We start from the raw sequence: 55,871 nt of genomic DNA on the forward strand, positions 1-55,871 counted from the left end.
GGTCAGTTGATCGACGCCGACTGGGGCGCGACGGACACATTGGTGGTCGACCTGCCGCCGGGCACCGGCGACGTGCAGCTGACGATGGTGCAGAAGCATCGCCCGGCCGGCGCGGTGATCGTCTCGACCCCGCAAGACCTCGCGCTGATCGATGCACGCCGCGCGATCGACCTGTTCGAGAAGGCGGGCGTGCCGATCATCGGGCTGGTCGAGAATATGGCGGGCTATGCCTGCCCGCATTGCGGCGAGGTGTCTGACCCGTTCGGGCACGGCGGCGCGGAGGCGGCGGCGCGCGAGGCCGGAATTGCGTTTCTGGGGAGGGTGCCGCTGGATATTACGATCCGCACCGCGTCGGATGCCGGGCAGCCGCCGGCAGCGGAGGCCGAAGACCGGGTGTTCGCGCCGATCGCGGCGCAGGTCGCAGCGTGGTTGGCGGCGGGGTGATGACGCTGTCGCCGCGGGCCTGATCGGCAGCCCCGCCTCTTTTCACGCAGGCAGGCAGAAGGCACAACGCCGAGAGGTGGGGGCGATCCCCCTCCTCATACGACGCCTCGGGCTCGACCCGGGGCACCGCTTGTTCTGCACCGCGCGAAGAAAGAAGCGGGCCCCCGGATCAAGTCCGGGGTGACGAACTCAAACACGTCATTGCGAGCGTAGCGCGGCAATCCAGAGCCGGATCAGGACGCTCTGGATTGCCGCGCTACGCTCGCAATGACGTAAAGACTTACTGCTTCGCCGGCGGAGTCGCGCCGAGCGCCTTGTCCTTCTGTGCGGCCGGATCGACCGACGGCGCGCCCGAGGCAGGGGTGCCGGTGTTGGCGAGGTCGGCGGTGTCGCCCTTGGTCGCCTCGGTGACGTTCGCCACCGCTGGGTCGGTCGGTGCCGCAGCGGCGCCCGCGGCCGGGGCGGCTGGCAGCGGCAGGTTCGAGCCCTGCTGGTTCAGATAGGCGATCACGTTCGCGCGGTCCTGCGGATTGCCGAGCCCGGCGAAGGTCATCTTCGTGCCGTTGGCGAACTTGCGCGGGCTGGTCAGCCACGCGTTCATCTTGTCGAAGTCCCAGTTGCCGCCGACGCTCTTCAATGCATCGGAGAAGGCGAACCCGCCCTTGCCCTGCCCGATCGGCTCGCCCAGCGTGCCGTACAGGTTCGGGCCGATGCCGTTCGCGCCACCCTGGTTGATCGTGTGGCAGGCCGCGCACTTCTTGAAGACCTCGGCGCCCTTGGCCGGATCAGCGCTGCCCAGCAGCGAGGCGATCGGCACCTCGGCCGCACCACCGCCGCCGCCGGCCTCCTCGACACCCTCGATCGCATAGCCCGGCTTCTCGGGGCGCTCACCGTGGAACAGCATGCCGCCCGCGATCGACAGCCCCAGGGCCGTCCCCGCCGCCGCCAGCGCCCAGCCGAAAATCGTGTTGGTCCGATCGTCCATGTCGCCGTTTCGCCCCTCTTCCTTCAGCGTTCCATAGAAAGGGCTCCCGCGCATCGCAAGCGCTTGAGCGGCGCGGCATGCTCTTCTAGGCCACGCGGCCATGCAAAGTTACGCCGCGCCTGCCCGCCCGATCGTCGCCGCCATGACCGCCGCCGCCGCTGCCGAGCCGGGGCGCGCGGTCGCGTTTCAGGGCGCGCCGGGCGCGAACAGCCATGTCGCGATGCAGGAGGCGTTCCCCGACGCGCTGCCGCTGCCGTGCTTCAGCTTCGAGGATGCGCTGGACGCGGTGAAGACCGGCGCGGCCGATTGCGCGATCATCCCGATCGAAAATTCACTGCACGGCCGCGTCGCCGACATGCATTTCCTGCTGCCCGAATCCGGGCTGGTCATCACCGGCGAGCATTTCCTCGCGATCCGCCACGCGCTGATCGGCTGCGGCCCGCGCGACGGCGTGCAACAGGCGATGAGCCATCCGCAGGCGCTCGGGCAATGCCGCCACTGGCTGAAGGCGCACGGGATCGCGCCGGTCAATTATCCCGATACCGCCGGCGCGGCGGCGGTCGTCGCCGAATTGCGTGATCCGCGCGTCGCGGCGCTGGCGCCGCCGGGCGCGGCGGCGATCTATGGGCTGGAGTTGCTGGCGACCGACATCGCCGATGCCGACCACAATACCACACGTTTCGTCACGCTGGCGCGCGGGGCGCGGCCGCTGTCGGGTGAGGGGCCGTGGATGACGACCTTCATCTTCGAGGTAAAGAACGTCCCCGCCGCGCTCTACAAGGCGATGGGCGGGTTTGCGACCAACGGCGTCAACATGACCAAGCTGGAAAGCTACCAGCGCGGCGGCAGCTTCGCGGCGACCGAATTCTATTGCGATGTCGAGGGGCGCCCCGGCGATCCCGCGTTCGACCGCGCGATGGAGGAGCTGGGCTTCCATTCGAAATGGGTGCGCGTGCTGGGCACCTATGCGCAGGCGCGAAAGCGGGGGTAAGCGGCCACCGCGACAACCGTCGTCCTCTATCCCGTCATCCCGGACTTGATCCGGGATCTCGCTTCTTCCTTCTGCCGGCAAAAAAAGCGGGGCCCCGGATCAGGTCCGGGGCGACGATCGCGATCGCGTCAGATCGCCATCGCCGAGTCGGTGATGACGCCCCAGGCCGCATAGCTGGCGGCCATCAGCGCGACCGAGCAGGTGATCCCGAACAGCACGTAACCGATGTAGTTGAGCATCGGCGGGTTCGCGCGCTCCAGCTTGCGGTTGCGCGACGCACCCGTCAGCACGAAACTCAGCAGCATCCCATACGTTAGTGCAACGGCTTCGATCATTACCCGCCCCTCGGCTCCAGCTAAAGTTCCCGCACGCCCCCCGGCGTCCGTGCGCGGTTAACCATAGCTTCGGTCCGTCACGAAGTCGTTAACGCGCACCTCGCCGCTTGCCTCCCACGGTTCGCCGACTAACAGGCGATACATGCCCATCAAACTCGCGGTTTTCGATTGCGACGGCACGCTCGTCGACAGTCAGGCCAATATCTGCCGCGTCATGGAACACGCCTTTGCCGCGCTCGGGCTGGCCCCGCCGCCGCGCGCGGCGACTCGCGCGATCGTCGGCTTGAGCCTCGTCGAAGCGATGGCGGTGCTGGTGCCCGACCTCCCCGCGGCGGTGCATCTGGCGCTGGCCGATGCGTACAAGGCGATCTTCCGCCGGATGCGCGAGGACGGCGAGCTGGATGCCGAGCCGCTCTACGACGGGCTGGTCGAGGCGCTCGACGCGCTGGCGCGGGAAGGCTGGTCGTTCGGCGTGGCTACGGGCAAGTCGGATCGCGGCCTCGCGCACGTACTGGCGGTCCACGGGCTCGCCGACCGCTTCGTCACGCTCCAGACCGCCGACCGGCATCCCTCCAAGCCAGATCCCGCCATGCTGCACGCCGCGATGGCGGAGGCGGGTGCGCTGCCCCATATGACCGCGATGATCGGCGACACGACTTTCGACATGGCGATGGCGCGCGCGGCGGGTGCCCGCGCGATCGGCGTCAGCTGGGGCTATCATCGCGAGGACGCGCTGTGGCAGGCGGGCGCCGAGCGCATCGCGCATCGCTGCGCCGATCTGCCCGCGTGTCTCGCGGCATGAGCGATCCGGCGCGCGGCCGCTGGGCGGCGATCGTCGCGACGCGGCTGGCGGGGACCGCCGGCGCGTTGCTCGGCGTGGTGTTGCTGGGGCGGGCGCAGACGCTGGGGCCGAAGCTGTTGGGTGTGGCGATCGTCGTCAGTGCCTTGTGGATGATCGCCACCGTACCGCGCGCACTGGCCCGGCGCTGGAGGAGCCCGAAGTGAAGCGTTTCTGGACCGGGGTGACGGTGGATGCCGACCGTGCGATCCGGCTCGACGCGCGCCCGGTGCGGACGCCGGGACGCGCGCCGCTCGCGCTGCCGACCGCTGCGCTCGCCGGGGCGGTGGCGGACGAGTGGCGCGCGGTGGGCGAAACGCTCGACCCGCGCGCGATGCCGCTGACCGGGCTCGCCAACGCCGCGATCGACCGCATCGCGCCGGCGCCGGAGGGATTCGCCGCCGGGCTGGCCGCCTATGCCGAAAGCGACCTGCTCTGTTATCGCGCCGACGCGCCCGCCGAGCTGGTTACGCGGCAGGCGGCCGCATGGGACCCGCTGCTCGACTGGGCGCGCGAGCGCTACGACGTGCATTTCGAGATCGTCACCGGCGTGATGCACCGCGCACAGCCGCCCGCGACCGTCGCACGGCTGGCCGAGGCGGTGGCGAGCCGCGATGCCTTCGCGCTGGCCGCGCTGTCACCGCTGGTGACGCTGACCGGTACGCTGGTGGGAGCGCTGGCACTGGCCGAGGGCGCGATTTCCGCCGACGCTTTGTGGCGGGCGGCCATGGTCGACGAGGACTGGCAGGCCGAACGCTGGGGCGAGGATTCACTTGCGACGCAGGCCCGCGAGGACAAGCGCCGTGATTACGACGCGGCGACGCGGTTCCTGTCGTTGCTGGACGATCCCCGGCCGGGTTGCGGGCACGATCACGAGTAGGGCATACCTCCGTAACGATCGACGACGGGGATAGATGAACGACGCGCACGGGCTGGATGGTGGCATTGATCGCAGCGGTATCGGTCGCCGGGGCGCCCGCGCTGGCGCAGGATAGCGACGGGGCCGATCATCCGCTGGTCCCGCGCTACACCGGTGCGGAGATCGACGGCTATCGCGGGGCTTCGGAGGACGAAGTGACGATGCCGACCGGCGCGATCGCCGCCGAGGACGATACCGCCAACCGTCGCCTGCTCACCGGGCAGGTCACGCACATCGATTACCGCATCAAGCCGGCGACCGCCCCGCTTCAGATCGAGCGCTATTACATCGATCTGCTGAAAGCCGCCGGGTTCGAGACGGTGTTCGCCTGCACAGGCCCCGCTTGCGGGCGCGACATGGGCGCGCTGATCCTCAATTCGGGCAAGGTCGCGCCGACCGGGCTGGCGGACGGGCTGTTCAACGACCGTATCCGCGTCCGCATCGCGCGGCGCGGCGACACCTGGGTGCTGCTCCACATCGCCGAGGGGCCGGACCGGTCGCAGGTGTTCGAAACGGTGGTCGAGGGCGCAACGTCGGGGCAATAACGGCGGCAACCCACGTCACATCGGCGAAGAAGCGCGGAAATTCACCATCAAATCCGTCATTCCCGCGCAGGCGGGAATCCAGACGCGCAGGTCTTCGCAACAGCCATTGACGTCAGAGGTTCTGGATTCCCGCCTGCGCGGGAATGACGGAGCCCCCCTACCCCGCCGGCGTGCGCAGCTTGCGGATGAACCCGATCAGCCCGGTCTGGCGCGAGCGTTTCAACCGCTCGGCGGCGAGGATCGTCTTCACTTTGGCGTAGCAGCTCTCGACATCGTCGTTGACCAGCACATAGTCATAACCGTCCCAATGGCTGATCTCGGCATCGGCGCGGCTCATGCGGCGGTCGATGATCTCCTGCGCGTCGGTGGCGCGGCCCTCGAGCCGGCGGCGGAGTTCCTCCATCGACGGCGGCAGGATGAAGACGCGCACCACGTCGCCGCCCGCGATCTGGTGGAGCTGCTGCGCGCCCTGCCAGTCGATATCGAACAGCACATCCTTGCCGTCCGACAGCATCGCATCGACCGGCGCGCGCGGCGTGCCGTAGCGTTGGTCGAAGACGTGCGCCCATTCGAGGAATTCGTGATTCGCCGCCATCTCGCGGAACTGGTCGAGCGAGACGAAGTGGTAATCGCGGCCATCCTCCTCGCCCTTGCGGATCGCGCGGGTGGTGGCGGATACCGAGAGCGACAGCTCGGGCTCGCTGGCGAGCAGCATCCGTGCGATCGTCGACTTCCCCGCGCCGGACGGCGAGGAGAGGACGAACAGCAATCCGCGACGCTTCATGTGGTGCGGGTCGGCGGTCAGGCGATCGTGCATGGGGGCTGATGCCCCGCCCCGCCCGCTTGCGTCAAGCGCGCAGCCGCGCCGCGTGCCACGCGAGATGATCGGCCATGAAGGTCGAAATGAAGTGATAGCTGTGGTCGTAGCCCGGCTGCATCCGCAGCGTCAGGTCAATTCCGGCATCGGCGCAGGCGGTTGCGAGCAGGTCGGGGCGGAGTTGCTCGGTGAGGAACGAATCGGCATCGCCCTGATCGACCAGTATTTCCGGAACGCGCGCGCCATCCTCGATCAGCGCGACCGCATCGTGTCGGCGCTGCGCGGCGGGGTCGTCGCTCAGATAGCGGTCGAGCGCCTTGCCCCATGGCACTTGGGTCGGCGCGACGATCGGCGCGAAGGCGGAGACGGCGCGGAACCGTTCGGGATGGCGCAGCGCGACGGTCAGCGCGCCGTGCCCGCCCATCGAATGCCCCATGATCGACTGTCGCGCCATGGCGGCGGGAAAGTGTTCGCCGACCAGCGCAGGCAGCTCCGCGGTGACATAGGACCACATCCGGTAATGCGTCGCCCACGGCGCCTCGGTCGCGTCGACGTAGAAGCCGGCGCCCTTCGCGAAGTCCCATGCGTCCTCGTCGGGCACATCGTCGCCGCGCGGGCTGGTGTCGGGCGCGACGAAGATCAAGCCGTGCTCGGCGCAGGCGCGGCGGAACTCGCCCTTGTCGGTGACATTGGCGTGCGTGCAGGTCAGGCCCGACAGATACCAAACCACCGGCAGCGTCGTGCCCGGTGCGTGATCGGGGACATAGACCGAGAAGGTCATGTCGGTGCCGGTCGCGGTCGAGCGATGCCGGTACACGCCCTGCGTCCCGCCATGCGCGCGGGCGGTGGAGACAGTTTCCATAGGTGATCCTTTCGGAATAGTCTGCGTGACGGAGCGACCATCTGAACGGACGAGCCCTCCCGTCCGTCGCCCCTGACTTGATCCGGGGCGCCGCTTCTACTGCGGTCGCGAGAAGCGGGATCCCGGATCAAGTCCGGGATGACGATGGGCTAGATCACGCCGGCACGCGATACGCGCCGCACAGCTTGTTGCCGTCCGGATCGCGCAGATAGGCGAGGTAGAGCTGCCCGAACGGGCTGGTGCGCACGCCCGGCGCGTCCTCGATCGCGGTACCGCCATTGGCCACGCCGGCTTCGTGCCATGCCTGCGCCTGTTCCGGCCCGGTCATGCGAAAGCCGATCGTCCCGCCGTTGGCGTGGCACGCCGGCTCGCCGTCGATCGGGCGCGAGATCATGAACAGCGCGCCGTCATGCGCGTAGACGACGCGGCCCTTGTCGTCCTGCCGCCCCTCGCGCCCACCCAACGCGGCGAACAGCGCGTCGTAGAATGTTTTCGACCGCGCCACGTCGTTCGACCCGACCATCACATGACTGAACATCGTCGCCCCCTCCCTCAATAGACCACGACGCTGCGGATGCTCTCGCCGGCATGCATCAGGTCGAAACCCTTGTTGATCTCGTCCAGCGTCAGCCGGTGCGTAATCATCGGATCGATCTGGATCATCCCGTTCATATACCAGTCGACGATCTTCGGCACATCGGTGCGCCCGCGCGCGCCGCCGAACGCGGTACCCTTCCAGACGCGCCCGGTGACCAGCTGGAACGGCCGCGTGCTGATCTCCTTGCCCGCCTCGGCGACGCCGATCACGATCGACTCGCCCCAGCCGCGATGCGCGCTCTCCAGCGCCTGCCGCATCACGACGGTGTTGCCGGTGCAGTCGAACGTATAGTCGCCGCCGCCATCGGTGAGCGCGACCAGATGCTGGACGACATCGCCAACGTCCTTCGGGTTGACGAAGTCGGTCATCCCGAACTGCCGCCCCCATTCCTCGCGATCGGGGTTGATGTCGACCCCGACGATCCGCGCCGCGCCGGCCAGCTTCGCGCCCTGGATGACGTTGAGCCCGATCCCGCCGAGCCCGAACACGATCACCGTCGCGCCGACCTCGACCTTGGCGGTGTTGACCACCGCGCCGACCCCGGTCGTGACGCCGCAACCGATATAGCAGCTGGTGTCGAACGGCGCGTCGGGGCGGATCTTGGCGACCGCAATCTCGGGCAGCACGGTGAAGTTCGAGAAGGTCGAGCAGCCCATATAATGGTAGATCGGCTGCCCCTTGTAGCTGAAGCGCGTCGTGCCGTCGGGCATCAAGCCCTTCCCCTGCGTGGCCCGGATCGCGGTGCACAGGTTGGTCTTGCCGCTGAGGCACGACTTACACTGGCGGCATTCGGGGGTGTAGAGCGGGATGACGTGATCGCCCGGCACGACGCTGGTCACGCCCGCGCCGACCTCTCGGACGACGCCGCAGCCCTCGTGGCCGAGCACGCTGGGGAACAGCCCCTCACTGTCGAGCCCGTCGAGCGTGTAGGCATCGGTGTGGCAGATGCCGGTCGCCATGATCTCGACCAGCACCTCGCCGGCCTTCGGGCCTTCGAGATCCAGCTCGACGATCTCCAGCGGCTTCTTCGCCTCGAACGCGACGGCGGCGCGGGTCTTCATGGGGGCAACCTCTTCGTGACTGTTGCGCGGGGTCTTAGGCGGCGCGGGCGGGAGTGTTCAACCCGCCGGGCGTGCGACGATGCGACGCAGCGCAATGATGTTCACGCGGAGGCGCGGAGACGCGGAGAGAAAAAGAAGAGGGTCTCCCGATCGTGGGGTCGGGTAAGCCTGCCGCCGGAGCGACAGTTCGGCCGGCAGACACTCTCTTCCTTTCTCCGCGTCTCCGCGCCCCCGCGTGAACCAGAAAATCTTGCCGGCTTCGCGCGAACCCTCCCGCGCGCTAGACCGAAGCGCATGACCCACCGCCCCCTCGCCGGCCTACGCGTCCTCGAACTCGCGCGCATCCTCGCCGGCCCGTGGGCCGGGCAGTTGCTCGCCGACCTCGGCGCGGACGTCATCAAGGTCGAGCGCCCCGGCGAGGGCGACGATACCCGCCACTGGGGCCCGCCGTTCGTCGCCGACACGCCCGGCGAGCGCGGCTCGGCGGCCTATTACCACGCCTGCAACCGCGGCAAGCGTTCGGTCGCGATTGACATCGCCACCCTTGAGGGACAGGCGCAGGTCCGCGCGCTCGCCGCCGGCGCGGATGTGGTGATCGAGAATTACAAGGTCGGCGGGCTGACCAAATACGGGCTCGACCCGGCTGCGTTGCGCGCCGCCGATCCACGGCTGATCGTCTGTTCGATCACCGGCTTTGGACAGGACGGCCCCTATGCGCAGCGCGCCGGTTACGACTTCATCATTCAGGGCATGGGCGGGATGATGTCGATCACCGGCGAGCCCGACGGACCCCCGCAGAAGGGCGGCGTCGCGCACGCCGATCTGTTCACCGGCGTCTATGCCACGGTCGCGATCCTCGCCGCGGTGGTCGCGCGGGCATCGAGCGGGGTCGGCACGCATATCGACATGGCGCTGCTCGACACGCAGGTCGCAGTGCTCGCCAATCAGGCGCTCAACTGGATGGCGAGCGGGGAGGTGCCGCAGCGGCTCGGCAACGGCCATCCCAACCTCGCCCCGTACCAGAGCTTCCCGACCAGCGACGGCGACCTGATCGTCGCGGTCGGCAACGATCGCCAGTTCGCCAAGCTGTGCGCGGTTCTGGATGTACCGGCGCTGGCGGAGGACGCGCGGTTCGCAACCAACCCCGCGCGCGTCGCCAATCGCGCCGCGTTGCTCCCGCTGCTCGTGGCGCGCACCGTCCTGTGGCGTGCCGCCGATTTGCTCGCCGCACTGGAGGCGGCGGGCGTGCCGGTCGGCCCGGTCAACCGCATCGATCAGGTCTTCGCCGACCCGCAAGTGATCGCGCGCGGGATGCAGCTGGCGATGGCCGGCATCCCCGGCCTCGCCTCGCCGATCCGCTACGACGGCGAGCGCGCGGTGGCAGCACGGCCGAGCCCGCGGCTGGGGGAACATGCGGGGGCGGCGTGGTTGTGAGCGGAGCAAAAGAAACAACCCATTTTTGCACGCAGTTTGCCAATCCTTTCGCTCGCAAAAGCCGATTAGTCTAAGAAGTTTTTCAAGTCGAGTTCCGGACGTCGGTTATCACAGCTAGATCAAGCGGATGGATGACACATGACCTATGATCCATCGCGGCTTGGTCTAAAGGGCTGTTGCGGAGTCGCTGTCCTTAGTTTCGTCTTCTGCGTCTGCCTGCTTCTAGGCACCTGCGTTTTAAGGGTAGTGGTTGCTCGCGTGAAGTCGCCCGACAACGGCTTGGTCGCGAGCATTACCGAGACGAACGGCGGAGCCACGACGAGCTATGGCTATGAAGTTGATGTTGCCCGCAACTGGCCTTTGCGGTGGAACCACGCTGTAGCCGGGTTTACGGTGCCACTCGTAGCGACTGCGCTTACGGTGTGAACGTGAGTTGGCTAGCCAACGACAAGTTTATGATTTCCTACAAGACCGCGAGATCGAAGGACGTGAAACAGACGATCCATCTTTTAGGCCGAACCGTACAGGTCGTCGTCAGAGCTGGAGTGGATGATCCGACGGCGCGCTGTGGCGGCATGGAGGACGACTAGCACGGCAGTGATGGAAACATTCGCTTTCCATCAAATATATGCGTTCAATCTCACCACGCCTCAACGCCGCAAGCGCCCCCGCTTATTGCAACGGCGCCCGCACCGGCACCCCCGCCGCCGCCAGCGCGGCGTGCGCCTCCGCCACCGTCGCCTGCCCGAAGTGGAAGATCGACGCCGCCAGCACCGCCGAGGCGTGCCCCTCGACCACCCCCGCGACCAGATCGCCCAGCGACCCGACCCCGCCGCTCGCCACCACCGGCACCGCGGTGCGGTCGGCGATTGCGCGGATCAGGTCGAGGTCGTAGCCGCCCTTGGTCCCGTCGCGGTCCATCGACGTCACCAACAACTCGCCCGCGCCCAGTTCGGTCAGCCGCAGCGCATGTTCGACCGCGTCGATCCCGGTCGCGCGGCGACCGCCATGCGTGAACACCTCCCAGCCATCGCCGACACGCCGCGCGTCGACGCTGGCGACGCAGCACTGGCTGCCGAAGCGTTCGGCGATGTCGGCGACCACCTCGGGTCGCGCCACCGCCGCGGAATTGACCGCGACCTTGTCGGCACCGGCCAGCAGCAGCGCGCGCGCATCCTCGGCGCTACGCACCCCGCCGCCGACCGTCAGCGGCATGAAGCACACCGCCGCCGTCCGCCGCACGACGTCGAGGATCGTGCCGCGCGCCTCATGGCTGGCGGTGATGTCGAGGAAGCAGAGTTCGTCCGCCCCCGCCGCGTCATAGGCGCGCGCCTGTTCGACCGGATCGCCGGCATCGACCAGATCGACGAAATTGACGCCTTTGACGACGCGCCCGCCGGCAACGTCGAGGCACGGGATCACACGGGCGCGCACGGTCATGCGCGGCTCATGCCCGCGCGGCGACGGCGGGGCAAGCGAGTCACTCGGCGCGCTCCGCATAGCGCCGCGCCAGCCATGCGCAGACGAACAATTGCACCTGGTGGAAGATCATCAGCGGCAGCACGACCAGCCCGACGCTGTGCGCCGGGAACAGGATCGCCGCCATCGGAATGCCGCTCGCCATGCTCTTCTTGGACCCGCAGAAGACGGTCGCGATCTCGTCGGGCACCGTGAACCCCAGCGCGCGCGACGCCAGCGTCGTCGCGCCGATCACGACCGCGAGGATCACCAGCGAGATGAGCACGATCGCCACCAATGTCAGCGGCGAGACATGGTGCCACAGCCCGGCGACCACGCCTGCGCCGAACGCGGCATAGACGACCACCAGCACCGATCCGCGATCGACCACCTTGGTCAGTAGCGGATGCGCGAGCAGCCAGCCCCGCGCCCACGGCCTGATCGCCTGCCCGACGACGAACGGCAGCAGTATCTGCAAGGCGATGTCACGCAGCGCATCGAGCGACAGCCCGCCACTGGCGGTCGCAAGCAATTGCGCAACGAGCAACGGCGTGATGACCACCCCGACGAGATTCGACAGCGACGCGCTGCACAGCGCGGCGGGCACGTTGCCGCGCGCGATCGAGGTGAAGGCGATCGACGACTGGACGGTCGACGGCAACAGGCAGAGATACAGCAGCCCGGTGACGATCGGCGCGGGCAGCCACGCATGCGTCGCCGCCGCCACACCGAGGCCGATCAGCGGGAACAGCAGGAAGGTGCTGGCGAACACCAGCAGCTGCAACCGCCATTGCGCCAGCCCCGCCCAGATCGCCTGTGGCGCGAGCCGCGCGCCGTACAGCAGGAACAGCAACGCCACCGCGACGGTGGTGCCATGTTCGACCCACAATGCCGCCTCGCCCCGCGCCGGAAACACCGCGGCGAGCGCGACGGTCGCGATCAGCAGCAGCAGGAAGCGGTCGGCGCGCGCCAGCACCGCGCCGATGCGCCCGGCCATCACGCGGGTCAGCGCCCCGCCACCTGCAGGGCGTCGCCCAAGTCGAGCCGCCCGTCGTACAGCGCGCGCCCGGTGATGACGCCCTCAACGCCGTCATCGGCATGCGCGGCGAGATGGTGGATGTCGTCGATATTCGCGACCCCGCCGCTGGCGATCACCGGGATGCGCACCTCGCGCGCAAGTGCGACAGTCGCGGCGACGTTGCAGCCCTTGAGCAACCCGTCGCGCCCGACATCGGTGAACAGCAATGCCGCCACGCCCGCATCCTCGAACTGCCGCGCGAGATCGGCGACGCTGGTGGTGGAGACCTCCGCCCAGCCCTTGGTCGCGACCATTCCGTCGCGCGCGTCGACCGCAACGACGATCTGCCCCGGATAGCGCGCCGCCATGTCGCGCACGAACTGCGGCTGTTCGAGCGCGGCGGTGCCGATCACCACCCGCGCGACGCCGAGATCGAGCCACGCCTTGACCGCCTCAGGCGTTCGGATGCCGCCGCCGAGCTGCACCTTGCCGGGGAAAGCCGCTACGATCCCGCGCACCGCGTCACCATTGACGCTCTCGCCCGCGAATGCGCCGTCGAGATCGACGACATGCAGGTGCGTCGCGCCCGCATCGGCGAACGCCTGCGCCTGTGCGGCGGGATCGTCGCCATAGACGGTCGCGCGCGCCATATCGCCCTCTGCAAGCCGGACGACCTGTCCGCCTTTGAGGTCGATCGCGGGGAAGACGATCAGGGACGCCATGCCAGAAACCTTTCGAGCAGCGCCAGGCCGTAGCGCTGGCTCTTTTCGGGGTGGAATTGCACGCCGAGCACCGTGTCGCGCGCGATCGCGGCGGTCACCGGGCCGGCATGGTCGGTGGTCGCGACCACGCCGGCGCCGGTGAAGGCGTAGCTGTGGAGGAAATAAGCCTCGCCGGGCACGATCAGCGGATGGCCGGCGGTCGGCACCACGTCGTTCCAGCCCATGTGCGGCACCTTGGCATCGCTACCCGCCGGGTCGATCCGCCGCACGCTGCCCGCGATCCAGCCGAGCCCCTTATGGACCCCGAGTTCCTCGCCCGTCTCGGCAAGCAACTGCATGCCGACGCAGATGCCCAGAAACGGCGCGCCGTGCCCGAGCGCCCGCTCCTCCATCGCCGCGACCATCCCCGGCACCGCGCGCAGGTTCGCCGCGCACGCGCCGAACGCGCCGACGCCGGGCAGCACGATGCGATCGGCGCGCCGCACCACCTCGGGGTCGGCGGTGACGGTCAGATCAGCGCAGCCCGCCGCGCGCAACGCATTCTCCACCGAATGGAGGTTGCCGGCCTGATAGTCGATCAGCGCAAGCGTCATGCCAGCCACACGTGCAACTCGGTCGCGGCGAAGCTGGCGCTGAACGGCACGACCTCCGCCGTCGCGACGCCGCTGGTCACGAACGGATCGGTCGCGACGACCCGCTCGACTGCCTCATGCGCGCCGCGCATCACGATCACCCCGCCGGTGCGCGGCGCGCGCCGCCCCGCGACAAGGAACACACCCTGTTCGAACCCCTGCTCCAGCCACGCGACATGCGCCGCCATCTGCGCATCCACTTCATCGAGCGGCCGCACATAGCTGAGCAGCACGACGCACAGCTCGCCGCCGGCGCGGAACCCCGTCACAATATCCCCTTGGTCGAGGGGATCGCATCGGCCTTGCGCGGATCGATCTCGACCGCGGCGCGCAGCGCGCGCGCCAGCCCCTTGAACATGCTCTCGGCGATATGATGGTTGTTGTCGCCGTACAGTGTCTCGATGTGCAGCGTGATCCCGGCGTTCTGCGCGAAGCTGTGGAAGAAATGCTGGAACATCTCGGTGTCCATGCCGCCCAGCTGCGCCTGCGAGAAGCGCGCGCGCCACACCAGCCACGGCCGCCCCGAGATGTCGAGCGCGACGCGGGTCAGCGTTTCGTCCATCGGGCTCAGCGCGTCGCCGTAACGGCGGATCCCGCGCTTGTCGCCGAGCGCCTGCGCCACCGCGCTGCCGATCGCCAGCGCGGTGTCCTCGACGGTGTGATGCGCGTCGATGTGCAGGTCGCCATCGCAGCGGACGTGCAGGTCGATCAGCCCGTGGCGCGAAAGCTGTTCGAGCATATGATCGAAGAAGCCGACGCCGGTCTTCACGTCGTAAACCCCCGTCCCGTCGAGGTTGACGGTGACGGCGACCTTCGTCTCCGAAGTGTCGCGGCGGATCGTGGCGGTGCGCATATCGCGTCGTCCATAACGCGCATGTCGTTCCAAGCAACCTTGACCATGCCGCGCACCGCGCTACCCATGGCGGCCATGAGCGATATGCTGCCCGACAGCCTGATCCCCTATGACGAAATCGTGCAGGAAGCCCTGCGCGCGGTCGTGGGGCGCGTGCTGGGAACCGTGGCCGAGTCGGGCGGTCTGCCGGGCGAGCACCACTTCTACATCACCTTCAAGACGCAAGCGCCCGGGGTCGACATCCCGCAACGGCTGATCGAGCGCTTCCCGGACGAGATGACGATCGTCCTCCAGAACCGCTTCTGGGACCTGACGGTCGATCAGGAGCGCTTCTCGGTGGGCCTCAGCTTCAACCAGGTGCCGTCGAAGCTGGTCATCCCCTATTCGGCGATCACCGGCTTCCACGACCCGACGGTCAATTTCGAGCTGCGCTTCCAGGCGCAGGAAGGCCCCGGCGACGGCCCCGGCCCGCACGACCCGGCCGAGAACGACGGGCCGAGCGTGACCCCGGTCGAGGACGGCTCGAACGTCGTGGCGGTGGATTTCAAAAGGAAGAAGTGACCGCGCCAGCGGCGCACCAGTGCGCCGCGGTCGCGCAGCGAGGCGCGGACACGGCCGGCGCGGCAACGCCCGCGTCCGACGTCATGGGATTTACTCCCATGACGTGCCCGCCGCCTCCGACGTCACCCCGGACTTGATCCGGGGGTCCCGCTTCTGCCGCGATCAGAAGAAGCGGGGTCCCGGATCAAGTCCGGGACGACGAAGTAAAGGCTGACACATGATCGACTTCATCCCCAACCCCGGCGACGCCGAACTCGACGCAATCCTCGCGCCGCTGGCCGCGCACAATGACGCCGCCGCCGGCCCGACCGAGCGCCACAAGCTCGCGCTCGTGCTGCGCGACGACGCCGGCGTCGCGATCGGCGGCTTGTGGGCGGAGGCGAGCTATCGCTGGCTGTTCATCAAATATCTCGCGCTCCCGCCCGAAGCGCGCGGCACGGGACAGGGCCGCGCATTGATGCTGGCGGCAGAGGACGAGGCGCGCCGGCTCGGCTGCGTCGGCATCTGGCTCGACACGTTCAGCTTTCAGGCGCGCGGCTTCTACGAGAAGCTCGGCTACGGCGTGTTCGGGCAGATCGACGATTACCCGCCCGGCGAGGCGCGCTTCTTCCTGTCGAAGCGGATCGGCTGAGCCACACCCCCGTTATCCCCGCCCCCTCCGTCATCCCCGCGAAGGCGGGGATCCAGAACCTCTGACGTCGCGGCCCTTGCGAGAACCTGCGCGTCTGGATTCCCGCCTCCGCGGGAATGACGGTGGGAGTGGGGCGGTATGACCGTGCCCCGCGCCCGCCGCGGATGACGAACGCGACCCATTGCGCAACAACCGCCCGCCCGGCCAGTTATCCCTGCATGACCCAGGCCACCCGTACCGAAACCGACTCGATCGGCCCCATCGACGTCCCCGCCGACGCCTATTGGGGCGCGCAGACCGAGCGCAGCCTCGAAAACTTCCCGTTCGGCGCGCGCGAGCGGATGCCGATCGAGATCGTCCATGCGCTGGCACTCGTCAAACAGGCCGCCGCGCGCGTCAACCGCCGCCACGGGCTTGCCGCCGAAAAGGCCGAGGCGATCGAACAGGCCGCGCAGGAAGTCGCGTCGGGCGCGCTCGACGATCACTTCCCACTCGTCATCTGGCAGACCGGCAGCGGCACGCAGAGCAACATGAACGTCAACGAGGTGATCGCCGGCCGCGCCAACGAGATCCTGACTGGCACGCGCGGCGGCAAGTCGCCCGTCCACCCCAATGACGACGTCAACCGCGGTCAATCCTCGAACGACAGTTTCCCGACCGCGCTGCACATCGCCTGCTCGATCGCGGTGCGGCAGCGATTGCTGCCCGCGGTCGAACGGCTCCACGCCGCGCTCGACGCCAAGGCGCAGCAATGGCGCGACCTCGTCAAGATTGGCCGCACGCATCTGCAGGACGCAACCCCGCTGACGCTCGGCGACGAATTCTCGGGCTATGCGCACCAGCTCTACCGCTGCCTCAAGCGAATCGGGCCGGCGGTCGAACAGGGCACCGACCGGCTCGCGCAGGGCGGCACCGCGGTCGGCACCGGACTCAACGCCCCCGCCGATTTCGCGCGCGATGTCTGCGCCGAACTCGGCGCGATCACCGGCATCGCGTTCAGCCCGGCCGAGAATTTCTTCGAGGCGCTGGCGAGCAACGATCCGCTCGTCCATCTATCGGGCACGCTCAATACGCTGGCAGTGGCGTGCACCAAGATCGCCAACGACATCCGGCTGCTCGGCTCCGGCCCGCGTTGTGGGCTCGGCGAACTCGATCTGCCCGCCAATGAGCCAGGCAGCTCGATCATGCCCGGCAAGGTCAATCCGACGCAGTGCGAGATGCTGACGATGGTCGCGGCGCAGGTGATCGGCAACCACGTGGCAGTGACGGTCGGCGGCGCGCAGGGGCATCTCGAACTCAACGTCTTCAAGCCGGTGATCGGCGCGGGGGTGCTGCGCTCGATCGACCTGCTCGCGACCGGTTGCGACAGTTTCGCCGAACGTTGCGTCGAGGGGCTGACCGCCAACGAAGGCCGGATCGCCGAGCTGCTCGACCGCTCGCTGATGCTGGTCACCGCGCTCGCGCCCGAGATTGGCTACGACAATGCCGCCAAGATCGCCAAGCATGCGCATGAAGCGGGGCTGACGCTGAAGGAGGCGGGGCTCGCGCTGGGGCTGGTCGATGCGGAAACCTTCGACCGGGTGGTCCGGCCCGAGGCGATGCTGGGGCGTTCCTAAAGCCCGTCGCCCCGGACTTGATCCGGGGCCCCGCTTTTCTGGCGCGTGACGACAACACCCGTGAACGTCATTGCGAGGAGCGAAGCGACGCGGCAATCCACCGTCCGGGCCCACCACTCTGGATCTTCGCTGCGCTCGCAATGACGTGCTGGATCGATCCGGCGCCCTGATCTTCCATTTGACCGTCAAGAGGAAGAAGCGGGACCCCGGCTCAAGGCCGGGGTGACGGCAAAGGCAGGCACGTCAACCGGAACCGCACCGCTCCCCCGGCATTGTTGATGCGAAACGAACAGGGGTCATCAACATGGGTGCTACCACGATCGGTGCGCTGATCGGCGGCGCGATCGACTCGATGTCGGGCGACGACAGCGCCGCCGACGGCGCATTGTATGGCGCGATTACCGCCAACGTCCTGAAGGTCGCACTGCCGGTCGTCGCCACCTGGGCGATCGGCTGGGGCGTGCTGAAGGGAATCGAAATCCTCGGTGACAGCGTATCGGAAAGGATCAAGGCATGATTCGCAGCATTTTGGGCGGACTGATCGGGCGCGAACTCGACCGGCGCGGGCGTGACGGCGGCGCGGGTGGCGCGATCCTCGGTGCGGTCGCCGCGCGCGCGGTGACGCGGATGGGGCCGCTCGGCTGGGCGCTCGGCGGCGCCTATGTCGCGAAGAAGGCGTATGACCGCCACCGTGCGAGCAAAGCGGGTCAGCCGTCGCGCTATCCGCCTGCGGTCTGATGTGGCTTCGTCATGCCGGGCCCGTCCCGGCGTGACGGCGCTTCCGCATCATTCTTGACCCCGCGCGTCTCACGCGGCACCTCGGCTTTATGACTGCTACCGACACGTTCGACAGGCTGTTCGCAACGATCGCCGCACGCAAGGGTGCCGATGCCGATGGCTCGTACACCGCTTCGCTGTTCGCGCGCGGCCGTGCCCGCATCGCGCAGAAGATCGGTGAGGAAGCCACCGAGATCGTCATCGCCGCGATGGGTCAGAATTCCCGCGCGATCGTCCCCGAAGCGGCGGACCTCATCTACCATCTGTTTGTCCTGCTCGCCGACGCCGGCCTGACACCCGACGACGTTCGCGCCGAGCTGGCGCACCGCGAGGGGACCAGCGGGCACGAGGAAAAGGCGGCACGCGGTCCGCTCCCGCTCTCCTTCCGCGCCGAATGAGGAACCGCGCATGAGCGTCGACGCCACCCTGCCCTATGACGACGGCAACATCTTCGCCCGGCTGCTGCGCGGCGAGATCCCGTCCAGCCGTGTCTATGAGGACGATCACACGATCGTTTTCAAAGACATCGCCCCCTGGGCACCGACGCACCTGCTGGCGGTGCCGCGCGGCAGCTATGTCAGCTGGGACGATTTCTCCGCCAACGCCAGCGAGGCCGAGATCGTAAGCTTCACGCGCGCCATCGGACAGGCGGCGCGCGCTGCCGGGCTGGTCGCCAGCGGCTATCGGCTGCTCGCCAACACCGGGCTCGATTCGCATCAGGAAGTGCCGCATCTCCACGTCCACATCCTCGGCGGACGCGCGCTCGGTCCCATGCTGGTGCACAACGACAGCCGCGACTGAAAGCGTCATCGTAGCGCAACACTATTGCGCAGCCGCGATCCGCCGCTAGGCTCCCGTCAAATCTGACTTCCGGGGGCTTCGACCTACATGATATTCGGGCGCGTCAAACCTCTCGACGCCATCCTCGCCACCGCCGAGAAAAAGTCGCTGCATCGCACGCTCGGCTGGTTCCAGCTCACGCTGTTCGGCATCGGTTGCGTGATCGGCACCGGCATCTTCGTGCTGACCGCGGCGGGCGCGCAAAAGGCCGGTCCCGGCCTGATGCTCGCCTTCGCGATCGCGGGTGCGATCTGCATCGTCGCCGCGCTCTGCTATGCCGAGATCGCGGCGATGATCCCCGTGGCGGGATCGGCCTATACCTACACCTATTCGACGATGGGCGAACTGCTCGCCTGGACGGTCGGCTGGGCGCTGATCCTCGAATATGCGGTCGCCGCCAGCGCGGTCGCGGTCGGCTGGTCGGGATATTTCACCGGCACGATCCTCAATCAATTTCTCGGCGTCCATCTGCCATCATGGCTGTCGGCGGCGCCGCTGGCGCTGGGCGGCGCGCCGGGCGGGTTCATCAACCTGCCCGCGATCGTCATCGCGCTGCTCATCACCTGGCTGCTGATGATCGGCACCACCGAGAGCGCGCGCGTCAACGCCGTGCTGGTCGCGATCAAGGTCACCGCGCTGACCGCCTTCGTCGCGCTGACGCTGCCGAGCGATTATTTCAGCGCCGAGCGCTTCAATCCGTTCCTGCCGGCCGGCGTGTTCGGCGGGTTCGGCACCGGCGTCGGCGCGGTCGGTGCGGCGGCGACGATCTTCTTCGCCTACGTGGGGTTTGACGCGGTCTCGACCGCCGCGGAGGAGACCAAGAACCCGCAGCGCAACGTGCCGATCGGACTGATCGGGTCGCTCTTGTTCTGCACCGTCTTCTATATCCTAGTCGCGGCGGGCGCGATCGGGACGATCGGCGGGCAACCGATCATGGGACCGAACGGCATCCCCTTCCCGGCCGGCTCCGAGGAACTGGCTCGCGAATGCGCGTTGCCGCAGTACAAGGACGCGCTGGTCTGCTCGGGCGAGGCGCTGGCGCACGTCCTGCGCACGATCGGCTGGTCGGGCGTCGGCAATCTGCTCGGCATCGCCGCGTTCGTCGCGTTGCCCTCGGTGATCCTGATCCTGATGTTCGGCCAGACGCGCATCTTTTTTGTGATGAGCCGCGACGGGCTGCTCCCCGAGCGACTCTCGACCGTTCACCCGAAGTGGAAGACGCCGCACATCGTGACCGCGATGACCGGGGTCGGCGTGGCGTTCGCCGCCGCCTTTCTGCCGGTCGGTCAGCTGGCCGACATCGCCAATGCCGGGACGCTTTACGCCTTTGCGATGGTGGCAGTGGCGGTGATGATCCTGCGCCGCACCGCCCCGAACCAGCCGCGCAGCTTCCGCACCCCGGCGCTGTGGCTGGTCGGGCCGCTGACGATCGCGGGCTGCGTGTTCCTGTTCTTCAACCTGCCCTCGGCGGCGATGCTGGTGCTGCCGGTATGGGGCGCGGTCGGGCTGGTGATCTACTTCGGCTATAGCCGCGGCCACAGCCACCTCGGCCGTGGCATCGTCGAGGTGCACGAGACGCACTGATCGCCAGCGTCGCGCAGAGAAAAGGGCCGGGCGGAGCGATCCCCCGGCCCTTTTTCATTCCGTCGCCCCTGCGAAGGCAGGGGCCCATGTCTGTCGAATGTGCCGATCGGTCTGACACAGGCGCGGCGCTAATTGTGTCAGACCGCCCGAATTACGAGACAGCCATAGGCCCCTGCCTACGCAGGGGCGACGGTGGTCAGTCGCGCGGGCGCGCCTTCAGCTCGTCGCGGATCTCGCGCAGCAGCACCACTTCGGCGGGATCGGCAGCCGGCTCCGCGTCGCCGACGGCCTTCTCGCGCTCGACGGTCGCGATCAGCTTGTTGACGCTGCGCATCAGCAGGAAGACGATGAACGCGAGGATCACGAAGTTGATGACGACGGTGATGAACTCGCCATACCCCAGCAGCGGCACCCCCGCCGCCTTGAGCTGCGCATAGCTGGCGAGCGAGCCCTTATAGTCGGCGGGCACCGGCCCGAGCCGAATGAAATAGCTGGAAAAGTCGAAGCCGCCGAACAGCGCCCCGACGATCGGCATGATGACGTCGTCGGTCAGCGATTTGGTGATGGTCGCGAACGCGCCGCCGATGATGACGCCCACCGCCAGATCCAGCACGTTGCCCCGCGCAATGAACGCCCGGAAATCCTTGAGCATGATCGGCTTCCTTCCCTGTTGCCCGTCGCGCCCGAGGGTAGGTGCGACTTTCCGCTTCGCCAAGCGCCGCCGCGCCGGTAAACGACGCGCATGACCCATCCGCACCGCGACGCCGCCTTTCCACCCGAAACCGCCTGGGAAGGGCGCTATATCAAGGTCGTCAAGCAAGGCGGCTGGGAGTTCGTCGCCCGCCAGCGCGGCATCCAGGCGGCAGTGATCGTCGCGATCGACGACGCCGACCGCGTGGTGCTGGTCGAGCAATATCGCGTGCCGCTCGGGCAACGCTGCCTCGAACTGCCCGCCGGGCTGATCGGCGACGAAACCGAGGGTGAGGCGGTTGCGGTCGGCGCGGCGCGGGAGCTGGAGGAAGAAACCGGCTATCGCGCCGGGCGGATCGAGGAGCTGGGCTTCTTCCATTCCTCGCCGGGGATGAACAGCGAAGGCTTCACGTTGGTGCGCGCGCACGATCTGGTGAAGGTCGGCGACGGCGGTGGCGAGGCGGACGAGGATATCGAGGTACATCTGGTGCCGCGCACCGAGATCGCCGCGTTCGTCGCGCAGAAGCGTGCCGCGGGGGTGGCGATGGACGTCAAGATGCTGGTGCTGCTCGCGGATGTGCTGATCGCGTAACCGTCGCGCCAACACCGTCGCCCCTGCGCAGGCAGGGGCCTATGACTGTTTGATCGGTCGGAACATTCGACACATTACGCGCCGCGCTTGTGTCAGACCGCGCTCATCAATTCGACAGACATGGGCCCCTGCCTGCGCAGGGGCGACGACGTTGTTTGGCTGGCCCAACCCAGTCACGTCATCCCGGACTTGATCCGGGATCCCGCTTCTTCTTACCCGGACCGCCGAAAAGCAGCGGGGCCCCCCTTCAAGTCCGGGGCGACGGCATCCAAACCCTCGTCACCTCAGCGAAAGTTATCCGCGTAGCTCTGCAGCTTCAGCTTCTTCTCCGGTGTCGGGATCACCGTATACGCCAGACCCTGCGCCTCGGCATAAGCGACCGCCGCCTCGCACGTCGGGAAGAACAGCCGGATCTGGTCACGCGTGTCGCCGCTGCCGGCCCAGCCGGTCAGCGGATCGGGGCGCTTGGCCTCGCCGGGCTCGAACTCCAGCTGCCACGTGTCGGTACGGGCCTTGCCGGACTGCATGGCGTTCTTCGGGCGCTGGTAGATGCGGGCGGTCTGCATGATGGGCTCCTCTACGTTCCACGCAGCGAACAGGCAATGGTTCCCGCAGACAGCATGCGGCAATCTTGCGGGCCGGATCACGCCACCTATATCGCCCTTCGTCACACGCGGTTGCGCTGCCGTAACGGGGCGTGGCGGCGATGAAGTCACAAATATGCAGGGGCTAGGTAAAGCACTCATGGCAAAAGTTATCGGTATCGACCTCGGCACCACCAATTCGTGCGTGGCCGTGATGGAAGGCGGCAAGGCCAAGGTGATCGAGAATGCGGAAGGCGCGCGCACCACGCCGTCGATCGTCGCGTTCGCCAAGGATGGCGAGCGACTGATCGGGCAGCCCGCCAAGCGTCAGGCCGTCACCAATGGCGACAACACGATCTTCGCGGTGAAGCGCCTGATCGGCCGCCGCTTCGACGATCCGGTCACCAAGAAGGATACCGAGCTGGTCCCCTATCACATCGTGAAGGGCGGCAATGGCGATGCATGGGTCAGCGCCGGCGGCAAGGAATACAGCCCGTCGCAGATCAGCGCCTTCACGCTCCAGAAGATGAAGGAAACCGCCGAATCGTACCTCGGCGAGACGGTCACGCAGGCGGTCATCACCGTCCCGGCCTACTTCAACGACGCGCAGCGTCAGGCGACCAAGGACGCCGGGCAGATCGCCGGCCTCGAAGTGCTGCGCATCATCAACGAGCCGACCGCGGCGGCGCTGGCCTATGGCCTCGACAAGCAGGACGGCAAGACGATCGCGGTCTATGACCTCGGCGGCGGCACCTTCGACGTCTCGATCCTCGAGATCGGCGACGGCGTGTTCGAGGTGAAGGCCACCAACGGCGACACCTTCCTGGGCGGCGAGGATTTCGACAACAAGATCGTCGAATATCTGGCCGAGGGATTCAAGAAGGACGAGGGCATCGACCTCGCCAAGGACAAGCTCGCGCTCCAGCGTCTGAAGGAAGCCGCCGAGAAGGCGAAGATCGAGCTGTCGTCGGCGGCGTCGACCGAGGTCAACCTGCCCTTCATCACCGCGGACCAGAACGGCCCGAAGCATCTGGTGAAGACGATCACCCGCGCCGATCTGGAGCGTCTGGTCGAGGACCTGATCAAGCGCACGCTCGACCCCTGCAAGAAGGCGCTGGCGGATGCCGGCGTGTCGGCCAGCGAGATCAGCGAAGTCGTGCTCGTCGGCGGCATGACCCGCATGCCGCGCGTCCGTGAGGTCGTGAAGCAGTTCTTCGGCAAGGACCCGCACACCGGCGTCAACCCGGACGAGGTCGTCGCGATGGGCGCCGCGATCCAGGCCGGCGTGCTGCAGGGCGACGTCAAGGACGTGCTGCTGCTCGACGTGACCCCGCTGTCGCTTGGCATCGAGACGCTGGGCGGCGTGTTCACGCGCATGATCGACCGCAACACCACGATCCCGACCAAGAAGTCGCAGACCTATTCGACTGCCGATGACAATCAGCAGGCGGTGACGATCCGCGTCTTCCAGGGCGAGCGCGAGATGGCGGCGGACAACAAGCTGCTCGGCCAGTTCGACCTGCTCGGCATCCCCCCGGCCCCGCGCGGCGTGCCGCAGATCGAGGTGACGTTCGACATCGACGCCAACGGCATCGTGAACGTATCCGCCAAGGACAAGGGCACCGGCAAGGAGCAGCAGATCAAGATCCAGGCCTCGGGCGGTCTGTCGGACGCCGACATCGACAAGATGGTCCGCGACGCCGAGTCGTTTGCCGAGGAGGACAAGAAGCGCCGTGCGGCAGCCGAGGCGAAGAACAACGCCGAATCGCTGATCCACACCACCGAGCGTCAGCTCGCCGACAATGGCGACAAGGTCGATGAATCGCTGAAGGGCGAGATCCAGTCGGCGATCGACGCGGCGAAGGCGGCGGTCGAGGGCGGCGACCCGGAGCAGATGAACGAGAAGAGCCAGGCGCTGGCGCAGGTCGCGATGAAGCTCGGTCAGGCGATCTACGAGAAGCAGCAGCAGGCCGATGCCGCGCCGCAGGGCGAGGCGGGTGCCGAAGAGGCCAAGAAGGACGACGTGGTCGACGCCGAATTCTCGGAAGTCGACGAGCAGAAGTAAGGTGACATCCTAGCCCTCTCCCCTGTGGGGAGAGGGTCGGGAGAGGGGCAGTGAGGAAAGGTGACGATGCACCGCAAGTCAGCGTTCGTGGCCGCCCCCTCGCACCCACGCCCTACCCTTTCCAACCCGTCATCCCCGCGCAGGCGGGGATCCAGACGCGCAGGCGTTTCGCTTCGATCGCTGACGTCAAAGGTTCTGGATCCCCGCCTCCGCGGGGATGACGGTGTTAAATCCCGGGTCGTCCGCACCTTCCTGCCGGAATGCCGATCCGACCTAGAGGCCGCATGACCGAAATCGACTATTACGAGCTGCTCGAATGCGAGCGCACCGCCGATGCGGCGACGATCAAATCGTCGTACCGCAAGCTCGCGATGAAGTATCATCCCGACAAGAACGCCGGGTGCAAGGATTCCGAGGCGAAGTTCAAGGCGGTCAGCGAGGCGTATGACTGCCTCAAGGACCCGCAGAAGCGTGCGGCCTATGATCGCTTCGGCCATGCCGCGTTCCGCAACGGCGGCGGCGGGCACCAGTCGCAGGATTTCGGCGGCTTCTCCGATATTTTCGAAAGCGTGTTCGGCGAGTTCATGGGCGGCCAGCGCGGCGGTGGCGGGCGACAGCAGACGCGTCGCGGCGCCGACCTGCGCTACGACATGGAGATCACGCTCGAGGAGGCGTTCCACGGCAAGGAGACGGAGATCACCGTCGACATCTCCGCGCCGTGCGACCCCTGCCACGGCACCGGATCGAAGCCGGGCACGCACGCGCACACCTGCCAGCATTGCCACGGCCACGGCAAGGTGCGCGCGCAACAGGGCTTTTTCGTCGTCGAGCGCGCCTGTCCGCTTTGCCACGGCTCGGGGCAGGTCATCACCGATCCGTGCGCCGACTGTCGCGGCGAGGGGCGCGTCGAGAAGACCAAGACGCTCGCCGTCTCGGTCCCGCCCGGCGTCGACGAGGGCACGCGCGTCCGGCTGACCGGCGAGGGCGAGGCGGGCGCGCGCGGCGCACCGGCCGGTGACCTCTACATCTTCCTCCACGTCAAGCGGCACGCGCTGTTCGAGCGTGAGGGCACGACGCTGTTCGCGCGCGCGCCGATCAGCTTCACCACCGCCGCGCTCGGCGGAACGCTGTCGATCCCCGGTCTCGACGGCAAGCGCCACGAGGTGAAGATCCCGGCCGGCATCCAGTCGGGCAAGCAACTGCGTCAGCGCGGTGCGGGGATGCCGGTGCTGCAAGGCCGCGGGAACGGCGATCTGGTCATCCAGATCGACGTCGAGACCCCGACCAAGCTCAGCACCCGCCAGCGCGCGTTGCTGGAGGAGTTCCGCGAAACCGAGACCGGTGAGGAATGCCCGCAGAGCCAGGGCTTCTTCTCGCGGCTCAAGAATGTCATTGCGGGCGAATGACCGAGCCTGAATCCAACCCGCCAGCGTCTCAACATTCGCAACATTCGCCCGGGGACGCAGGCGGGCAACATTGCGGCCTCGTCGCGGTAGTCGGCGCGCCGAACGCCGGAAAGTCGACGCTGGTCAATGCGTTGGTCGGGCAGAAGGTCGCGATCGTCAGCCCCAAGGCGCAGACGACCCGCACCCGGCTGATGGGCGTCGCGATCGACGGCGATACGCAGCTGCTGCTGGTCGACACGCCCGGCATCTTCGAGCCGAAGCGCCGCTTCGACCGCGCGATGGTGTCGGCGGCGTGGGGCGGGACCGAGGGCGCGGACGTGATCGCGCTGGTCGTGGACGGCAAGGGCGGGCTCGGCCCCAAGGTGACCGAAATCGCCGAGGCGCTGAAGGGTCGGCCCGAGCCGATCTATCTCGTGCTCAACAAGGTCGATCTCGCCGACAAGCCCAAATTGCTGCTTCACGCCGAGCGGCTCAACGCGCTGCTGCCGTTCGCGGAGACGTTCTTCATCTCCGCGCAGACCGGTGACGGCGTCGCCCATTTCAAGCGGGAGCTGGCCAAGGCGCTGCCGGCGGCACCGTGGCATTACCCCGAGGATCACGTCTCCGACGCGACCGAACGCGCGATGGCCGCCGAGGTGACGCGCGAGCAACTGTACCTGCAACTCCACGCCGAGCTGCCCTACGCCAGCGTCGTCGAGACTGAGAAGTTCACCGACCGCGAGGACGGCTCGACCGAGATCCACCAGCAGATCATGGTCGAACGCACCTCGCAGCGCGCGATCGTTCTCGGCAAGGGCGGTGCGCGGATCAAGGAGATCGGCGCGAAGGCACGTGCCGAGCTGGCGGTGCTGCTCGATCGCCCGGTGCATCTGTACCTGCACGTCAAGGTCAAGCCCGGCTGGGACGAGGACCGCGGCGTCTACCGCGACCTCGGCCTCGACTGGGTGGAGTGACGCTGGCCCAGCTACCGTCGCCCCTGCGCAAGCAGGGGCCCATGTCTCTCTCCTGTGTGATCACGCCCGAGGGACGCCCCCGCTCCGTCATTGCGAGCGTAGCGAAGCAATCCAGGGCCGCGTGCGAGCCGCTCTGGATTGCTTCGCTACGCTCGCAATGACGGCGGATCAGGCACGGTCGTGTCGCTCTTCACCCGCCTCCGCACCGTCCTCGCCGAGGAACGCTGGGACTATGCGCCCCACGAGCGTCCGGTCATGCCCGGCTCGCCGGGTTCGCCCGACCACCCGCGCCGCCGCCAGATCGCTTATGCTTTGGTCGCGATCCTCGTCGGGCTGACCAGCGGGTTCGGCAATGCGCTGGTCAGCGCGAACACCGTCACGCTGGCGGGCGCGCTCGGGCTCGACCCGGCCGAGATCGCGTGGCTGCCGACGGTCTATGTGATGACCAACGTCAGCATCAACCTGCTGCTCATCAAGTTCCGCCAGCAATTCGGGCTACGTCCGTTCGCGATCATCTTCCTGTCGCTCTACCTGCTGCTGACGCTCGGCCATCTGTTCGTGCGCGATTTCTGGTCGGCGGTGCTGGTGCGCGCGGCGAGCGGGATGGCCGGCGCGGCGCTCAACACCTTCGCGCTCTACTATCTGATGCAGGCGTTCCCCGCCAAATGGCGGCTGCGCGCGATCGTGCTAGGGATCGGCATCCCGCAGCTCGCCACCCCGCTCGCGCGGCTGTTCTCGCCCGAATTGCTGTCGATGAGCCAATGGCGAACGCTCTACCTGTTCGAACTCGGCCTGTCGGCGCTCAGCCTCGCCGCCGTCCTCGCCTTCCGCCTGCCGCCGACGACGCGGCAGAAGGCGTTCGAGAAGCTCGACTTCGTCACCTTCGCCTTGTTCGCCGGGTCGATGGGGCTGTTCGCGGCGGTGCTCGGGCTCGGGCGCTACGTGTGGTGGACGCAGTCGGCGTGGATCGGCTGGGCGCTGCTCGGCGCGATCCCGATGCTGGCGGCGGCGCTCATCATCGAGCATCACCGCGCCAATCCGCTGCTCAACACGCGCTGGCTGGGCAGCGCCGACATCATCCGCTTCGCGGTCGTCACGTTGATGGCGCGGATCGTGCTGTCGGAACAGACCTATGGCGCGGTCGGGCTGCTGACCGTGCTGGGACAGAACAACGACCAGCTCGTGCCCTTCTTCACGATCATCTTCCTCGCCACCGTCGCAGGGTTCGTCATCAGCGCAATCACGCTCGACCCGACCAAGCTCGCGCATCCGGTGATGCTCGCGATCGGGCTGGTCGCAATTGCCGCCTGGGTCGATTCCTACTCCACCAGCCTGACGCGCGCGCCGCAGCTCTATGCAACACAGGCGACGATCGCCTTTGCGGGCGCGTTCTTCCTCGGGCCGTCGCTGTTGTTCGGAATGACGCGCGCGCTGCAACAGGGCGCCGGGCACGTCATCAGCTTCCTCGCGCTGTTCGGCGTGCTCAACTCGATCGGCGGGCTCGCCGGCACCGCGATCCTCGGCACCTATCAGGTGGTTCGCGAGAAGGCGAACAGCGCCGCGCTGGTGCAGGCGATCGACCCGACCGACCCGATCGTGCAGGCCCGCCTCCAGTCCGGCGCAAGCGGCGTCGCGCGCGTCGTCGGCGATCCGACGCTGCGCAGTGCGGAGGGTGGCGCGCTCCTGTCGCAAGCCGCCACGCGCGAGGCCAACGTCCTCGCCTATGACGACATGTTCCGCTTGATCGCGGTGTTGGCAGCGCTCACCTTCTTCTATCTTCTGTTCCTCCTGCTGCGCCGTTCGTGGCGCGCGCGCGTTCAGGCCACCGCATGACCGATACCCGTTCCCCCGTTGCCGCCGCGCCCGCCACCGAGGAGAAAGTGGCCGAGGATGCAGCCGCCGCGGCTCCTGCTCCGCCCGCCGGCTCCGGCTGGCGTCCGCCCGCGCTGTCGCGCACCGCGATCGCGCTGATCCTGCTGCTCGCCGTCGCCGGGATCGCCGCGGTGCTCGCCGCATGGCGGGTGTGGCCGTTCACCACCGCCTACGAATCGACCGACAACGCCTATGTCCGCGGCCGCACGACGGTGATCGCGCCGCAGGTGTCGGGCTATGTCACCCGCGTGCTGGTCCGCGACTTCGAGAATGTGAAAGCCGGCCAGCCGCTCGTCACCATCGACGACCGTATCTACGCGCAGCGCGTCGAACAGGCACAAGCGCAGGTTGAAACCGCGCAGGCGACGCTCGCCAACGCCACCCAGACCGCGGCCAGCCGGCAGGCGTCGTTCGGCGCGCAGGGTGCGGCAGTTGCCAACGCCCGCGCGCAGCTGATGCGCGCACAGGCCGACATGAATCGCGTCAACGATCTCGTCACCGACGGCTCGGTCAGCTTGCGCGAGCGCGACCAGACGCTCGCCGCGCTGCGGCAGGCGCAGGCGCAGCTCAATCAGGCCGAGGCCGCGCAGGAGATCGCGCGGCAGGACATCCGCACCGTCGAGGTCGGGCGCGGCGGGCAGCAGGCCGGCGTGTCGGGCGCCCGCGCCGCGCTGCGCCTCGCAAAGATCGACCTCGCCAACACCGTGATCCGCGCGCCCGAAGCCGGGCGGCTGAGTGAGGTCGGCGTCCGCGCCGGGCAATATGTCACCGCCGGGTCGCAGCTCATGTTCCTCGTGCCCCCCGAGACATGGGTGATCGCCAACTTCAAGGAAGCGCAGACCGCGCGGATTGCGGTCGGGCAGCGCGCCAGCTTCACCGTCGACGCGCTCGCCAACGCGCGGCTGACCGGGCGCGTCGAGCGCATTTCGCCCGCCGCGGGCAGCGAATTTGCGGTGCTGAAGTCCGACAACGCAACCGGCAATTTCACCAAGGTGCCGCAGCGGATCGCGGTACGCATCCGCGTCGACCCCGGCCAGCGACTTGCCGAGCGGCTGCGCCCCGGCATGTCGGTGCAGGCGCGCGTCGACACCGACGGCGTGCCCGCGCCGCAATGAGCAAGACCCGCGCGCTGCTGCTCCCGCTGTTGCTGGCGGGCTGCGCCCTGCCCGGCCCGCGCCGCGCCGCGCCCGAAAGCGCCGCGGTTGTACCGCCTCCGGCATGGCGCAGCGCCCTGCCGGTCGGTGGCCCGGTACAAGCCGGCTGGTGGCAGAGGTTCGGCGACCCGGTGCTGACCGCGCTGGTCGAGCGCGCGCTCGCCAACAATCTCGACATCCAGACCGCCGCCGCACGCGTCGAGGAAGCACGCGCCGCCGAGTCACTGGCGCGCGCGCAATTGCTTCCGGCAGTCGGCGGCGCGGTGCCCGAGACGCAGGGGCAGCAGATCAGCGCACTCGGCACCACCGCGCGCTCGGCCGCGGTGCAGCCGGGTGTCACGCTCAGCTACGACCTCGACCTGTTCGGGCGCTTGCGGCAGGCGACGCGCGCCGCGCGCGCGCAATTGCTCGCCACCGAAGCGGCAGCGGATACGGTGCGGCTCGCGGTAGCCGCGACCACCGCGCAAAGCTACATCACGCTGCGCGCGCTCGACCACCGGCTCGCGATCGCGCGCGACACGCTGTCGGCGCGTGCCGAGGCGCTGCGGATCGCGCAGCGACGGTTCGAGGCCGGCTATACCTCGCGGCTCGAATACCGGCAGGCGCAGGCCGAATATGCCAGCACCGCACAACTCGTCCCCGCCGCCGAACTCGCGATCACGCGCGCCGAGAATGCGCTGGCGCTGCTGACCGGCGACGTGCCCCGCACGATCGACCGCGGGGTGACGCTGGAAAGGATCGCCACTCCGGCGATCCCGGACGGGCTGCCCGCCGATCTGCTCCGCCGCCGCCCCGATCTGTTCCAGGCCGAACAGACGTTGGTCGCCGCCGACCGCTCGCTCGACAGCCAGCGTGCGGCGATGCTGCCCAATCTGTCGCTGACCGGCGCGGCAAACCTCGTGCTGTCGACCGCGCTCGCGCAGCCGGAGGTGGTGTTCTCGCTGGGTGCCAGCATCCTCGGCCCGATTTTCGACGGCGGACGCCTGCGCGCGCAGGAACGCGGTGCGACCGCGCGGCGCGATCAGGCCGCCTTCGCCTATCGCCGCACCGCGCTGACCGCCTTCCGCGAGGTCGAAGACGCATTGGCCGGCGCGCGCCGCACCGGCGAACAGGCGCAGGCGCTGTCGGAGCAGGTGGCCGCGTCGCGCGGTGCGCTCCAGAACGCCACCAACCGCTACCGCGCCGGCTATTCGAGCTACATCGAGCAACTCGACGCGCAACGCACGCTGCTGACCGCCGAACTGTCGCTGGCGCAGGCACGCGCCGACCGCCTCAACAGTTATGTCGCCTTGTATCAGGCGATGGGCGGCGGCTGGACTCGCGCCGAGGTGGTGGCGGTGGAGCGGTAAGCTCCACTTGCGTCATTGCGAGCGAAGCGAAGCAATCCAGAGCCGGACCAGGACGCCCTGGATTGCTTCGCTACGCTCGCAATGACGACGAAGCTCACGGCATCCCAGCCATCTTCTCCCCGTCGGGCTCGTCCGCCTCGACGACATCGCCACCCTCCACCACCGGCGGCTGCTTCGACAACGACGTCAGTAGGTAGAACACCAGATTGCTCCCCTGCGTCAGCGCCCCGCCCGCCAGCAACAGCCCCGCCATCGCCTCGCGCGGCCCCTGGATCGTCCCGCTCATCTCCAGCGCGGCACTCAGAAACAGCAGGTCGCGGTTCGGCACGATCGGCAGCCGCGAGATCACCATCTGCGCGGTCAGGAACACCAGCCACACGCTCCACGGCTCCTGCGGCAGCACCACCGCCCATTGCGTCGCCTGCAGCAGCACCACCACGACGATCCGGGCGACATGCACCCCCAGCACCTTGCCCGCCTGCGGCAACGGCATCGCGATCAACTGGCGGCGCAGGCGGAACAGCAACGGCGCGAGGAACACCGCCCCGACCAGCCCCGCGATCACCAGCGCCGGCCCCGGATCGAGCCACGCCGCGATCCGCCGCCCGTTGCCCGCGGCGGCGAAGCCGATCAGCAACAGCAGCGTGACCAGCCCGGAGGACACCGCTGACAGGATCGCATTGTCCTTCAGCCCGATCGCGATCACGCGCTTCGACAGCCCAATCGTGCGCCGCAGCCAGACGAACAGATAGAGTTCGCCCGAATATCCCACCAGCGCACTGTTGTAGACGCGCTTGCGGATCAGCACCGGGAACGCGCCCGGCAACGGCCGCGCGAAGATCGTGCGGAACACGATCGTCTCCGACGCCGGCAGCACCAGGAAGGTGACGACGAACAACAGGTAGAACAGCGGGTTGGTCGGCAGCGACCGCACGACCTGCGTCCAGCCGATCGCGCGCACCTTCAGCACCATCCACGCGATCATGCCGGCAAAGAACGCCCAACGCAGCACCTTGCCCGCGACACGTACCCACGGACGCTCGGCGAGCGTCCGCCAGCGCTCGGCTGCGCTCAAAACAGCCCCAGGGCGCGTGACTGCGCGACATAGGTGTCGAACGCCGCCTGCTGCTCGGGCGTCAGCCGGAACGCCGAATAACGCGCGGTCGTGCCGGTCAATTGCCGCAGCCGCCACTCGACAATCTGCAACGGGCGCAGCGCCAGCCGCCGCTCGAAATGCCCGCGATCCCAGGTGTTGTTGCCGTGGAAGCAGCGGATCAGCAGATGCGCCTCGCTCATGGGGATCAACGCGGTGCCCAGCCGCAGCCACGCGTCGCGGAACGTGCTGTCCTCGCCCTTGCGCTCGCTGGGATAGCGGATGTCGTCGCGGCGGCGATGCACGATCGTGCTCGGCGCGCCGCCCTGGAACCAGCTGAGATATGGGCGATCCAGCCACGCCGGATCGTCGAGATGCATCAGCGTCGCCTCGCCCCACACCGCCGCCTTGTCGCCCAGCGTCGTCACCGACCGCGACAGCCGGCGCGGTGCGAACCAGTCGTCGTCGTCCCAATGCGCCATCAACTCGCCGCGCGCGAGATCGAGCGACAGGTTGCGCAGGTCGCCCAGCGTCGTCGCCGGGTTCTTGGGCAGCCGGTGGTGCAACACGCGATCGACGGGGATGCCGCGCAGGATCGGCGCATAATCCTCGTCGCCGTCGTCGACGATGATCAGCTCGCGGTTGGGATAATCCTGCGACAGGAAACAATCGACCGACCGCTCCGCCAGCTTGCGGCGATTGGCGGTGACCATCAGGCAGGAAATGCGCGGCCCGTCGTCCGCAAAAGGCATGGGAGAGTTGTTCACGTCGTCGGCAACCTAGGCAGGGCGGGCCGGCACTGGTACGGCGGGAACGGAACGCCGCATGACACGCCAGACGACACGCATAATCTTCGTCCTTACCTATCCGGCCTATCACAGCGTCGCCGATCCGGTGGAGTGGCTACGCTGGGACAATCGTGACCGGCGGATGCCCGCGCTCCTAGCCGCGCTGGGTGCCGATGTCGAGTTGTGGGGTGTGGGCGCTGCGGCGGCCGAGCACGTCTCCGCGCCCGACTTCGGCGCGCCGTATCGCATCCGCCTGTTCGAGAAGACCGGCGGCGGCGCGAAATCGCGCAATCATTTCAGCGACTCGATGGTGACGGCGGCGCGCAGCGATCCCGCCGACCTGTTCGTGCTGATCGGCACCAACGGCGGCGCCGGCTATCGCCTGTTCGACCGCGCGCTGCGCCCCGACAAGCGCCCGTTCGCGCTCATCATCGGCGGCGATTACTGGAGCCGGCTGGTCCCGCACGCGCGGCTGCTGTTCACCGAATGCGCGTTGCAGGAGGAGGCGCTGGCCGCCGGCGGCTGGTTCCGCCCGCGCATCCCGCTCGACCGGATGGAGCGGCTGCCCAAGACGATCGACACCGGCCTGTTCCGCCCGATCGAGGCGGCGCGCCGCTGGGACGTCCTGTCGGTCAGCCGCGTGACCCGCTGGAAGAGCTTCGCCGAGATCGGGATGCTGTCGCGCGCGCACCGCGCCGCGGTGGCGGGGGGCGGGCCCGATGCGGCGCGGATGGCGCGGCGCTATCCGGCGATCGACTGGCTCGGGCATCGCCGTCATGCCGAGATACCGGCGTTGCTCGCGCAGGCCGGCCTGTATTTCCATGCCGGACGCCGCGACTATCTCCCGCGCGCCATCCCCGAGGCGATGGCGTGCGGGCGTCCGGTGGTCGGCTTCGCGGATCGTCTGGGGCCGGACGTGATCCCGCCCGACTGCGGGCTGCGCGTCACAGAACGCGACTTCCGCCCGCTGGTCGCCGCCTTGCTGCGCGATCCGGCGCGCATGGCGCAGATGGGCGCAGCGGCGCGCGCGCATGTCGTGGCGACGCACGGTCTGCGCTCCAGCGAGGCGGCGTGCCGCACCCTGTTGCGCCTTGCGGAGACGACGGCATGAAGTGGACGTTCGTCATCGCCTATTTCAACGAGGCGGAGTATCTCGCCGCCACGCTCGACAGCCTCGGCGCGCAGACCCGCAAACCGTTCCGGCTGATCCTGGTCGACAACGGCTCCACCGACGGATCGGCGGCGATCGCCCGCGCCACGACGCTGTCGGACGTCGAGATCGTGCACCTGAGCGAGACACGCCCCGGCAAGATCTTCGCGCTGGAAACCGCGATGCCGCACCTCGCGACCGAGTTCGTCGCGTTCGGCGATGCGGACACCTATTACCCGCCCGATTATCTCGCGATCGCCGAGGCGGCGTATACCAGCCCGGACGTGGTCGCGGTAATGGCGACCGACGTACCGCCCGACGCCGCCAAGGCGCTCCGCAAGCGCCGCCACAACCGCATCGCCAGCTGGCTATGGCCCAAGCAGACGCACACCGGCGGCTTCGGCCAGACCTTCCGCACCGCCGCGCTGGTGGCCGCCGGCGGTTATGCCGAACGTCACTGGTCCTATGTACTGATGGACCACGAGATCATGCAGCGCGTCGTGAAGCAGGGCCGCGTCGTCTACCCGTTCGACCTGTGGTGCATCCCCTCGGAGCGCCGCACCGACCGTACCCGCGTCCGCTGGACGCTGCCCGAGCGGCTGCTCTACCATTTCACGCCGGCGATGGCGAAGGACTGGTATTTCTACCGCTTCCTCGGCCCGCGGCTGAACGCGCGCAAGCTCGGCCACCTGAACCTGCGCGAGAAGACCTGGAAGCAGTGAAGTCGCCCACCTGCGCCGTCATTAACGCGAGGGCGGGAAGCCAGACGCGCAGGTCTGTCGATAGAGGCGCGGGCGTCAGAGGTTCTGGATTCCCGCCTGCGCGGGAATGACGAGGGACATTCTCACTCCGGCTCCACACCCCGCGCCAGCCGCGACCGCGCATAATCCAGCGCGCGCGCAATCCCCGCATCCAGCGAGATCGTCTGCGCCCACCCCAGCTCATCCCGGATCCGCGCCGCATCCGAATAGCGCTCCGCCACCCCGACCGGCTTGCCCTCGGTCCCCAGCACCGGCGCGTCATAACCCTCGATCGCCACCATCCGCGCGGCGAGGTCGAGGAAGCTGGTCGCCCTGCCCGATCCGATGTTGAACGCCCGCGCGTCGCTCACTCCGCGACACACCAGCAGGCAGGCCTCGCACGCATCGTCGATATGCACGAAGTCGCGCGTCTGGTGCCCCGATCCCCATACCCGCACCGGATCGCGCCGCGCCGCGACCCGCAACGCGATCGCCGGGAACGGATAGACCACGTCCTGATCCTCGCCATAGCCCGAGAACGGCCGCACCACGCCGACGCTCAGCCCGTATTTCTCATGCGCGATCCGGCTCAGATACTCGCCGGTCAGCTTGCTCCACCCATAGGTATAATCGGGCAGCCCCAGCCGCTTCTCGAACGAGATGTCGTCCTCGTGCAGCGCACGGCTCTCACCGGCTTCCTGCAGATCGATCGGATAGGCCGCGCTGGACGAGGCATAAAGGATGCGCTCGGGCCGCGCGACCTTCGCCGACCAAAGGAAGAAGGTGCTGTCGATCGCCAGGTCGATCCCGACCGCCAGCGGATCGTTGTCGATCACGTTGCGCCCGCCGACCACGCTGGCGAGGTGATAGACCTCATCGAACGCCGGCAGCTTGGCGAGCCCCAGCGTCGGCGTCATCCCCAGCTCGGCCTGCGCCACTGCGACGAAGTCGGCACGAATGAAGCGCACCACCGCATCGTGCCCGACGACCTCGTGGAACGCCACCCCGCCCTCTTCGCCGACGTGGCGAAGCTGCGGCACTTCCCAATCGGCGGGCGCCTTGCCGGTCGACAGATCATCGATGATCCAGACCTCGTTGCCGCCCTCTGCGGCCAGCTTGGCGACAAGATGGCGCCCCACGAACCCACAGCCCCCGGTCACCAGAACACGACGCGCCACTTCTGCCTCCATGCTTGCGACGCTCGCGGTGCCACCCTAGCTTCGATGGCGCAACCCACCCCCTTGTGTTGCTCAAAAGCAACACCATCTGACACCCAAGAGAGACAGGGCTTACAGATGAACCTAGACAAATTCACCGATCGCGCGCGCGGCTTCCTCCAATCGGCACAGACCGTCGCGCTGCGCATGAACCACCAGCAGATCGCGCCCGAGCATCTGCTCAAGGCGTTGCTGGAGGACGAGCAGGGCATGGCCGCCGGGCTCATCACCGCTGCGGGCGGCGATGCACGCCGCGCCGTGACCGAGACCGACGCCGCGCTCGCGAAGATCCCGGCGGTCAGCGGCTCGGGCGCGCAGAACCAGCCCGGCCTGTCGGCCGATGCGGTGCGTGTGCTCGATCAGGCCGAGCAGATCGCGCAAAAGGCGGGCGATTCCTATGTCACCGTCGAACGGCTGCTGGTCGCGCTCGCGCTCAGCCTCAACACCGCCGCGGGCAAGGCGCTCAAGACCGCCAATGCCACGCCGGAGGCACTCAACGCCGCGATCACGCAATTGCGCGGCGGACGCACCGCCGACACCGCCAGCGCCGAGGATCGCTACGACGCGCTGAAGAAGTTCGCGCGCGACCTGACGCAGGCCGCGAAGGATGGCAAGCTCGATCCCGTGATCGGCCGCGACGAGGAAATCCGTCGCACGATCCAGGTGCTCGCGCGCCGCACCAAGAACAATCCGGTGCTGATCGGCGAACCGGGCGTCGGCAAGACCGCGATCGTCGAGGGCCTTGCTTTGCGCATCGCCAACGGCGACGTCCCCGACGGCCTCAAGGACAAGACGCTGATGGCGCTCGACATGGGCGCGCTGATCGCTGGCGCGAAATATCGCGGCGAGTTCGAGGAGCGGCTCAAGGGCGTCATCGACGAGGTGAAGCAGGCCAATGGCGACATCATCCTGTTCATCGACGAGATGCACACGCTGATCGGCGCGGGCAAATCCGAGGGCGCGATGGACGCCGGCAATCTGCTCAAGCCCGCCTTGGCGCGCGGCGAGCTGCATTGTGTCGGCGCAACCACGCTCGACGAATATCGCAAGCATGTCGAGAAGGACCCGGCGCTGCAACGCCGCTTCCAGCCGGTGTTCGTCGGCGAGCCGACCGTCGAGGATACGATCAGCATTCTGCGCGGGCTCAAGGAAAAGTACGAGCTGCACCACGGCGTGCGGATCACCGACGGTGCCTTGGTGTCGGCGGCGACGCTCAGCAACCGCTATATCACCGACCGCTTCCTGCCCGACAAGGCGATCGACCTTATGGACGAGGCCGCGAGCCGGCTGCGGATGGAGGTGGAGAGCAAGCCCGAGGAGATCGAGACGCTCGACCGCCGCATCCTGCGTCTCAAGATCGAGCGCGAGGGGCTGAAGCGGGAGACCGACGCCGCGTCGCTCGACCGGCTCGAAACGCTGGAGGGTGAACTCGCCAATCTCGAACAGCAGTCCGCCGAACTGACGACGCGCTGGCAGGCCGAGAAGGACAAGATCGCCGGCGAGGCGAAGCTGAAGGAACAGCTCGACGCCGCGCGGCTCGAACTCGAACAGGCGCAGCGGCAGGGCGATCTCGCCAAGGCGGGCGAGCTGTCCTACGGGCGCATCCCCGCGCTCGAGAAGCAACTCGCCGACGCGGCGGGCGCGACGCAGGGCGCGATGCTCCGCGAGGAAGTCACTGCCGACGACATCGCCGGCGTCGTCAGCCGCTGGACCGGCGTGCCGGTCGACCGGATGCTGGAGGGCGAGCGCGAAAAGCTGCTTCGTATGGAGGAAGTGCTCGGCAAGCGCGTGATCGGTCAGGCCGATGCGGTGCGCGCCGTCTCCACCGCGGTGCGCCGCGCGCGCGCCGGCTTGCAGGACCCGAACCGGCCGCTGGGCAGCTTCCTGTTCCTCGGGCCGACCGGCGTCGGCAAGACCGAACTGACCAAGGCTCTCGCCGAATTCCTGTTCGACGATTCCAGCGCGATGGTGCGGATCGACATGAGCGAGTTCATGGAGAAGCACGCCGTCGCGCGGCTGATCGGTGCCCCGCCGGGCTATGTCGGCTATGAGGAAGGCGGCGTGCTGACCGAGGCAGTGCGGCGCCGGCCCTATCAGGTCGTGCTGTTCGACGAGGTCGAGAAGGCGCATGGCGACGTGTTCAACGTGCTGTTGCAGGTGCTCGACGACGGCCGGCTGACCGACGGTCAGGGGCGCACGGTCGATTTCTCGAACACGCTCATCATCCTGACCTCGAACCTTGGCAGCCAGTATCTGGCGAACATGCCCGACGACGCGCCGGTGGAAAGCGTCGAGCCGCAGGTGATGGAGGTGGTGCGCGCGCACTTCCGCCCGGAATTCCTCAACCGGCTGGACGAGATCATCCTGTTCCATCGGCTCGGTCAGGCGCACATGGGGCCGATCGTCGACATCCAGGTCGGCCGCGTCGGCAAGCTGCTCGCCGATCGCAAGGTCACGCTCGACCTCACCGACGCGGCGCGCGCGTGGCTGGGACGGGTCGGCTACGATCCGGTGTACGGTGCCCGCCCGCTCAAGCGCGCAGTGCAGCGCCACCTGCAAGACCCGCTCGCCGAGCTGATCCTGCGCGGCGAGGTGAAGGACGGCGCGACCGTTCATGTCGACGAGGGCGACGGCAAGCTGGCGCTCTCGGTCGACTGACGGTCCCCCGAGATCGTCGCCCCGGGCTTGACCCGGGGCCCCGCTTCTTCGCGCCAGAAGTAAGAAGCGGGCCCCGGGTCAGGCCCAGGGCGATGGGAAAGCCGATGGCCTGAGCTTGGAGCGTGATGACATCAGGTCGGACAAATCGTTCGTCATTGCGAGCGTAGCGAAGCAATCCAGAGCGTCCTGGTCCGACTCTGGATTGCTTCGCTTCGCTCGAAATGATCGATCAAGTCGATGTCATCACGCTCTGAAGTAGCGCCAAGCCACGAGCTTACTTCAACACCAACGCCCGATACGCCGTGCTGACCGCCGGATACTGATTGTCGCTCAGCTTGCCCTGATAGGCCGCGTTCGAGTTCCAGTACGACGCATAGACGATGTTATGCGTCGCGAACCAGTTACCCACCGCCTGAACATAGCTGGCGTCCGAATTCCTGCTCACGCCCCATTCGGCGTATGCGGTCGGCTTCTTGTGCAGCTTGGCGAACGCCTGATGCCACGCCAGCCCGTACTTCTCGTCACGGTGATACGCGAACGCCTTCGCACCATCCGCCGGATCCCACTGATGATTGTAGTAGAAATCCATGCCGATGATGTCGACGACATCGTCGCCGGGATAGGCGTTCTCGGGGTTCATCCCCAGATCGCCGTTGTTCGGCGTCCATTCGAAGACGAAGCGGCCGGAAACGCTGCGGAAGCTCGCGACGAACTGGCGATAGGCGGCGCGATATTGCGCTTCCTTGCCCTTGGCGGCCCAGGGCTGCCAGTCACCGTTGAACTCCCAGCCCGTCCGCACGTAGATCTTGCTGGAATTGGGATACCCCTGCGCCAGCGTCCGCGCCGCGGCGACGTAATTGGCGTTATACTTGCCCGCACCCGCGTCGGCCAGCGTCGCACCCTGTGCGATCAACGGGATCGACCAGTAGATCGGGCGATCGATACCTCTCCACAGCGCGACCAGCCAGCCGATTGAGCTGCCCCAGTCGCCCCAGCCGGCGCGGCCGGTGTGCAGCTGCACGCCATCGGTACGCTTGCCCAGCCACAGCTCGTACGCGACGAGATCGGCAGGATAATTGCCGATATACACCGCCTTCTTGTACGCGGTGGTCGTGGTCGTCGCCGCCGCCGGTGTCGCGACGACCGCCGCTGCGGTGGCCTTGACGGCGAGGGCCGAGGCTGTCGGTGTCGGCGTCGGTGCGACCGTCGCCGCCGCGGCGACCACCGTCACCGGCGTCGTGGTGGTAGCGCCACTCCCGCTTGCAGTACTCACCGCGGCCGCAGCCGCCAGGGACACACCGGCGGCCACTGCCCCGGCGACAAGCTGCTTCTTCATAACGACCCCTCGCTTTGATCATCGGGGAATAGCAGCGCCGCATTTCGCCAGCATAAACGGGTACGGATGACGTTCCATAAACCGTCGCAGCGCAGCGCCGTCCTGCCGCATACCGCTGCGCCCCGCGAAACTGGAAAAGTTCGCCCCGCCCCCTGCCGCGCCGCGTCGTTTCGTGCGAAGGGGAATTGTCTGACACAATCCCTGTAGAGTGATCCCGCATGACCAGCATCGGCATCTATGGCAGCAACGGCCGCATGGGCCGCGCGATCGCCACGATCGCCGCCGGTGAAGGTGTGACGGTCGCGGGCGGCGGCGATGCCGGCAGCGATCCGTTCCCGATTGCCACCGCCGCCGATGTTTTGGTCGATTTCTCGACACCGGCCGCGCTCGAGGCGCATTTGACGGCGGCGATTTCGGCGCGCACGCCGATCGTCATCGGCACCACCGGGCTGCTTGCGACCCACCAAACGCTGATCGAACGCGCCGCAGAGACGATCGCGGTGCTCCAAACCGGCAATACCTCGCTCGGCGTGACACTGTTGAGCGTCCTGGTGCGCGAAGCCGCCGCCCGGCTCGGCGCCGATTGGGACATCGAGATCACCGAAATGCACCACCGTCACAAGGTCGACGCCCCGTCCGGCACCGCACTCCTACTCGGCGACGCCGCGGCGGCCGGGCGTGGCACCCGGCTGTCCGAGGTCCGCGTCGACAGCCGCGCCGGGCTGGTCGGTGCGAGAAGCGAGGGAACGATCGGCTTCGCGTCCCTTCGCGGCGGATCGGTGGTCGGCGACCATAATGTTGTTTTCGCGGGCGAAGGTGAGCGGATTGAGATCGGCCACCGCGCCGACGATCGCACGATCTTCGCGCGCGGCGCGGTGAAGGCCGCGCTATGGCTCGCCGGCCGCGCACCGGGCCGCTACGCAATGGCCGAGGTGCTCGGGCTTTGAAGAAGGCCGACGTCGCCGAATTCTACCGCCGCCTCGCCGAAGCCAATCCGCACCCGGAGACCGAACTGGAATCGGTCAACGATTACACGCTGTTGGTCGCGGTGGTGCTCTCCGCGCAGGCGACCGACGCCGGCGTCAACAAGGCGACCCGCGCACTGTTCAGCCAGGTCGATACGCCGCAAAAGATGCTCGACCTCGGGCTCGACGAACTCAAGCAGCACATTCGCACGATCGGTCTGTTCAACACGAAAGCCAAGAACGTCATCGCCTTGTCGCAGGCGCTGGTCGACGAGCATGGCGGCCGCGTCCCCGACACGCGCGAGGCGCTGGAAAAGCTGCCCGGCGTCGGTCGCAAGACCGCCAATGTCGTCATGAACGTCGCATTCGGTGCCGAGACGTTCGCGATCGACACGCACATCTTCCGCGTCGGCAACCGCACCGGACTCGCCAAGGGCAAGACGGTGCTGGCGGTCGAGAAAAAGCTCGACGCCGCGACCCCGGCCCCGTTCCGCGTCCACGCGCACCATTGGCTGATCCTGCATGGCCGCTACGTCTGCAAGGCGCGCCGGCCGGAATGCTGGCGCTGCATCGTCGCGGACCTTTGCGCGTTCAAGCCCAAGACCCCGCCCCCACCCGCGCGCACCAAGGAGTGACGATGCGCCCGCTGATCGTTGCCGCCGTGCTGATCGCCGCCGCGCCGGCGCTGGCTCGCGACCACGCAGCCGACGTACCGCCCGCAACGCCGACCGGCTCGCCCCGCACGTGCCTGTCGCTCACATCGATCGAGGAAACGCTGGTCCGCAGCGACCGGGTGATCGATTTTCGCACGATCGGCCGCCGTCTATACCGCGTCACCTTGCCGCAACGCTGCCCGGGCCTCGGCAGCGAACGTCGCTTCGGTTATGCAACATCGATCGGGCAGTTGTGCGCACAGGATCTGATCACGGTCCTCTACGCAAGCGGCCCGATGGGTGGCGCGAGCTGCGGGCTGGCACCCTTCCACCCTGTAATGCTGACCCGCTGACGATTTTCGCCGTCAAAACGGGTAGCGCGGCGCGCCGACCCCTGCTAGGCGAGCCGAACCGGCACCCGTAGCTCAGCTGGATAGAGCGCTGCCCTCCGAAGGCAGAGGCCACTGGTTCGAATCCAGTCGGGTGCACCAGCAACAACCATCGCAAGCCGTTGTTTTTAGGCGATTTTCGGGCAGTCTGACTTGCCCCTAATCCGTCGAATCGCCTCTTTGAGTGCTCCGCGACACAAAACGGACACAAGGGCGTGCTACATGGCGACAATCAGCAAGCGAGCGGGTGGATGGTTTGTCCAGATTCGCCGCAAGGGCTACCAACCGCAGTTTCGGACCTTTCCCATCAAGGTGGAGGCGGAACGTTGGGCGCGTGAGAGGGAGGCGGTGATTGATCGGGGCGATCAGCCGACCAACCACCGCGACCTAAAACGGACGACCCTTGGCGACCTGATTACCCGCTACGTAGATGAAGTGACCCCCTCTAAGCGTAGTGCGGATACGGAGACGCTACGGCTAAGGAAGCTAGCGAACGCTCCCCTTTGCACCTTATTGCTCGCGGACCTCTCTAGCGCCGCTGTAGCGGCTTACAGGGATCAACGAGCCAAGGAGGTTAAGCCCGGAACAGTAGCGCGGGAAATGTCCCTTCTGCATAACGTGATTGAAGTTGCGCGAAAGGATTGGGGTTACGGGTTGACCGCTAACGTGGTGGCACAGGTTCGACGTTTACCAGTTCAGGACGCAAGAAATCGCCGATTAGAAGCTGGCGAACTGGAACGGCTACTAAATGCCTTAAAGAAGACCCGCAATCCGCTTGTCGGCCCGGTGATCATGTTCGCGATAGAAACGGGTATGAGACGGGGAGAAATCCTCGATTTAGAGTGGCGTTACGTCGATCTAGAAAAGCGTACAGCACATATTCCGCATACGAAGACTGGCCATGCTCGTACTATCCCGCTTACCGAGGCCGGTGTCGCGATATTGAAGAAGCAGAAAGCATCGGCCGGTAAGGTGTTCCCTTTATCCGCTATTGCACTTCGGCTCTCTTGGAACCGATTAAGAGAACGTGCAGGATTGTCGGACCTTCGATTTCATGATCTTCGGCATGAAGCGATCAGCAGGTTTGCGGAACTAGGCCTGACAACCGTCGAGTTAGCTGCAATATCCGGGCATCGTGATATGCGGATGCTTATGCGCTACACCCATTTAAATCCGATTGATCTAGCCAAGAGGCTGGCGGGTCGGTCATGGGAGCGCGAGACACAAGCTTTACAAGGGTGAGGATTGCAGTTTCGCGCTCGGAAAAGGCCTCGCCGATCATTTTGGAACGCGTTTATGCGCTAATATGATTGGGCGAAACCATCATCGGCGAAACCTCGCCCGTTGATCTGATGCTCGCTATTAACGTCCGCAGCACGCTATTTAACGTCAGATTTAATCCTAAGCGTAAATATAACTAAACATGGCTTAACAAGACCGGCGCTAAGTTTCCGAGCCAATAAGGGGTTTACGCCCAACCGCTCGCTGGTAAAAGGCACTCGTCACCGGCATGGCATAGTCAACGCTTCGACATCCGGGACGCCGGGACCTGACCCCATTTCGTTTACCGTGCATTTGATTACGGCCTTCGGCTTTTGGCTTCGCCAGAACCGGAGCATTTCTGATGCGCGGGATAATCCAAGAAGATTGAACTTCTTTGATTTCAATCGAATAACTCGATCAAAAAAGTAGTCCATTTCTATATAGATAAAAAGAATGGACTAGATAATTATTTTTAAAGGTTAGAATTTTGCATTACAAGAATGAAGTTTTGTACATAGAAAATGAAGAGCTTGATAGATTTTTTCCAGAGCCTTCCTGCTCAATCCCTATTTCCACAATCCTATCTTCGGCCTTGAAGATCGAGCGATCATTATCGCTCCTTAATAGGGAAATGAAAAAGGGTTTTAGAGGCGAGTTAAGCCCCGCCATCCATTTGATGAGTGCAGATTGTGGAACGGGAAAGACGACGGCTTTACAAAAGGCGTTACGGGAATGGAGGGCTGATGGATTTCGCGGTGATGGGGCCATTATCTTCCTACGCACCTTAGAGGAAATTGACCCCATTGTTAGGGGCACGGGGCTGGATCATGCCGATTACGCCGTCTTTACCAGTGACGAAAAGTACAAAATGTATGGCGCTGGACGGAGTGCTGCGAACAGGGTTCCGGTTCTGTTTGTATCGCAGGTGATGGCCCGCAAGATGATGCTGATTGCCGGTGGCTTCGAAGCGGTCGCGGAGTTTCGCTACTTTGGAAACGTTCGGGCTTTGCGGGTTTGGGACGAAGGGTTCGCCGCCGCCGAGGGTGCCGCCTTTGATATCGTAGACCTTCATTCCCTCCCTAGCGCCTACAAGGCCTTACCTAGGCCGGATAGGGATATGCTTTGGGCGTTGGTGCAAAGCTGTGCGGAGCCGGTCGCGGGCTTGGCACTCGATATTCCGCTGGCGATCATCGATACCGTTGACCGTGTGTTGAAGGGTGGCTTGAAGGTTGCGGAGGCACCGAAGCGAACGCTGGAAGCGCTGGGAAAGCTGGCGGGATCAACCGCCTACCTCCGGGGCAGTGACTATACCGATTGGACCTTCTTGGGAGCGGGACGGTCACTGCCAGCGGACATCATGCCGCTGATCGTGTTGGATGCCTCTGCCCGCCTGACGAGCCGTTATAAGCAGCTACGGGCGCACGGCATGAACGTGGTCGACCTTGAACCGGCGCTGTTGGAATATAGTCGGTTAGCTTTCCACTGGTGTGATTTGGCGGCTGGCAAGACCGCGCTGCGAAACGCCGCTCAACGTGCAATCATTTACGGGACCATTGCGGCGCTGGTGAACTCCAAGACAGAGGATTTCCTGATCGTCATCGCAAAGGATGCGTGTGGTAGTGGCGATGGCCCGGTGGCTATGCCGAAGGAGCTTCACGCTCTGCTAACCGACCCCAATCGCGTGCGTGTAACCAGTTGGGGTCGACATATCGGCACCAACGAATACCGGGACATACCGAACGTCATCATCGTGTCGGCCTACAACTATGGTGACGATGGCTATGATGCCTTGGCGCTCGCCGCCAGCGGTAGGCGGGACGGTAGCGTCAGCAAGGAAGAACGGCGGGAGGAAGCAGCAAGCGCATTCATGCACAACGTCTACCAAGCTGTATGCCGGAGCAGGGTACGCCAGCGTGACGGTGCATTAGCGGGAGCCGCAAACGTCTACCTCATCATGAAGGATAGCGATCAACGAAGGGAGCAAATTGTCCGCGCATTCCCCGGCTGCTCGATCGACGTATGGATGCCCTGCACGCCAAGTAAAAAGACAAAACATGATTTGGTGCTACAGACACTCTTCGCGATAATGAAAAGGCAGAATTCTGTTAGCTTCAACGCTTTAACCGCAGCATGTGGCGGGAGGGGGCAATCATATTTGACAAAGGTGGTAAAAACCGAGCGCTTCAAAGATGGCATTCAATCAAAAGGCATTAAGAGAGTAGGAAACAGTTTTCACAGGCAACTGGAAATGGCTGCCGCAGCATAAGTGTGAGGGTCTACTTTTTTGGCTTGTTCACTGATTGCAGACACCCTTAGTAAGCTGCTTACTGCCCTAAGACCTCCTATGTGAGTTAACATGGCTCATTTCATCGAGCGGTATCTGCGTTGATCCTTAGAGGGGGCGCGCAGAGCGACGGAGGCGCATTGGCACCTTGCTAGCCAAGTGCGCCGAACTGCGCTGTACAGGCTTTGCAGGGGGAAATACGGCAGGTTTGAGAGCGGCAAGGGCGATCATAGGAACTGCGCTCCTGCAATTTACGGGTCAAACACGAAAAAGGGCCGCAGGATCGTTCCCGCAGCCCCTTTCGTCATCAGCGATGCTGGCGTTGATAACGGCACATCGACTTAGGTTGTATAGCAACGTGCTGCGAAGTCGCGCCGGTACAGCAGGAATCTACAAACGCATCTTCCCCGCTATAACAGGAACAAGCTGTTAATTTCTTCGCTAGCCACCACAGGCTGTCTCGTTCATCCTTCCGCCAGTAGCTTGTTAGATTACGTTTGCTGTTCAAGGGTGGGTGGCATGAAAGCGGAAGATTTAGACAACGCCAAGTATATTCAGGAATGGGTAAAGATATTTGTGGGCGTGCTGACGCCCTTGGCAATTGCAGTTCTAACATTCTTCGTGTCTAGAGCTTTAAATGACCAACAGGCCAACCTAAAAAGAACCGAGCAGGTGCTTCTATTAAAGCAGCAAGCATACGAACTAATCGGGCCTGACCTCAATAAGATTTATGTCTATATAGACGACGTTGGCGATTTCAGGAATTATACGCCGGAAGATATTGTCAGGTTCAAAAGAGAGGCTGATCGAAAGTTCTACATGTACAGTGTTTTTTGGTCCAAGGACACGAATGATGCATACCAAGGTTTTATGACTGCATCTTTTAAGACCTACACCGGATCAGGAGAAAATGCACAAATACGATCATTTCCGAATGAAAAGCAGGAGGCGATGAGGATTGACGGAAAAAAATGGAAGAGTGAATGGGACCGATGCTTCACCGGGGAGCGTGACCTTACAATCCGAGACAAATACCAGAAGCTAGTTAAGTCGTTTATAGAGGATATCACGTCCGGTGCGGTTCGATGAGTGCGCGCTTCGGTTGCAGTGAAACAAGCGGCAGCGTCATTTGACCATCCGGCACAATCGCGACCGGCCTTTCCAAGCTATCGACGATCCGCGTAGCAAGGGCCAAGGCAGCTTCTTCGCGCACGCGTTCGCTAGGAGCGGCTATACCGCCGCGCACCCAACCGGGTGCGGATAGAACGGCTGCGGCGAGCGTGAGGGGCGATGGCGTGTCCATGACCCTTTGTTCTCTTTTTGATCCGATTTGTCTAGGGCGCTTTCTCGTCGGTCTCGGCACCGATACGAGCAACCTCATCCCGATACGCTTGCCACCATGACCGCTTGTCCATTGGCTGCGCGGCGGCGGCGGCGGCGCGTGGACGGGTTGCGGCAAAGGCATGAAGCACCACCCCCGCAACGAAGAGGGCGGCACCACATACCGTCATCATCATCTGCTGCTGTTGCAAGGCGAGGTTGACGACCCGCCCGCCAAACGTGCCTCCCTCTACCGAGGGATCAAAGACGAACATGGCGTAGGCAGCCAACCCCGCCCCAGCTGCCCACAATAGAATGCCGAGCGGTTTCACAGGCACCGCCCGATCGCGCGGGCTACACGGTCATCGTAAGCGCCGGATGCGGTGAAGCTAATCGTCCTGCCTGTTGGACCGTCCTTGATGCGGATCGCAAAGGGTACGCCCACCCATATGTCGATGACGCCTTCGCCGTGCAGGACGCTCGGCGCGCCCCAATCGCTTACGGCGCTGCCAATGCAATGCTCCAACGCAAGCGCGCTTTTACCGCTATCGTAGGTTGCTCGTACAGGCCGCGACCAAAGTTCGGTGAGGCTGCTTGCCTCCGCGTTCGGCGAAATCATGAAAGCGGCACTTGCTGCGATTATCATCGCAAAACCGTTGGTACGTTTCATATCACCCCCCCTTCTTAGGAGGCGTGCCCGGCGATAAGCCGGGTGTTCGTAACCCGGAGAAATCCCACAGGCGCATGTGCCTTTACCGTCACCGGCTGGACATACGCACATGCCACCCGGCCACAGCGATGAAGCTACGACCGGCTGATTTCCCTCGGGGTTACGACGCCCCACAGTCCGAATCTGCGGAACTGCGCTGACGTGATGAATTAAACGGGTGCGGGCTGCAACTGGTAGCTCGGCTATGCGGCCCGCTTCTGCACCCTTTGTATGGCGGCACGCGAAACACCGCACTGCACCGCTAGGACATTCAAGAAAGCCCCCCCCTTGCTGCGCGCCGCTATGATTGGCGGCGAGCGCTGTTGGCCTTCCTAGCGCCTGCCCTGACGCCTTAGCGATCCGACCCGAAATAGCGACCACGTCAAACCGGGATGATTCCAGCGATAGTCCAATCCTCACAAAAAGAAGATGAGATTACCTTCTAATAGATCATTCTAAGAACGTTCGAAGGAAGGGCATCACTAATATAATCACTAGCGGTTGAGGCACCCCAAAATGCTGCTATATAGGTTCTCACCCAAATCCGCTGCCCTTCATGAGGAAGATCAGCCAGTATGGAGAAATATATGAAAGATTGAATAATGACCTACAAACAAGCAATTCGGCTCAAGTGTAAAGATTGTAATTACGATCCTCTATCCGCAGGGACGGAGCTAGAACAGAACGCTGCTTGCGGATGCGCAAGCTGCCCTCTTCACGAAGTAAGAGCTATGCCTAGGGGGTATCGCATCGGCGGTATAGTAGATTTGCAAAAGCTCACCGCACTACGCGAATGGATCGAAGCGTCTAACGCCGCACGCGCCAATCGGTGAAATCACCCAACTACACCGGCAAAACATTGCTATAATCAGCGCCACAGCGACGAAAGGCCCCTGCGAGGTATGAAGGGGCCTTTTCGCATTCGAGACGCTGGCGCGCGCATCCTGACAGCAATTTGTGCCTGTACCTCCGCCGACAAGTGCCAACCTGCCATCACGCAGCGATGATGCGCCGCGCACCGGCACTTTCGAAGTCTAAGCCTCTGCCAGCGCACGATACACACTGGCGCGAGCGATGCCGAGCTTAGTGGCGATATCGACCGGGCGCACGCCTTCGGCTTTGAGCGCGCGCACCGCACCCGCATCCACCGTAGGCTTGCGGCCCTTATAACGCCCATCTGCCTTTGCCTTGGCGATCCCTTCCGCCTGACGCTCCTTGCGGATCGCGGTTTCAAACTGCGCAAATACACCGAGCATCTGTAGGAAGGCCACGCCCGCCGGTGACGACGTGTCGATAGGCTGCTCGATGGCTTTCAGGTACGCGCCCTTGCGCTTGATGGTCGCGACAATCGTTTCTAAATCGCCAACGGATCGCGCCAGACGGTCAATTCGACTGACTAGGAGTATGTCACCGTCCCGAATGAAATCCAGCGCGTCGGCCAGCGCCTTGCGGTTGTCGGTGCTGGTCCCGCTTTCCTTCTCCGCAAACAGCTTTTCGCATCCGGCAGTTTTGAGGGCGTCGAACTGAACGTCCAACGATTGCCCCGCCGATGACACCCTTGCGTAACCTACCAGCATGACCGCACCTTGTCTCAATAGACTCTAGATGATGCGATCTAGTCGTCTCATTGCGACGGAGTCAACCCTATTGAGACGCCGTACGCGTCTCACACCGCTGTCTCGGATAGGTATACCTAAGAAAAACGCGCGTTGAGTGACGCAGGTCAGATTTACCTGCGGCGGTCTTAGCGAGCCCCCTTCCCTTTCCGAACCCAGACCCTGTTGTGTCTTGACGTGGCAGTGCGGATGAAACCATCGTTCCGGGAAACGCCGGCGAAGGGGAACAAATGCACGCTCCGTTTGAAATGGCAGAGGGGCTCGCCCGATTGAAGGCGATTATTGGGCAGTTTCCGCCTGACAGCCAGCACTGGAACGAAGCGACCAACCGCTTTCTCTTTATTGATCGCTTGATTACCGAAGTTCTCGGATGGGAGCGCCCTAACGTTAGAGTTGAAGAAGCAGACGTTCTTGGAGGAAGGGCGGACTACGTATTTGGAACCCCCGCACAAGCGGTTCTCGAAGCTAAGCGCGAGTCAAAGGTATGGGAGGTACTTCCCTCCGGCAACCCGAAAAAGGTAAGGTCCATTGAGTCCGCTCTATTAGCGTCAAAGAACTTCGAGGATGTGGTTCATCAGGTTCTGCCATATTGCGTCGTTAAAGGCGCTCCTATTGCAATTGTCTGCAACGGACCTCAGCTGGCAATCTTCCAAGCTATCACAATGCATCAGGAGCCTCTTAAGGGAGAATTCTATCTCTTCAATGGCTTTGATGAATACATTAAGGATTTTCCTCTGCTATGGACTTTACTAAGCCCCGAAGGGATTTCGGAAAATAGAGCATTTCGACTTTTATCGCAGCACCGAAATCCTCGTCTTCCGCCTAAGTGCTCAAACTCGATTCCCGAACCTAATCGTCATCGTTATAGGGACGGACTGCAAAATGAGTTGCGGGACATCGGCTCATTCCTTCTAGAAGAAATTGAGGATAATCCTGATTTGCGTCGGGACTTCTACAGGGAGTGCTACGTACCGATTGAGGCAAACAACAGGCATTTGCTTCTAAGTAAGCAGATTATTGCAAATCGCTACAATCGAGTTAGTGGAGATACGGTAGCGCCAAGTGCGCTGGACTCGGCGAGCTCATCAGGCAAATTATCTCCGAGCTTTCTTAGGAACGCAGGATCGAAACCTATTGTCGTAATTGGAGACGTAGGGGTTGGAAAAACCTCGTTCTTCGAGAACCTCTTTCTTCATCTGAACGATACGAGCGACTCATATATCATTAACATTAATCTTGGCAAAAAAGCTAACTTAGCTAATGGCCTAAAAGACTTCGTCTTAACTAACATCCCCGATAGCTTGTACAAAGATTACTCCATTGATATATACGAGAGCGATTTTGTAAGAACCGTTTATCACGACGATCTAAAAAGGTGGGATAAAAGCGTTGAAGCAGTAAGCCTCAAAGACCTTCCTGCCGAACTTGCGCAAGCTAGATCGAGATATTTGTTGAAGAGAACCGAGCAAAGAGACCAGCATTTACATGCGGTTCTCTCGTACCTCTCGCGCGGCATGGGTCGCCGACTCATTCTTGTGATTGATAATGCCGATCAGCGATCCGCTGAAATACAGCAGGAAGCGTTCTTGATTGCTCAGGAGTTGGCGGCTACCCGAAGTATGTTCGTATTTGTAGCACTGCGGCCAAGTACATTTTATCAGTCTAAGTTAGGCGGCACGTTAGCGGCATATCAGAACAAGATACTTACTATATCGCCTCCTCCTGCTGATGTGGTGATTGAGAAGCGGCTGACGTTCGCGCTTCGCGTGGCAGAAGGTAAGGTATCTCCCGCGTCACTTGATGAGATTCGATTGAATCTCGGCAGCATCGTGTCCTATCTGAGAGCGACATTGAGATCGATTCGTGTTAACAATCATATTCGGCAATTTTTGAGCAATGTCACTGGTGGAAATACGCGCGGCGTTATCGAGCTAATTACGACGTTTTGTGGAAGCCCAAACGTCGATGCTAAAAAGATAATTCAGATTGAAGAAGAGACGCACGACTATGTCGTACCGCTTCATGAATTCACAAAGCACGCCTTGTTGGGGGAGTACACGTACTACAATCCAGCATCCTCGGTAGTAGCGTGCAACGTCTTTGACATATCTGCCGCCGATCAGCGTGAGCACTTCATCCATTCTCTACTTGTGGCGTATTTAGCATCTGGCTTAGGAAGTCGTGACCAAGATGGATTTGTAGCCGGCGAGAATATTTATGAGGAAGCCGCTCGCCTCGGCTTCAATGAAGCGCAGTTTAATACCGCGGTTCGACGGCTGGCGTTAACAAAGTTGATTGAGACACCCTACTCACACTATCGCGAGGTCAAAGTTCCTGAGGATGTGCCGCCAAGAAGTTTTCAGTACCGCGCGACGTCGGTCGGATTGTATCACATAAGATTCTGGATGGGCTCGTTCTCGTTCCTCGACGCTATGTCGACGGATACCCCCATCCTTGATGAGGAAAAAAGGGATTTTATCTCAGCGAGAGCAGCATCATTGGAAATTGCAGATAGATATCATAAGACAACCAAGTTCCGTGACTACCTTGAGTCGGCTTGGCACGTTGCCAACTTCGACGTTGCCTATCTAAATTTACCTGCCGTATTTGCTGACAACTCAGAGCAATTTGAAAGGGTCGCGAGGGTTATGAGCCGACCAAAGAATCCTCATTACAGAGGAAGATCAGCTCACCGGGGGCGCGCGCAATGAGCATTCGAGCAGGAATCAAGTCGCATGGCTAGGTGATGCAATGGTGCGGTCAGAGCGACTTTCGACTCTAGCGGGTAGCTTGAAAACTGTTTCGTTATCCCGCACCAATGCCTTGGTATTTACATTATACCTTCGCTTGAAAAAGCAGTCGGTAGCCTCATCGTGTAGCATACTGCGGTATGGTTGCCAAAGCTATGGTGCAACAACTGCATGTAGCAGTGGGATCGGCACGCAAGCGCTAAGTTGATGATTTGGTGTAATGCGAGGGGGGCACAGGTTCGCGTTCTGTACTCTACCTGCCTGACACAGCCCTGACACACCCACTCACTTGCGCCGGGGCTAAATACCGGATTATACGAATTACGGAGCATTTAAAGGGACGAGTTTACAGCGGCTTACAGTTAGTGGGTGTCCTTGCGCTGCCCTCCGAAGGCAGAGGCCACAGGTTCGAATCCTGTCGGGTGCGCCAGCAACAGCGTCGATTTTGCGCGAACATGCCGGTTTCTTTCCGGCGTCCGTCCAACGCGATAGCGAGTCGGGCGCTTTGCACGACCGAACCGACTTTCTTCCTCACTCGCCGCGCATCCATCAGCGACTTCGCCTTGGGCAGGAACTTACTCCACGACTGCCCGATGCCGCCGCCGCTCGCAATTAGCGGGCGATCAGCGCCGCCAGCCCCGGCGGCTGCGCGCGGCGTAGCTCCAAGGCGTCGAGCGGCGATGGCGGCACCGCCTCCGGGCTCTCGCTGCGCAGCGCCACCAGCCGGATATCGGTCTGCAACAGGCCGTGCATGACGCAGCTCAGGAACCGGCTGTCGGTATAGACCGCGTTCAGGACGTGCGCCGGTTCCAGCCGGAGCTGCGCCAGCAGCATCTCGGAGGCGTCGGTGACCAGGATCATGCCGAGCCCCGGCCAGCGCGCCACCACCTCGGCGGGCGGCTGCCCCTTGTACGGCATGGTCGGGGTGACGTCCTCGGGCCGATACGCGATGCCCGCGACCTGCACGCCGCGCGCCTGCGCCGCCTGCAAGTCAGCCTGGAAGAGATCATACAGCGGCGGCATCATGTCGAGCATCACCGTCTGCTGCACGCTCGCCAGCATCGCGCGCGCGCGCTCGATCGTTTGCGGCACGGTGCGCAGCCGCGACAGCGTTTCCTCGGGGGGCGGCGCATGAACCGATTGCAGCAGCGTGAGCGCCGAGCCGATCCGCTCGTCGAACCCGCTGCGCAAGCTGGCGAGCAGCTGCGCGGGGGGGACCGGAACGTATGTGGCCGCGTCGCCGCTGTCGCTCTCGTCCAGCACCGCGCCCTTTTGGCTGAGCGCGTTGAGTGCCTGATAGACGTTGGCCGGCGCGCGGCCGATCCGTTGCGCCAAACGGTACCCCGTGGCCGGCGACTGCCGCAGCAGCTCACAATAAACTGTTGATTCGAGCTGGTTAAACCCCAGCGCCGTCAACGCGGATTCGGGCTCGCTCATCGATGGGCATGGTCGTCGTGGGTCATCGCGCGATGTGTAAACGAACGCCGGTCGCGCGCAATCCGCTGCACGTCGCCGCAGGACCATCGATGCCATTGGCGCGCCCGCACCGGGCCTTGGCGTGCCGACAACGCGCCGGGCCGTGACGGTCTCGATCAATCGTTAACCATCCCCCGCTATCGCCGGCACTGGAGGTGGTGATTTTGACGCTCGATCAAACAATTACCGGGGCATCGCGGGTCGCGGGCGAACTCGGCATCCGAACGCTGGACCTGCAGGCGGACATCTCCGAACTGGCGACCCGCGTTACCGCGCAGGCACGCACGATCGAGAGCGTCGGCGCGCAGACCAACCGGCTGACCGACGACGTCGAGAACGTCGCCGATGCCGCGCGGGAGGCGTCGGGGGCAACGACCGGCGCGCACGGATTGCTGGCCAGTTCGCATGTCCAGATCGATGCGGCGATGGGGGATGTGGTCGACCTGATCGCGCAGGTCAGTCGCATCCACGACAGCCTTGGCGCCTTCACCTCGGCGCTGGAGGACGTCGGGCGCGTGACCGCCACGATCGACGCGATCGCCAAACAGACCAACCTGCTGGCGCTGAACGCGACGATCGAGGCGGCGCGCGCGGGCAACGCCGGGCGCGGCTTTTCGGTGGTGGCAGGCGAGGTCAAGAAGCTGGCGTCGGAAACCGCCGCCGCGACCTCGCGCATCAACACCTCGATCGAGGCGCTGACCACGCAGGCCGACGCGATGCTTGGGCGCGTCGATCAGGGGGTGACGAAGGCGCGCTCGGCGCACCAGGGCACGCACGAAGTCAAGGCACTGGTCGCGCAATTGCGCGGGCTGATGGACGGGCTGGAGCGCAACAGCGACAGCGTGGTGCGGCGGATCGGCTCGATGCTGTCGGCGGTGGTCGAGGTGAAGACCGGGCTCGGGCAATTATCGACGACGTCGAGCGACAACGCCTCGGGGCTGCAACGGCTGTCGACGCGGCTGACCTCGGTCAGCGACGACACCAACGCCTTGCTCCAGTTGCTGGCCGAAAGCGACGCCGACACACCGGATCGTCCCTATATCCACTTCGCGGTCGCCGCCGCGCAGCAGGTGTCCGACGGGCTGGCGCAGGCCGTCGCAGCCGGAACGCTCGAGCAGTCCGCGATCCTCGGCGACGCCTACAAGCGGGTTGAGGGTACCGATCCTCCGCTATTCACGCACCCCGCGATGACGACGATCACCGCACTCGCCCGCCCGCAGCAGGAGGCGGCACGCGCCCTCCCCGGCTTCTTCGGGATGAGCTTCACCGATCGGCGCTGTTTTGGCGCGGTGGCGATGCCCGAGCGCTCGTTGCCGCAGCGCCCCGGGCAACGTAGCTGGAACACCGAATATTCGCGTGCGGGCGTCTTCTTCGACTTCGCCGATACCGAACAACAGGTGCGGATCACCAAGCCGTTCTGCCTGAAGGCGTATCGCCGCCTCGCCGCAGACGGCAGCGTGATCCTGCTGAAGCAGGTGATCGCCTCGATCAACGTCAACGGCGCTCATTGGGGCATCCTCCAGCTCGCCTATAAGGATCAGGGCTGAGCGGGCGGGCGACGCAGAGGATGCCAACACGCGCACGGCGCCGGATGACGGCAGTGGCAGAGCGCTATGATCGCCCGAACAGCTTCGCGACGCTTTTCATATCAAGCTTCACCCACGTCGGGCGGCCGTGGTTGCATTGTCCGGAATGCGGGGTGACTTCCATCTCGCGGAGCAGCGCGTTCATCTCGGCGGGCGACAGCACGCGCCCCGCTCGCACCGAGCCGTGGCACGCCATCGTGCCGGCGATCGCATCGAGCCGCTCGCGAAGGCTCAGCGCCTCGTCATAGGCGGCCAGCTCGTCGGCGAGGTCCGTGACCAGCCCCTTCGGATCACCACTGCCGAGCAACGCCGGGGTGGCGCGCACCAGCATCGCGCGGGCGCCGAACCGCTCCAGCTCCAGCCCGAATTCCGCCAGCTCGGCGACGCGCGCCTCCAGCCGGTCGCATGCCGGCTCATCCAGTTCGACCACCTCGGGGATCAGCAGCGCCTGCGACGCGACGCGCCCGCCGGCCAGTGCCGCGCGCATCCGTTCCAGCACCAGCCGCTCGTGCGCGGCATGCTGGTCGACCAGCACCAGCCCGTCTTCCGCCTCGGCGACGATATAAGTCTTGGCCACCTGCCCACGCGCGACGCCGAGCGGGAAGTCGGTCGTCGCGGGCGGTGGCGTCCAGTTGGGGACGCCGCGTGCGGCCGGCGGCGCGGCGAAGAAGGTCGGCCGCTGGTCGTTCAGC

Annotated in this window: 57 protein-coding genes and 1 tRNA gene (2 of these 58 cut by a window edge); 34 read left to right on the top strand and 24 right to left on the bottom strand. The window is 65.2% G+C overall.

The genetic code is table 11. The annotated features are described in order from the left end of the window. Window positions 1–444, top strand: the final stretch of a protein-coding gene (locus tag SPHPH_RS0110785) for an Mrp/NBP35 family ATP-binding protein (RefSeq protein ID WP_028966704.1). 501 nt of this gene lie to the left of the window's left edge; the window shows 444 of its 945 coding nt (coding positions 502–945); its start codon lies off the left edge, out of view; its stop codon occupies window positions 442–444. A 280-nt stretch (window positions 445–724) separates the two neighbouring features. Here SPHPH_RS0110785 and SPHPH_RS0110790 read toward each other — a convergent pair whose 3' ends face one another. Then, on the bottom strand, window positions 725–1,429 hold the full coding sequence (locus SPHPH_RS0110790) for a c-type cytochrome (RefSeq protein ID WP_028966705.1): 705 nt from the start codon (window positions 1,427–1,429) through the stop codon (window positions 725–727). Between the two features lie 100 nt (window positions 1,430–1,529). On the opposite strand from SPHPH_RS0110790, the gene SPHPH_RS0110795 reads away from it, so the two are divergent. Then, window positions 1,530–2,420, top strand: a complete 891-nt coding sequence (locus tag SPHPH_RS0110795) for a prephenate dehydratase (RefSeq protein WP_028966706.1) — start codon at window positions 1,530–1,532, stop codon at window positions 2,418–2,420. Between the two features lie 128 nt (window positions 2,421–2,548). On the opposite strand, the gene SPHPH_RS0110800 is transcribed toward SPHPH_RS0110795, so the two are convergent. Then, complete coding sequence (locus SPHPH_RS0110800; protein WP_028966707.1) at window positions 2,549–2,755, bottom strand: hypothetical protein; 207 nt, start codon at window positions 2,753–2,755, stop codon at window positions 2,549–2,551. Window positions 2,756–2,897: 142 nt separating this feature from the next. Between SPHPH_RS0110800 and SPHPH_RS0110810 the strand changes: the two genes are divergently transcribed. From SPHPH_RS0110810 to SPHPH_RS19485, 4 genes are read left to right on the top strand one after another with little or no spacing between them, the layout of a single operon-like run. Beyond that, window positions 2,898–3,557, top strand: coding sequence for an HAD-IA family hydrolase (locus tag SPHPH_RS0110810; RefSeq protein WP_028966708.1), 660 nt, complete (start codon window positions 2,898–2,900; stop codon window positions 3,555–3,557). Beyond that, entirely contained in the window at window positions 3,554–3,760 is a 207-nt protein-coding gene (locus SPHPH_RS0110815; protein WP_028966709.1) for a hypothetical protein, read from the top strand. The genes SPHPH_RS0110810 and SPHPH_RS0110815 overlap by 4 nt, the downstream gene beginning before the upstream one ends. Beyond that, window positions 3,757–4,473 carry an ATP12 family chaperone protein gene (locus tag SPHPH_RS0110820; RefSeq protein ID WP_028966710.1) on the top strand — a complete coding sequence of 239 codons (717 nt, stop codon included), beginning with the start codon at window positions 3,757–3,759 and terminating at the stop codon, window positions 4,471–4,473. The genes SPHPH_RS0110815 and SPHPH_RS0110820 overlap by 4 nt, the downstream gene beginning before the upstream one ends. A gap of 59 nt (window positions 4,474–4,532) precedes the next feature. Continuing rightward, entirely contained in the window at window positions 4,533–5,057 is a 525-nt protein-coding gene (locus SPHPH_RS19485; RefSeq protein WP_156025977.1) for a hypothetical protein, read from the top strand. A 157-nt stretch (window positions 5,058–5,214) separates the two neighbouring features. Here the strand turns inward: SPHPH_RS19485 and gmk are convergent, their stop codons facing one another. The 4 genes from gmk to SPHPH_RS0110845 form a co-directional block, all read right to left on the bottom strand. Continuing rightward, on the bottom strand, window positions 5,215–5,874 hold the full coding sequence (gene gmk, locus SPHPH_RS0110830; RefSeq protein WP_028966711.1) for a guanylate kinase: 660 nt from the start codon (window positions 5,872–5,874) through the stop codon (window positions 5,215–5,217). A 31-nt stretch (window positions 5,875–5,905) separates the two neighbouring features. Continuing rightward, a complete protein-coding gene (fghA, locus tag SPHPH_RS0110835; RefSeq protein WP_028966712.1) occupies window positions 5,906–6,736 on the bottom strand; it encodes an S-formylglutathione hydrolase in 831 nt (276 codons plus the stop codon). Between the two features lie 154 nt (window positions 6,737–6,890). Next, on the bottom strand, window positions 6,891–7,274 hold the full coding sequence (locus tag SPHPH_RS0110840) for a VOC family protein (protein WP_028966713.1): 384 nt from the start codon (window positions 7,272–7,274) through the stop codon (window positions 6,891–6,893). Between the two features lie 14 nt (window positions 7,275–7,288). After that, window positions 7,289–8,395, bottom strand: a complete 1,107-nt coding sequence (locus SPHPH_RS0110845) for an S-(hydroxymethyl)glutathione dehydrogenase/class III alcohol dehydrogenase (protein ID WP_028966714.1) — start codon at window positions 8,393–8,395, stop codon at window positions 7,289–7,291. 294 nt (window positions 8,396–8,689) lie between these two features. On the opposite strand from SPHPH_RS0110845, the gene SPHPH_RS0110850 reads away from it, so the two are divergent. Further along, window positions 8,690–9,829, top strand: coding sequence for a CaiB/BaiF CoA transferase family protein (locus SPHPH_RS0110850; RefSeq protein ID WP_028966715.1), 1,140 nt, complete (start codon window positions 8,690–8,692; stop codon window positions 9,827–9,829). 672 nt (window positions 9,830–10,501) lie between these two features. On the opposite strand, the gene hisF is transcribed toward SPHPH_RS0110850, so the two are convergent. From hisF to hisB, 6 genes are read right to left on the bottom strand one after another with little or no spacing between them, the layout of a single operon-like run. Next, window positions 10,502–11,269 carry an imidazole glycerol phosphate synthase subunit HisF gene (hisF, locus tag SPHPH_RS0110855; protein WP_028966716.1) on the bottom strand — a complete coding sequence of 256 codons (768 nt, stop codon included), beginning with the start codon at window positions 11,267–11,269 and terminating at the stop codon, window positions 10,502–10,504. 40 nt (window positions 11,270–11,309) lie between these two features. Further along, window positions 11,310–12,284, bottom strand: a complete 975-nt coding sequence (locus tag SPHPH_RS0110860; RefSeq protein WP_051273284.1) for a bile acid:sodium symporter family protein — start codon at window positions 12,282–12,284, stop codon at window positions 11,310–11,312. 8 nt (window positions 12,285–12,292) lie between these two features. Beyond that, window positions 12,293–13,027 carry a 1-(5-phosphoribosyl)-5-[(5-phosphoribosylamino)methylideneamino]imidazole-4-carboxamide isomerase gene (gene hisA, locus SPHPH_RS0110865; protein WP_081668600.1) on the bottom strand — a complete coding sequence of 245 codons (735 nt, stop codon included), beginning with the start codon at window positions 13,025–13,027 and terminating at the stop codon, window positions 12,293–12,295. After that, entirely contained in the window at window positions 13,015–13,620 is a 606-nt protein-coding gene (gene hisH, locus SPHPH_RS0110870) for an imidazole glycerol phosphate synthase subunit HisH (protein WP_028966719.1), read from the bottom strand. The genes hisA and hisH overlap by 13 nt, the downstream gene beginning before the upstream one ends. Then, window positions 13,617–13,928, bottom strand: coding sequence for a YciI family protein (locus SPHPH_RS0110875; RefSeq protein WP_238303039.1), 312 nt, complete (start codon window positions 13,926–13,928; stop codon window positions 13,617–13,619). The genes hisH and SPHPH_RS0110875 overlap by 4 nt, the downstream gene beginning before the upstream one ends. After that, window positions 13,925–14,512 (bottom strand): imidazoleglycerol-phosphate dehydratase HisB, encoded by a 588-nt coding sequence (hisB, locus tag SPHPH_RS0110880; RefSeq protein ID WP_028966721.1) that lies wholly within the window; start codon window positions 14,510–14,512, stop codon window positions 13,925–13,927. The genes SPHPH_RS0110875 and hisB overlap by 4 nt, the downstream gene beginning before the upstream one ends. A 75-nt stretch (window positions 14,513–14,587) precedes the next feature. Between hisB and SPHPH_RS0110885 the strand changes: the two genes are divergently transcribed. The 8 genes from SPHPH_RS0110885 (at window position 14,588) to SPHPH_RS0110920 (ending at window position 20,521) form a co-directional block, all read left to right on the top strand. Further along, window positions 14,588–15,073, top strand: coding sequence for an SspB family protein (locus SPHPH_RS0110885; protein ID WP_028966722.1), 486 nt, complete (start codon window positions 14,588–14,590; stop codon window positions 15,071–15,073). Window positions 15,074–15,290: 217 nt separating this feature from the next. Next, window positions 15,291–15,704 carry a GNAT family N-acetyltransferase gene (locus tag SPHPH_RS0110890; RefSeq protein WP_028966723.1) on the top strand — a complete coding sequence of 138 codons (414 nt, stop codon included), beginning with the start codon at window positions 15,291–15,293 and terminating at the stop codon, window positions 15,702–15,704. A gap of 218 nt (window positions 15,705–15,922) precedes the next feature. Next, complete coding sequence (gene fumC, locus SPHPH_RS0110895; protein ID WP_028966724.1) at window positions 15,923–17,320, top strand: class II fumarate hydratase; 1,398 nt, start codon at window positions 15,923–15,925, stop codon at window positions 17,318–17,320. 304 nt (window positions 17,321–17,624) lie between these two features. Beyond that, on the top strand, window positions 17,625–17,837 hold the full coding sequence (locus tag SPHPH_RS0110900; protein ID WP_028966725.1) for a hypothetical protein: 213 nt from the start codon (window positions 17,625–17,627) through the stop codon (window positions 17,835–17,837). Next, window positions 17,834–18,058, top strand: coding sequence for a hypothetical protein (locus SPHPH_RS0110905; RefSeq protein WP_028966726.1), 225 nt, complete (start codon window positions 17,834–17,836; stop codon window positions 18,056–18,058). Before SPHPH_RS0110900 ends, SPHPH_RS0110905 begins: the two co-directional genes overlap by 4 nt. A gap of 89 nt (window positions 18,059–18,147) precedes the next feature. Continuing rightward, entirely contained in the window at window positions 18,148–18,495 is a 348-nt protein-coding gene (locus SPHPH_RS0110910) for a phosphoribosyl-ATP diphosphatase (RefSeq protein ID WP_028966727.1), read from the top strand. A gap of 10 nt (window positions 18,496–18,505) precedes the next feature. Continuing rightward, entirely contained in the window at window positions 18,506–18,898 is a 393-nt protein-coding gene (locus SPHPH_RS0110915; protein WP_028966728.1) for an HIT domain-containing protein, read from the top strand. Between the two features lie 87 nt (window positions 18,899–18,985). Then, window positions 18,986–20,521, top strand: coding sequence for an amino acid permease (locus SPHPH_RS0110920; protein WP_028966729.1), 1,536 nt, complete (start codon window positions 18,986–18,988; stop codon window positions 20,519–20,521). Window positions 20,522–20,717: 196 nt separating this feature from the next. Here SPHPH_RS0110920 and mscL read toward each other — a convergent pair whose 3' ends face one another. Next, window positions 20,718–21,173, bottom strand: a complete 456-nt coding sequence (gene mscL / locus SPHPH_RS0110925; protein ID WP_028966730.1) for a large conductance mechanosensitive channel protein MscL — start codon at window positions 21,171–21,173, stop codon at window positions 20,718–20,720. Between the two features lie 90 nt (window positions 21,174–21,263). Here mscL and SPHPH_RS0110930 point away from each other — a divergent pair, with 90 nt between their 5' ends. Continuing rightward, window positions 21,264–21,803: an NUDIX hydrolase gene (locus tag SPHPH_RS0110930; protein ID WP_028966731.1), complete on the top strand. Its 540-nt coding sequence runs from the start codon at window positions 21,264–21,266 to the stop codon at window positions 21,801–21,803. A 284-nt stretch (window positions 21,804–22,087) separates the two neighbouring features. Here the strand turns inward: SPHPH_RS0110930 and SPHPH_RS0110935 are convergent, their stop codons facing one another. Next, the gene (locus SPHPH_RS0110935) at window positions 22,088–22,369 is read right to left on the bottom strand and encodes an ETC complex I subunit (protein WP_028966732.1); all 282 of its coding nucleotides are present in this window, start codon (window positions 22,367–22,369) and stop codon (window positions 22,088–22,090) included. A gap of 178 nt (window positions 22,370–22,547) precedes the next feature. On the opposite strand from SPHPH_RS0110935, the gene dnaK reads away from it, so the two are divergent. The 6 genes from dnaK (at window position 22,548) to SPHPH_RS0110965 (ending at window position 31,186) form a co-directional block, all read left to right on the top strand. Beyond that, complete coding sequence (dnaK, locus tag SPHPH_RS0110940) at window positions 22,548–24,452, top strand: molecular chaperone DnaK (RefSeq protein ID WP_028966733.1); 1,905 nt, start codon at window positions 22,548–22,550, stop codon at window positions 24,450–24,452. A 284-nt stretch (window positions 24,453–24,736) separates the two neighbouring features. Further along, window positions 24,737–25,858 (top strand): molecular chaperone DnaJ, encoded by a 1,122-nt coding sequence (dnaJ, locus tag SPHPH_RS0110945; protein WP_028966734.1) that lies wholly within the window; start codon window positions 24,737–24,739, stop codon window positions 25,856–25,858. Continuing rightward, window positions 25,855–26,811 (top strand): GTPase Era, encoded by a 957-nt coding sequence (gene era, locus SPHPH_RS19490; protein WP_051272966.1) that lies wholly within the window; start codon window positions 25,855–25,857, stop codon window positions 26,809–26,811. The genes dnaJ and era overlap by 4 nt, the downstream gene beginning before the upstream one ends. Window positions 26,812–26,991: 180 nt before the next feature. Continuing rightward, the gene (locus SPHPH_RS0110955; protein WP_028966735.1) at window positions 26,992–28,644 is read left to right on the top strand and encodes an MFS transporter; all 1,653 of its coding nucleotides are present in this window, start codon (window positions 26,992–26,994) and stop codon (window positions 28,642–28,644) included. Next, window positions 28,641–29,798 carry an HlyD family secretion protein gene (locus SPHPH_RS0110960; RefSeq protein WP_028966736.1) on the top strand — a complete coding sequence of 386 codons (1,158 nt, stop codon included), beginning with the start codon at window positions 28,641–28,643 and terminating at the stop codon, window positions 29,796–29,798. The genes SPHPH_RS0110955 and SPHPH_RS0110960 overlap by 4 nt, the downstream gene beginning before the upstream one ends. Continuing rightward, window positions 29,795–31,186: an efflux transporter outer membrane subunit gene (locus SPHPH_RS0110965; RefSeq protein ID WP_028966737.1), complete on the top strand. Its 1,392-nt coding sequence runs from the start codon at window positions 29,795–29,797 to the stop codon at window positions 31,184–31,186. The genes SPHPH_RS0110960 and SPHPH_RS0110965 overlap by 4 nt, the downstream gene beginning before the upstream one ends. A 94-nt stretch (window positions 31,187–31,280) precedes the next feature. Here the strand turns inward: SPHPH_RS0110965 and SPHPH_RS0110970 are convergent, their stop codons facing one another. Next, complete coding sequence (locus SPHPH_RS0110970; RefSeq protein WP_028966738.1) at window positions 31,281–32,261, bottom strand: hypothetical protein; 981 nt, start codon at window positions 32,259–32,261, stop codon at window positions 31,281–31,283. Then, window positions 32,258–33,031, bottom strand: coding sequence for a glycosyltransferase family A protein (locus SPHPH_RS0110975; protein ID WP_028966739.1), 774 nt, complete (start codon window positions 33,029–33,031; stop codon window positions 32,258–32,260). The genes SPHPH_RS0110970 and SPHPH_RS0110975 overlap by 4 nt, the downstream gene beginning before the upstream one ends. Before the next feature lie 73 nt (window positions 33,032–33,104). Here SPHPH_RS0110975 and SPHPH_RS0110980 point away from each other — a divergent pair, with 73 nt between their 5' ends. Together SPHPH_RS0110980 and SPHPH_RS19495 are read left to right on the top strand one after the other, a co-directional pair. After that, window positions 33,105–34,178, top strand: coding sequence for a glycosyltransferase (locus SPHPH_RS0110980; RefSeq protein WP_028966740.1), 1,074 nt, complete (start codon window positions 33,105–33,107; stop codon window positions 34,176–34,178). Next, the gene (locus tag SPHPH_RS19495; RefSeq protein WP_037488452.1) at window positions 34,175–34,939 is read left to right on the top strand and encodes a glycosyltransferase family 2 protein; all 765 of its coding nucleotides are present in this window, start codon (window positions 34,175–34,177) and stop codon (window positions 34,937–34,939) included. Before SPHPH_RS0110980 ends, SPHPH_RS19495 begins: the two co-directional genes overlap by 4 nt. A gap of 122 nt (window positions 34,940–35,061) precedes the next feature. On the opposite strand, the gene SPHPH_RS0110990 is transcribed toward SPHPH_RS19495, so the two are convergent. Continuing rightward, the gene (locus tag SPHPH_RS0110990) at window positions 35,062–36,135 is read right to left on the bottom strand and encodes an NAD-dependent epimerase/dehydratase family protein (RefSeq protein WP_202900660.1); all 1,074 of its coding nucleotides are present in this window, start codon (window positions 36,133–36,135) and stop codon (window positions 35,062–35,064) included. Between the two features lie 117 nt (window positions 36,136–36,252). On the opposite strand from SPHPH_RS0110990, the gene clpB reads away from it, so the two are divergent. Beyond that, a complete protein-coding gene (gene clpB / locus SPHPH_RS0110995; protein WP_028966742.1) occupies window positions 36,253–38,832 on the top strand; it encodes an ATP-dependent chaperone ClpB in 2,580 nt (859 codons plus the stop codon). Window positions 38,833–39,106: 274 nt separating this feature from the next. On the opposite strand, the gene SPHPH_RS19500 is transcribed toward clpB, so the two are convergent. Next, window positions 39,107–40,168, bottom strand: coding sequence for a glycosyl hydrolase (locus SPHPH_RS19500; RefSeq protein WP_051272968.1), 1,062 nt, complete (start codon window positions 40,166–40,168; stop codon window positions 39,107–39,109). A gap of 218 nt (window positions 40,169–40,386) precedes the next feature. On the opposite strand from SPHPH_RS19500, the gene dapB reads away from it, so the two are divergent. The 7 genes from dapB (at window position 40,387) to SPHPH_RS21170 (ending at window position 46,811) form a co-directional block, all read left to right on the top strand. Then, window positions 40,387–41,115 (top strand): 4-hydroxy-tetrahydrodipicolinate reductase, encoded by a 729-nt coding sequence (dapB, locus tag SPHPH_RS0111005; protein ID WP_028966743.1) that lies wholly within the window; start codon window positions 40,387–40,389, stop codon window positions 41,113–41,115. Continuing rightward, window positions 41,112–41,768, top strand: coding sequence for an endonuclease III (gene nth, locus SPHPH_RS0111010; RefSeq protein WP_028966744.1), 657 nt, complete (start codon window positions 41,112–41,114; stop codon window positions 41,766–41,768). Before dapB ends, nth begins: the two co-directional genes overlap by 4 nt. Before the next feature lie 2 nt (window positions 41,769–41,770). Next, window positions 41,771–42,139 (top strand): hypothetical protein, encoded by a 369-nt coding sequence (locus tag SPHPH_RS0111015; protein ID WP_037488456.1) that lies wholly within the window; start codon window positions 41,771–41,773, stop codon window positions 42,137–42,139. A gap of 61 nt (window positions 42,140–42,200) precedes the next feature. Continuing rightward, a tRNA-Arg gene (locus tag SPHPH_RS0111020) sits at window positions 42,201–42,277 on the top strand. 120 nt (window positions 42,278–42,397) lie between these two features. Further along, the gene (locus tag SPHPH_RS20795) at window positions 42,398–43,417 is read left to right on the top strand and encodes a site-specific integrase (protein WP_081668601.1); all 1,020 of its coding nucleotides are present in this window, start codon (window positions 42,398–42,400) and stop codon (window positions 43,415–43,417) included. 508 nt (window positions 43,418–43,925) lie between these two features. Then, on the top strand, window positions 43,926–45,704 hold the full coding sequence (locus SPHPH_RS0111025; protein ID WP_156025979.1) for a hypothetical protein: 1,779 nt from the start codon (window positions 43,926–43,928) through the stop codon (window positions 45,702–45,704). Window positions 45,705–46,241: 537 nt separating this feature from the next. Continuing rightward, window positions 46,242–46,811 carry a hypothetical protein gene (locus SPHPH_RS21170; RefSeq protein ID WP_156025981.1) on the top strand — a complete coding sequence of 190 codons (570 nt, stop codon included), beginning with the start codon at window positions 46,242–46,244 and terminating at the stop codon, window positions 46,809–46,811. On the opposite strand, the gene SPHPH_RS21735 is transcribed toward SPHPH_RS21170, so the two are convergent. From SPHPH_RS21735 to SPHPH_RS0111045, 4 genes are all read right to left on the bottom strand, one after another. Next, window positions 46,789–47,103 (bottom strand): DUF6771 family protein, encoded by a 315-nt coding sequence (locus SPHPH_RS21735; protein ID WP_337587821.1) that lies wholly within the window; start codon window positions 47,101–47,103, stop codon window positions 46,789–46,791. The two genes, SPHPH_RS21170 and SPHPH_RS21735, sit on opposite strands and share 23 nt — an antisense overlap. Next, on the bottom strand, window positions 47,057–47,374 hold the full coding sequence (locus SPHPH_RS0111030) for a hypothetical protein (RefSeq protein ID WP_028966747.1): 318 nt from the start codon (window positions 47,372–47,374) through the stop codon (window positions 47,057–47,059). The genes SPHPH_RS21735 and SPHPH_RS0111030 overlap by 47 nt, the downstream gene beginning before the upstream one ends. After that, the gene (locus SPHPH_RS0111035; protein ID WP_028966748.1) at window positions 47,371–47,712 is read right to left on the bottom strand and encodes a hypothetical protein; all 342 of its coding nucleotides are present in this window, start codon (window positions 47,710–47,712) and stop codon (window positions 47,371–47,373) included. Before SPHPH_RS0111035 ends, SPHPH_RS0111030 begins: the two co-directional genes overlap by 4 nt. A gap of 1,073 nt (window positions 47,713–48,785) precedes the next feature. Beyond that, a complete protein-coding gene (locus tag SPHPH_RS0111045; RefSeq protein ID WP_420329290.1) occupies window positions 48,786–49,286 on the bottom strand; it encodes a recombinase family protein in 501 nt (166 codons plus the stop codon). Between the two features lie 311 nt (window positions 49,287–49,597). On the opposite strand from SPHPH_RS0111045, the gene SPHPH_RS20805 reads away from it, so the two are divergent. Continuing rightward, a complete protein-coding gene (locus tag SPHPH_RS20805; RefSeq protein WP_081668603.1) occupies window positions 49,598–52,078 on the top strand; it encodes a hypothetical protein in 2,481 nt (826 codons plus the stop codon). A 651-nt stretch (window positions 52,079–52,729) separates the two neighbouring features. On the opposite strand, the gene SPHPH_RS19510 is transcribed toward SPHPH_RS20805, so the two are convergent. Continuing rightward, a complete protein-coding gene (locus tag SPHPH_RS19510) occupies window positions 52,730–53,554 on the bottom strand; it encodes a TrmB family transcriptional regulator (RefSeq protein WP_051272969.1) in 825 nt (274 codons plus the stop codon). 203 nt (window positions 53,555–53,757) lie between these two features. On the opposite strand from SPHPH_RS19510, the gene SPHPH_RS0111055 reads away from it, so the two are divergent. Then, entirely contained in the window at window positions 53,758–55,140 is a 1,383-nt protein-coding gene (locus tag SPHPH_RS0111055) for a methyl-accepting chemotaxis protein (protein ID WP_028966750.1), read from the top strand. Window positions 55,141–55,204: 64 nt separating this feature from the next. On the opposite strand, the gene mutL is transcribed toward SPHPH_RS0111055, so the two are convergent. Then, a protein-coding gene (gene mutL / locus SPHPH_RS0111060) for a DNA mismatch repair endonuclease MutL (RefSeq protein WP_028966751.1) crosses the window boundary here: on the bottom strand, window positions 55,205–55,871 show its 3' end. It continues 1,148 nt past the right edge of the window; 667 of the gene's 1,815 nt are visible here — the last part of the coding sequence; its start codon lies off the right edge, out of view — the gene reads right to left on this strand; it ends in the stop codon at window positions 55,205–55,207.

This window comes from Sphingomonas phyllosphaerae FA2 (genome assembly GCF_000427645.1).
In the GTDB taxonomy this organism is placed as follows: Bacteria; Pseudomonadota; Alphaproteobacteria; order Sphingomonadales; family Sphingomonadaceae; genus Sphingomonas; species Sphingomonas phyllosphaerae.

Bases quoted from the DNA above. Each gene is read 5' to 3' on its own strand.
- SPHPH_RS0110790 (WP_028966705.1), bottom strand. From the start codon at position 1,429: ATGGACGATCGGACCAACACGATTTTCGGCTGGGCGCTGGCGGCGGCG.
- SPHPH_RS0110795 (WP_028966706.1), top strand. From the start codon at position 1,530: ATGCAAAGTTACGCCGCGCCTGCCCGCCCGATCGTCGCCGCCATGACC.
- SPHPH_RS0110800 (WP_028966707.1), bottom strand. From the start codon at position 2,755: ATGATCGAAGCCGTTGCACTAACGTATGGGATGCTGCTGAGTTTCGTG.
- SPHPH_RS0110810 (WP_028966708.1), top strand. From the start codon at position 2,898: ATGCCCATCAAACTCGCGGTTTTCGATTGCGACGGCACGCTCGTCGAC.
- SPHPH_RS0110815 (WP_028966709.1), top strand. From the start codon at position 3,554: ATGAGCGATCCGGCGCGCGGCCGCTGGGCGGCGATCGTCGCGACGCGG.
- gmk (WP_028966711.1), bottom strand. From the start codon at position 5,874: ATGCACGATCGCCTGACCGCCGACCCGCACCACATGAAGCGTCGCGGA.
- fghA (WP_028966712.1), bottom strand. From the start codon at position 6,736: ATGGAAACTGTCTCCACCGCCCGCGCGCATGGCGGGACGCAGGGCGTG.
- SPHPH_RS0110840 (WP_028966713.1), bottom strand. From the start codon at position 7,274: ATGTTCAGTCATGTGATGGTCGGGTCGAACGACGTGGCGCGGTCGAAA.
- SPHPH_RS0110845 (WP_028966714.1), bottom strand. From the start codon at position 8,395: ATGAAGACCCGCGCCGCCGTCGCGTTCGAGGCGAAGAAGCCGCTGGAG.
- SPHPH_RS0110850 (WP_028966715.1), top strand. From the start codon at position 8,690: ATGACCCACCGCCCCCTCGCCGGCCTACGCGTCCTCGAACTCGCGCGC.
- hisF (WP_028966716.1), bottom strand. From the start codon at position 11,269: ATGACCGTGCGCGCCCGTGTGATCCCGTGCCTCGACGTTGCCGGCGGG.
- SPHPH_RS0110860 (WP_051273284.1), bottom strand. From the start codon at position 12,284: ATGGCCGGGCGCATCGGCGCGGTGCTGGCGCGCGCCGACCGCTTCCTG.
- hisA (WP_081668600.1), bottom strand. From the start codon at position 13,027: ATGGCGTCCCTGATCGTCTTCCCCGCGATCGACCTCAAAGGCGGACAG.
- hisH (WP_028966719.1), bottom strand. From the start codon at position 13,620: ATGACGCTTGCGCTGATCGACTATCAGGCCGGCAACCTCCATTCGGTG.
- hisB (WP_028966721.1), bottom strand. From the start codon at position 14,512: ATGCGCACCGCCACGATCCGCCGCGACACTTCGGAGACGAAGGTCGCC.
- SPHPH_RS0110885 (WP_028966722.1), top strand. From the start codon at position 14,588: ATGAGCGATATGCTGCCCGACAGCCTGATCCCCTATGACGAAATCGTG.
- SPHPH_RS0110890 (WP_028966723.1), top strand. From the start codon at position 15,291: ATGATCGACTTCATCCCCAACCCCGGCGACGCCGAACTCGACGCAATC.
- fumC (WP_028966724.1), top strand. From the start codon at position 15,923: ATGACCCAGGCCACCCGTACCGAAACCGACTCGATCGGCCCCATCGAC.
- SPHPH_RS0110900 (WP_028966725.1), top strand. From the start codon at position 17,625: ATGGGTGCTACCACGATCGGTGCGCTGATCGGCGGCGCGATCGACTCG.
- SPHPH_RS0110905 (WP_028966726.1), top strand. From the start codon at position 17,834: ATGATTCGCAGCATTTTGGGCGGACTGATCGGGCGCGAACTCGACCGG.
- SPHPH_RS0110910 (WP_028966727.1), top strand. From the start codon at position 18,148: ATGACTGCTACCGACACGTTCGACAGGCTGTTCGCAACGATCGCCGCA.
- SPHPH_RS0110915 (WP_028966728.1), top strand. From the start codon at position 18,506: ATGAGCGTCGACGCCACCCTGCCCTATGACGACGGCAACATCTTCGCC.
- SPHPH_RS0110920 (WP_028966729.1), top strand. From the start codon at position 18,986: ATGATATTCGGGCGCGTCAAACCTCTCGACGCCATCCTCGCCACCGCC.
- mscL (WP_028966730.1), bottom strand. From the start codon at position 21,173: ATGCTCAAGGATTTCCGGGCGTTCATTGCGCGGGGCAACGTGCTGGAT.
- SPHPH_RS0110930 (WP_028966731.1), top strand. From the start codon at position 21,264: ATGACCCATCCGCACCGCGACGCCGCCTTTCCACCCGAAACCGCCTGG.
- SPHPH_RS0110935 (WP_028966732.1), bottom strand. From the start codon at position 22,369: ATGCAGACCGCCCGCATCTACCAGCGCCCGAAGAACGCCATGCAGTCC.
- dnaK (WP_028966733.1), top strand. From the start codon at position 22,548: ATGGCAAAAGTTATCGGTATCGACCTCGGCACCACCAATTCGTGCGTG.
- dnaJ (WP_028966734.1), top strand. From the start codon at position 24,737: ATGACCGAAATCGACTATTACGAGCTGCTCGAATGCGAGCGCACCGCC.
- era (WP_051272966.1), top strand. From the start codon at position 25,855: ATGACCGAGCCTGAATCCAACCCGCCAGCGTCTCAACATTCGCAACAT.
- SPHPH_RS0110960 (WP_028966736.1), top strand. From the start codon at position 28,641: ATGACCGATACCCGTTCCCCCGTTGCCGCCGCGCCCGCCACCGAGGAG.
- SPHPH_RS0110965 (WP_028966737.1), top strand. From the start codon at position 29,795: ATGAGCAAGACCCGCGCGCTGCTGCTCCCGCTGTTGCTGGCGGGCTGC.
- SPHPH_RS0110975 (WP_028966739.1), bottom strand. From the start codon at position 33,031: ATGCCTTTTGCGGACGACGGGCCGCGCATTTCCTGCCTGATGGTCACC.
- SPHPH_RS0110980 (WP_028966740.1), top strand. From the start codon at position 33,105: ATGACACGCCAGACGACACGCATAATCTTCGTCCTTACCTATCCGGCC.
- SPHPH_RS19495 (WP_037488452.1), top strand. From the start codon at position 34,175: ATGAAGTGGACGTTCGTCATCGCCTATTTCAACGAGGCGGAGTATCTC.
- clpB (WP_028966742.1), top strand. From the start codon at position 36,253: ATGAACCTAGACAAATTCACCGATCGCGCGCGCGGCTTCCTCCAATCG.
- SPHPH_RS19500 (WP_051272968.1), bottom strand. From the start codon at position 40,168: ATGAAGAAGCAGCTTGTCGCCGGGGCAGTGGCCGCCGGTGTGTCCCTG.
- dapB (WP_028966743.1), top strand. From the start codon at position 40,387: ATGACCAGCATCGGCATCTATGGCAGCAACGGCCGCATGGGCCGCGCG.
- SPHPH_RS0111015 (WP_037488456.1), top strand. From the start codon at position 41,771: ATGCGCCCGCTGATCGTTGCCGCCGTGCTGATCGCCGCCGCGCCGGCG.
- SPHPH_RS20795 (WP_081668601.1), top strand. From the start codon at position 42,398: ATGGCGACAATCAGCAAGCGAGCGGGTGGATGGTTTGTCCAGATTCGC.
- SPHPH_RS21170 (WP_156025981.1), top strand. From the start codon at position 46,242: ATGAAAGCGGAAGATTTAGACAACGCCAAGTATATTCAGGAATGGGTA.
- SPHPH_RS21735 (WP_337587821.1), bottom strand. From the start codon at position 47,103: ATGAGGTTGCTCGTATCGGTGCCGAGACCGACGAGAAAGCGCCCTAGA.
- SPHPH_RS0111035 (WP_028966748.1), bottom strand. From the start codon at position 47,712: ATGAAACGTACCAACGGTTTTGCGATGATAATCGCAGCAAGTGCCGCT.
- SPHPH_RS20805 (WP_081668603.1), top strand. From the start codon at position 49,598: ATGCACGCTCCGTTTGAAATGGCAGAGGGGCTCGCCCGATTGAAGGCG.
- SPHPH_RS19510 (WP_051272969.1), bottom strand. From the start codon at position 53,554: ATGAGCGAGCCCGAATCCGCGTTGACGGCGCTGGGGTTTAACCAGCTC.